At 38.4% G+C, this 57,671-nt stretch carries 51 protein-coding genes and 2 pseudogenes (1 of these 53 running past the window's edge); 17 read left to right on the top strand and 36 right to left on the bottom strand.

The window, feature by feature from the left end:
* Window positions 1-1,107 carry the 3' portion of a replication-associated recombination protein A gene (locus AC5YD2_RS05525; protein WP_496125359.1) on the top strand. It extends 168 nt beyond the left edge of the window, so 1,107 of the gene's 1,275 nt are visible here — the last part of the coding sequence; its start codon lies beyond the left edge, outside the window; it ends in the stop codon at window positions 1,105-1,107.
* 575 nt (window positions 1,108-1,682) lie between these two features.
* On the opposite strand, the gene purC is transcribed toward AC5YD2_RS05525, so the two are convergent.
* The 3 genes from purC to dapA are packed head-to-tail and all read right to left on the bottom strand — an operon-like array spanning window position 1,683 to window position 3,959.
* Window positions 1,683-2,402 carry a phosphoribosylaminoimidazolesuccinocarboxamide synthase gene (purC, locus tag AC5YD2_RS05520; RefSeq protein ID WP_496125358.1) on the bottom strand — a complete coding sequence of 240 codons (720 nt, stop codon included), beginning with the start codon at window positions 2,400-2,402 and terminating at the stop codon, window positions 1,683-1,685.
* Window positions 2,403-2,439: 37 nt separating this feature from the next.
* Window positions 2,440-3,042 (bottom strand): lipoprotein-34 precursor (NlpB), encoded by a 603-nt coding sequence (locus AC5YD2_RS05515; RefSeq protein WP_496125357.1) that lies wholly within the window; start codon window positions 3,040-3,042, stop codon window positions 2,440-2,442.
* 17 nt (window positions 3,043-3,059) lie between these two features.
* Window positions 3,060-3,959 (bottom strand): 4-hydroxy-tetrahydrodipicolinate synthase, encoded by a 900-nt coding sequence (gene dapA / locus AC5YD2_RS05510; protein ID WP_496125356.1) that lies wholly within the window; start codon window positions 3,957-3,959, stop codon window positions 3,060-3,062.
* Window positions 3,960-4,648: 689 nt separating this feature from the next.
* Here dapA and mhpT point away from each other — a divergent pair.
* The 3 genes from mhpT (at window position 4,649) to AC5YD2_RS05495 (ending at window position 7,914) form a co-directional block, all read left to right on the top strand.
* The gene (gene mhpT, locus AC5YD2_RS05505) at window positions 4,649-5,854 is read left to right on the top strand and encodes a 3-(3-hydroxy-phenyl)propionate transporter MhpT (RefSeq protein WP_496125355.1); all 1,206 of its coding nucleotides are present in this window, start codon (window positions 4,649-4,651) and stop codon (window positions 5,852-5,854) included.
* 273 nt (window positions 5,855-6,127) lie between these two features.
* Window positions 6,128-6,769: a bifunctional nicotinamidase/pyrazinamidase gene (gene pncA / locus AC5YD2_RS05500; RefSeq protein ID WP_496125354.1), complete on the top strand. Its 642-nt coding sequence runs from the start codon at window positions 6,128-6,130 to the stop codon at window positions 6,767-6,769.
* A gap of 176 nt (window positions 6,770-6,945) precedes the next feature.
* Window positions 6,946-7,914, top strand: a complete 969-nt coding sequence (locus AC5YD2_RS05495; protein ID WP_496125353.1) for a bile acid:sodium symporter family protein — start codon at window positions 6,946-6,948, stop codon at window positions 7,912-7,914.
* 211 nt (window positions 7,915-8,125) lie between these two features.
* Here the strand turns inward: AC5YD2_RS05495 and AC5YD2_RS05490 are convergent, their stop codons facing one another.
* The 8 genes from AC5YD2_RS05490 to AC5YD2_RS05455 all read right to left on the bottom strand — a co-directional run bounded on the left by AC5YD2_RS05490 (window position 8,126) and on the right by AC5YD2_RS05455 (window position 14,616).
* Entirely contained in the window at window positions 8,126-8,638 is a 513-nt protein-coding gene (locus AC5YD2_RS05490) for a hypothetical protein (protein ID WP_496125352.1), read from the bottom strand.
* Window positions 8,639-8,693: 55 nt separating this feature from the next.
* The gene (locus AC5YD2_RS05485) at window positions 8,694-9,167 is read right to left on the bottom strand and encodes a hypothetical protein (RefSeq protein ID WP_496125351.1); all 474 of its coding nucleotides are present in this window, start codon (window positions 9,165-9,167) and stop codon (window positions 8,694-8,696) included.
* A gap of 4 nt (window positions 9,168-9,171) precedes the next feature.
* Window positions 9,172-9,672, bottom strand: a complete 501-nt coding sequence (locus AC5YD2_RS05480; RefSeq protein ID WP_496125350.1) for a hypothetical protein — start codon at window positions 9,670-9,672, stop codon at window positions 9,172-9,174.
* Complete coding sequence (locus AC5YD2_RS05475) at window positions 9,669-10,352, bottom strand: hypothetical protein (RefSeq protein WP_496125349.1); 684 nt, start codon at window positions 10,350-10,352, stop codon at window positions 9,669-9,671. The genes AC5YD2_RS05480 and AC5YD2_RS05475 overlap by 4 nt, the downstream gene beginning before the upstream one ends.
* Window positions 10,353-10,356: 4 nt before the next feature.
* A complete protein-coding gene (locus tag AC5YD2_RS05470) occupies window positions 10,357-10,770 on the bottom strand; it encodes a hypothetical protein (RefSeq protein WP_496125348.1) in 414 nt (137 codons plus the stop codon).
* Window position 10,771: 1 nt separating this feature from the next.
* Complete coding sequence (locus AC5YD2_RS05465; protein WP_496125347.1) at window positions 10,772-11,299, bottom strand: DUF4123 domain-containing protein; 528 nt, start codon at window positions 11,297-11,299, stop codon at window positions 10,772-10,774.
* Window position 11,300: 1 nt separating this feature from the next.
* Window positions 11,301-13,919 carry a type VI secretion system Vgr family protein gene (locus AC5YD2_RS05460; protein WP_496125346.1) on the bottom strand — a complete coding sequence of 873 codons (2,619 nt, stop codon included), beginning with the start codon at window positions 13,917-13,919 and terminating at the stop codon, window positions 11,301-11,303.
* A gap of 214 nt (window positions 13,920-14,133) precedes the next feature.
* Window positions 14,134-14,616: a hypothetical protein gene (locus tag AC5YD2_RS05455; protein ID WP_496125345.1), complete on the bottom strand. Its 483-nt coding sequence runs from the start codon at window positions 14,614-14,616 to the stop codon at window positions 14,134-14,136.
* An 89-nt stretch (window positions 14,617-14,705) separates the two neighbouring features.
* Here AC5YD2_RS05455 and AC5YD2_RS05450 point away from each other — a divergent pair, with 89 nt between their 5' ends.
* Entirely contained in the window at window positions 14,706-14,918 is a 213-nt protein-coding gene (locus AC5YD2_RS05450) for a helix-turn-helix domain-containing protein (RefSeq protein ID WP_166226195.1), read from the top strand.
* Here AC5YD2_RS05450 and AC5YD2_RS05445 read toward each other — a convergent pair.
* The 17 genes from AC5YD2_RS05445 to AC5YD2_RS05365 all read right to left on the bottom strand — a co-directional run bounded on the left by AC5YD2_RS05445 (window position 14,899) and on the right by AC5YD2_RS05365 (window position 37,590).
* A complete protein-coding gene (locus AC5YD2_RS05445; protein WP_496125344.1) occupies window positions 14,899-16,116 on the bottom strand; it encodes a GIY-YIG nuclease family protein in 1,218 nt (405 codons plus the stop codon). The genes AC5YD2_RS05450 and AC5YD2_RS05445 overlap by 20 nt on opposite strands.
* A 13-nt stretch (window positions 16,117-16,129) precedes the next feature.
* Window positions 16,130-16,402: a hypothetical protein gene (locus tag AC5YD2_RS05440; RefSeq protein WP_496125343.1), complete on the bottom strand. Its 273-nt coding sequence runs from the start codon at window positions 16,400-16,402 to the stop codon at window positions 16,130-16,132.
* 15 nt (window positions 16,403-16,417) lie between these two features.
* A complete protein-coding gene (locus AC5YD2_RS05435; RefSeq protein WP_496125342.1) occupies window positions 16,418-18,571 on the bottom strand; it encodes a DEAD/DEAH box helicase in 2,154 nt (717 codons plus the stop codon).
* Entirely contained in the window at window positions 18,568-21,333 is a 2,766-nt protein-coding gene (locus AC5YD2_RS05430) for a class I SAM-dependent DNA methyltransferase (protein WP_496125341.1), read from the bottom strand. Before AC5YD2_RS05430 ends, AC5YD2_RS05435 begins: the two co-directional genes overlap by 4 nt.
* Window positions 21,334-21,435: 102 nt before the next feature.
* The gene (locus AC5YD2_RS05425; protein WP_496125340.1) at window positions 21,436-23,046 is read right to left on the bottom strand and encodes a Tn7-like element transposition protein TnsE; all 1,611 of its coding nucleotides are present in this window, start codon (window positions 23,044-23,046) and stop codon (window positions 21,436-21,438) included.
* The gene (locus tag AC5YD2_RS05420) at window positions 23,021-24,562 is read right to left on the bottom strand and encodes a TniQ family protein (RefSeq protein WP_496125339.1); all 1,542 of its coding nucleotides are present in this window, start codon (window positions 24,560-24,562) and stop codon (window positions 23,021-23,023) included. Before AC5YD2_RS05420 ends, AC5YD2_RS05425 begins: the two co-directional genes overlap by 26 nt.
* A 13-nt stretch (window positions 24,563-24,575) precedes the next feature.
* Entirely contained in the window at window positions 24,576-26,222 is a 1,647-nt protein-coding gene (locus tag AC5YD2_RS05415) for an AAA family ATPase (RefSeq protein WP_496125338.1), read from the bottom strand.
* Window positions 26,223-28,310, bottom strand: a complete 2,088-nt coding sequence (locus AC5YD2_RS05410; protein ID WP_496125337.1) for a TnsB C-terminal domain-containing protein — start codon at window positions 28,308-28,310, stop codon at window positions 26,223-26,225.
* Complete coding sequence (locus tag AC5YD2_RS05405; RefSeq protein ID WP_496125336.1) at window positions 28,294-29,127, bottom strand: TnsA endonuclease N-terminal domain-containing protein; 834 nt, start codon at window positions 29,125-29,127, stop codon at window positions 28,294-28,296. Before AC5YD2_RS05405 ends, AC5YD2_RS05410 begins: the two co-directional genes overlap by 17 nt.
* Before the next feature lie 152 nt (window positions 29,128-29,279).
* Window positions 29,280-31,118 (bottom strand): glutamine--fructose-6-phosphate transaminase (isomerizing), encoded by a 1,839-nt coding sequence (gene glmS / locus AC5YD2_RS05400; protein ID WP_496125335.1) that lies wholly within the window; start codon window positions 31,116-31,118, stop codon window positions 29,280-29,282.
* Between the two features lie 12 nt (window positions 31,119-31,130).
* A complete protein-coding gene (gene glmU, locus AC5YD2_RS05395; protein WP_496125334.1) occupies window positions 31,131-32,495 on the bottom strand; it encodes a bifunctional UDP-N-acetylglucosamine diphosphorylase/glucosamine-1-phosphate N-acetyltransferase GlmU in 1,365 nt (454 codons plus the stop codon).
* Between the two features lie 21 nt (window positions 32,496-32,516).
* The gene (locus tag AC5YD2_RS05390) at window positions 32,517-33,038 is read right to left on the bottom strand and encodes a phosphatidylglycerophosphatase A family protein (protein WP_496125333.1); all 522 of its coding nucleotides are present in this window, start codon (window positions 33,036-33,038) and stop codon (window positions 32,517-32,519) included.
* Window positions 33,016-33,933: a thiamine-phosphate kinase gene (gene thiL / locus AC5YD2_RS05385; protein ID WP_496125332.1), complete on the bottom strand. Its 918-nt coding sequence runs from the start codon at window positions 33,931-33,933 to the stop codon at window positions 33,016-33,018. The genes AC5YD2_RS05390 and thiL overlap by 23 nt, the downstream gene beginning before the upstream one ends.
* A gap of 12 nt (window positions 33,934-33,945) precedes the next feature.
* Window positions 33,946-34,395, bottom strand: a complete 450-nt coding sequence (nusB, locus tag AC5YD2_RS05380; RefSeq protein ID WP_496125331.1) for a transcription antitermination factor NusB — start codon at window positions 34,393-34,395, stop codon at window positions 33,946-33,948.
* A 3-nt stretch (window positions 34,396-34,398) separates the two neighbouring features.
* Window positions 34,399-34,869 carry a 6,7-dimethyl-8-ribityllumazine synthase gene (ribH, locus tag AC5YD2_RS05375; protein ID WP_004718750.1) on the bottom strand — a complete coding sequence of 157 codons (471 nt, stop codon included), beginning with the start codon at window positions 34,867-34,869 and terminating at the stop codon, window positions 34,399-34,401.
* Window positions 34,870-34,896: 27 nt separating this feature from the next.
* Window positions 34,897-36,015, bottom strand: coding sequence for a bifunctional 3,4-dihydroxy-2-butanone-4-phosphate synthase/GTP cyclohydrolase II (ribBA, locus tag AC5YD2_RS05370; RefSeq protein ID WP_496125330.1), 1,119 nt, complete (start codon window positions 36,013-36,015; stop codon window positions 34,897-34,899).
* Between the two features lie 294 nt (window positions 36,016-36,309).
* Window positions 36,310-37,590, bottom strand: a complete 1,281-nt coding sequence (locus AC5YD2_RS05365; protein ID WP_496125406.1) for a hypothetical protein — start codon at window positions 37,588-37,590, stop codon at window positions 36,310-36,312.
* 77 nt (window positions 37,591-37,667) lie between these two features.
* Here AC5YD2_RS05365 and serB point away from each other — a divergent pair, with 77 nt between their 5' ends.
* The 3 genes from serB (at window position 37,668) to AC5YD2_RS05350 (ending at window position 40,287) form a co-directional block, all read left to right on the top strand.
* Window positions 37,668-38,888, top strand: a complete 1,221-nt coding sequence (serB, locus tag AC5YD2_RS05360) for a phosphoserine phosphatase SerB (RefSeq protein WP_496125329.1) — start codon at window positions 37,668-37,670, stop codon at window positions 38,886-38,888.
* Window positions 38,889-39,303: 415 nt separating this feature from the next.
* The gene (gene aciT, locus AC5YD2_RS05355) at window positions 39,304-39,618 is read left to right on the top strand and encodes a ciprofloxacin tolerance protein AciT (protein WP_496125328.1); all 315 of its coding nucleotides are present in this window, start codon (window positions 39,304-39,306) and stop codon (window positions 39,616-39,618) included.
* A 189-nt stretch (window positions 39,619-39,807) separates the two neighbouring features.
* Window positions 39,808-40,287 (top strand): SCP-2 sterol transfer family protein, encoded by a 480-nt coding sequence (locus AC5YD2_RS05350; protein WP_496125327.1) that lies wholly within the window; start codon window positions 39,808-39,810, stop codon window positions 40,285-40,287.
* Between the two features lie 91 nt (window positions 40,288-40,378).
* Here AC5YD2_RS05350 and dtd read toward each other — a convergent pair whose 3' ends face one another.
* Window positions 40,379-40,819, bottom strand: a complete 441-nt coding sequence (gene dtd, locus AC5YD2_RS05345; RefSeq protein WP_496125326.1) for a D-aminoacyl-tRNA deacylase — start codon at window positions 40,817-40,819, stop codon at window positions 40,379-40,381.
* Window positions 40,820-41,052: 233 nt separating this feature from the next.
* Between dtd and AC5YD2_RS05340 the strand changes: the two genes are divergently transcribed.
* The 3 genes from AC5YD2_RS05340 to AC5YD2_RS05330 all read left to right on the top strand — a co-directional run bounded on the left by AC5YD2_RS05340 (window position 41,053) and on the right by AC5YD2_RS05330 (window position 43,554).
* Window positions 41,053-42,567 carry a catalase gene (locus AC5YD2_RS05340; protein ID WP_496125325.1) on the top strand — a complete coding sequence of 505 codons (1,515 nt, stop codon included), beginning with the start codon at window positions 41,053-41,055 and terminating at the stop codon, window positions 42,565-42,567.
* 204 nt (window positions 42,568-42,771) lie between these two features.
* The gene (locus AC5YD2_RS05335; protein WP_496125324.1) at window positions 42,772-43,269 is read left to right on the top strand and encodes an ankyrin repeat domain-containing protein; all 498 of its coding nucleotides are present in this window, start codon (window positions 42,772-42,774) and stop codon (window positions 43,267-43,269) included.
* A 105-nt stretch (window positions 43,270-43,374) separates the two neighbouring features.
* Window positions 43,375-43,554, top strand: a complete 180-nt coding sequence (locus tag AC5YD2_RS05330; protein WP_496125323.1) for a ribbon-helix-helix protein — start codon at window positions 43,375-43,377, stop codon at window positions 43,552-43,554.
* 110 nt (window positions 43,555-43,664) lie between these two features.
* On the opposite strand, the gene AC5YD2_RS05325 is transcribed toward AC5YD2_RS05330, so the two are convergent.
* Entirely contained in the window at window positions 43,665-44,021 is a 357-nt protein-coding gene (locus AC5YD2_RS05325; RefSeq protein ID WP_496125322.1) for a roadblock/LC7 domain-containing protein, read from the bottom strand.
* Window positions 44,022-44,364: 343 nt separating this feature from the next.
* Here AC5YD2_RS05325 and pncB point away from each other — a divergent pair, with 343 nt between their 5' ends.
* The 3 genes from pncB (at window position 44,365) to asd (ending at window position 47,401) form a co-directional block, all read left to right on the top strand.
* Entirely contained in the window at window positions 44,365-45,573 is a 1,209-nt protein-coding gene (gene pncB / locus AC5YD2_RS05320) for a nicotinate phosphoribosyltransferase (RefSeq protein ID WP_496125321.1), read from the top strand.
* Between the two features lie 122 nt (window positions 45,574-45,695).
* The gene (locus AC5YD2_RS05315) at window positions 45,696-46,553 is read left to right on the top strand and encodes a sulfurtransferase (protein WP_496125320.1); all 858 of its coding nucleotides are present in this window, start codon (window positions 45,696-45,698) and stop codon (window positions 46,551-46,553) included.
* The gene (asd, locus tag AC5YD2_RS05310) at window positions 46,553-47,401 is read left to right on the top strand and encodes an archaetidylserine decarboxylase (RefSeq protein WP_496125319.1); all 849 of its coding nucleotides are present in this window, start codon (window positions 46,553-46,555) and stop codon (window positions 47,399-47,401) included. The genes AC5YD2_RS05315 and asd overlap by 1 nt, the downstream gene beginning before the upstream one ends.
* Before the next feature lie 131 nt (window positions 47,402-47,532).
* Here asd and phoR read toward each other — a convergent pair whose 3' ends face one another.
* From phoR to AC5YD2_RS05295, 3 genes are all read right to left on the bottom strand, one after another.
* A complete protein-coding gene (gene phoR / locus AC5YD2_RS05305) occupies window positions 47,533-48,891 on the bottom strand; it encodes a phosphate regulon sensor histidine kinase PhoR (RefSeq protein ID WP_496125318.1) in 1,359 nt (452 codons plus the stop codon).
* A 24-nt stretch (window positions 48,892-48,915) separates the two neighbouring features.
* Window positions 48,916-49,626, bottom strand: coding sequence for a phosphate regulon transcriptional regulator PhoB (gene phoB, locus AC5YD2_RS05300; protein WP_496125317.1), 711 nt, complete (start codon window positions 49,624-49,626; stop codon window positions 48,916-48,918).
* Between the two features lie 244 nt (window positions 49,627-49,870).
* Window positions 49,871-50,554: a TetR/AcrR family transcriptional regulator gene (locus AC5YD2_RS05295; protein WP_496125316.1), complete on the bottom strand. Its 684-nt coding sequence runs from the start codon at window positions 50,552-50,554 to the stop codon at window positions 49,871-49,873.
* Between the two features lie 197 nt (window positions 50,555-50,751).
* On the opposite strand from AC5YD2_RS05295, the gene AC5YD2_RS05290 reads away from it, so the two are divergent.
* A complete protein-coding gene (locus AC5YD2_RS05290; RefSeq protein ID WP_496125315.1) occupies window positions 50,752-51,597 on the top strand; it encodes an SDR family NAD(P)-dependent oxidoreductase in 846 nt (281 codons plus the stop codon).
* 161 nt (window positions 51,598-51,758) lie between these two features.
* On the opposite strand, the gene AC5YD2_RS05285 is transcribed toward AC5YD2_RS05290, so the two are convergent.
* Entirely contained in the window at window positions 51,759-53,126 is a 1,368-nt protein-coding gene (locus AC5YD2_RS05285) for an MATE family efflux transporter (RefSeq protein WP_496125314.1), read from the bottom strand.
* A 116-nt stretch (window positions 53,127-53,242) separates the two neighbouring features.
* Window positions 53,243-54,397: a pyridoxal phosphate-dependent aminotransferase gene (locus tag AC5YD2_RS05280; RefSeq protein WP_496125313.1), complete on the bottom strand. Its 1,155-nt coding sequence runs from the start codon at window positions 54,395-54,397 to the stop codon at window positions 53,243-53,245.
* A 313-nt stretch (window positions 54,398-54,710) separates the two neighbouring features.
* Here AC5YD2_RS05280 and AC5YD2_RS05275 point away from each other — a divergent pair, with 313 nt between their 5' ends.
* Complete coding sequence (locus tag AC5YD2_RS05275) at window positions 54,711-55,508, top strand: tetratricopeptide repeat protein (protein ID WP_496125312.1); 798 nt, start codon at window positions 54,711-54,713, stop codon at window positions 55,506-55,508.
* A 173-nt stretch (window positions 55,509-55,681) separates the two neighbouring features.
* Window positions 55,682-56,799: pseudogene (locus AC5YD2_RS05270) on the top strand (Fic family protein).
* Window positions 56,800-57,266: 467 nt separating this feature from the next.
* On the opposite strand, the pseudogene AC5YD2_RS05265 reads toward AC5YD2_RS05270, so the two are convergent.
* Window positions 57,267-57,671 (bottom strand): annotated as a pseudogene (locus AC5YD2_RS05265) (ISNCY family transposase); the annotation flags it as partial.

The raw sequence follows: 57,671 nt of genomic DNA, 5'->3' as shown, positions 1-57,671 counted from the left end.
ACGATCGCCTTACTGTTAGCACAGGCGGTAGATCGACCTTTTATTAGCCTATCAGCATTGAATACAGGCGTTAAAGAGCTTCGTGAAATTATTGCTGAAAGTGGTGATTTGATCGTACCTGTCGTTTTTATTGATGAGATTCATCGCTTTAATAAGTCACAACAAGATGCATTACTCAGTGCGGTAGAAAAGGGCAAAATTACCCTCATTGGTGCAACCACAGAAAATCCTTCATTTGAAGTGAATAATGCGCTGTTGTCACGTTGTCAGGTATATACGCTGCGTGCGTTAACCGAAGAAGACATCACTCATTTGATCCGCCGTGCTCTACAGCAAGATAAATTTTTGCAAGATCGCTATATCCAAATTGAAGAATACGAGGCTTTAATTCAGTTTGCAGCAGGAGATGCACGTAAAGCACTGAACTTACTCGATTTGGTTGCATCTACTTTAGAACCTGAAATCGAAAATATCATCACCAATGCGATGGTGGTGAAAGTCGCTCAGCAAAATATTGCGCGTTATGATAAATCGGGTGAACAGCATTACGATTTGGTGTCAGCATTTATTAAATCTATTCGTGGCAGTGATCCCGATGCAGCGCTGTATTGGATGGCCCGCATGCTCAAAGGCGGAGAAGATCCTGTATTCATTGCACGTCGTATGCTCATTGCGGCCTCAGAAGATATCGGCAATTCAAATCCCAATGCTTTACTCCTCGCAGGAGAGTGCTTCCGTTCGGTAAAAGCGGTAGGGATGCCTGAATGCAGAATTATATTAGGACAATGCGCCGTTTATCTGGCCACCAGTGCCAAGAGTAACAGTACCTATTTAGCCATCAACAAAGCTTTAGAGTTAGCAGAGAAGACATCTAATTTGCCTGTACCTCTACATTTAAGAAATGCACCTACGAAAATGATGAAAGAGCAGGGCTATGGCGTGGATTATCTTTATCCTCATAACTACCCAGAGCATTTTGTTGCTCAGGAATATTTACCGCCAGAGCTGAAAGGCACGAAACTCTATGAATCAGCACGTAATAAGCGTGAGGTTGAAGGGGAGCGTCTACAGCAACGACGTTGGCAGCAAGAACAGCAACAGCAATAAGAAAGTTAGAGTCGGATCAATTAAATTTGGCAAAAAAAAGCCCCATTCAAAAGGGTTGAATGGGGTGAAAACACATTTCTATCAATCTGGTCGGCAACTACAGTCTCTCTCAATGAGCCACCAACTCCTGCAGTTGCCTGGTATGGAAGTCATCATATTTAGTTTCTATGAGTATGTAAAAACGATCATTCTGATAATATTGATTTATATTTTCGATTCTAAGTTTGAGTCAATTTAATGCTTTGATGCCTATAGATAATTTAGCCTATTTAAATTTTTTATTTCGAATCATCTTTCAAAAAAAATTATTTAGAGTGAGAAAATACGCCAGAATTGTCATCTAAATTTCATATACATTGCTTATCTTAAAGGTGTTGCCAACGTTGGAGAGAGCATTGGCAATATTGAACTTTATAATAAGAAAGAGTGAAATATAAAAGAATCGACAAAAGTGATAAAAAATACAATTACAGCGATTAAAAATCAAAAGATGACAATTATAATAACAATGAGAGAAATTTGAGAGACAAAAAAAACCGAGTCAATTGACTCGGTTTTTTTTGACTTCATTGAGCTTAGATATCAGAAAGATCAACGCCAATACGTGATGCGACTTCTTCATAAGCTTCAACAACGCCGCCTAAACCTTGACGGAAACGGTCTTTGTCTAATTTTTTCTTGGTCTCTTTGTCCCATAGACGGCATCCATCTGGAGAGAATTCATCACCCAATACGATACGGTCATGGAATACACCAAACTCAAGTTTAAAGTCGACTAAAAGCATACCGCCTTGCGCGAATAATTCTTTAAGCACAACATTCACTTGGTAAGTCAGTTCTTTCATACGTTCAAGTTGATCAGCAGTAGCCCAACCTAAAGCAATCGCTTGAGATTCGTTCACCATTGGATCGCCAAGACCGTCATCTTTGAAGAATAATTCGAATGTCGGTGGAGTCAGTTCTAGACCTTCTTCAACACCTAAACGACGGCATAAAGAGCCTGCAGCATAGTTACGAATGACACATTCAACTGGAATCATGCTGAGTTTTTTCACTAAAACTTCATTTGGTGTAAGAAGTTTTTCAAAGTGAGTTTCAATACCTGCAGCAGCAAGTTTTTCCATGATGAAGGCGTTAAAACGGTTGTTCACCTTACCTTTGCGATCTAGCTGTTCAATTTTCTCGCCATTGAATGCCGAAGCATCATCGCGAAAGACTAAAATCAGGTGGTCTGCACTATCGGTTTCATAAACGGATTTAGCTTTACCAGTATAGAGCAAGGTTTGTTTTAACATGGTGGAACCTTTATCAGAGAGAATATGCCTAGAACGACTAGGCTGGCCAGTTTTGAGAAATCTGGGTTAATAATTCTGCAGCTTTTTCTTTGTCTGCAAAAGTATTATTGGGATTGAACACAGCAAGCGTATTGGTTGAACCGACGGCATTCAACTTCAACACATAGCTTTCACCATCCACTTTCAATGTCACTTGTTGAGCATTCTTAGCTGTTGAAGTAACGTTGAGGTTCAAGCTACTCAGTGTTGCGAGTGTGTACTGCCAAATTATATCAGAATTTCCTTCAATTTTAATCAGTGGATTACCATTACCGTCTGTTAAAAGTTGAGGACGCGTTACTGTATTATTGGCTGTTTTTTCTGAAGTTACGGTCTCTTGAGCCACAGTTGCACGAGGGAGCTCAAAGCGGTTGCCACGTTTATTCTCCAATGCTGGCGCATGCTCAATCGCAAGCGGGTCAACGACTGGGAAAGGATACAACGGCGTTGCTGGTCTAACCATTGAGCCTTCAGGGTATTTAAGCGGTTCTGGAGCAGGCACGTTCTTATAATCTAAAGAACCATTATCGAAACTGATCGTACTACAACCCGCAAAACTTAAAGCTGCAAGGGTAATGATTAAACCATAACGTAATTGCATATTTTAAAACTCTTTTTTTAAATGATGCTCGCTGCTTTTAAATCTTCACGCAGAGGAGCTCTGTATTGTTCTGCAAGAGGCGTTAATGGCAGGCGAATACCTGTTCCAATTAAGCCCATTTCATATAAAGCCCATTTCACAGGAATTGGGTTTGATTCACAAAATAAAATATTGTGTAAATTTGCGACTTGATTGTTCATGCTTTCGGCTTGAGCTTGATCACCTGAAAGTGCAGCAGCACAAACTTCGCTCATTTGTTTTGGCGCGACGTTGGCAGTCACAGAGATATTGCCTTTTGCACCTTTTGCAATCAGTTGATATGCAGTTGCATCATCACCTGAATAGACCACCATATCCTTGCCTTTCAGGCCTTCAATTAATGCTGCACCACGTGGTACATCACCTGTTGCATCTTTAATGCCGACAATTTGTGGGATATCTGCTAAACGAATCACCGTTTCATTGTCCATGTCCACACCTGTACGACCAGGGACGTTATACAAAATTTGTGGTAAGTCTACAGCTTCAGCAATGGCTTTATAATGCTGATATAAACCTTCTTGTGTCGGTTTGTTGTAATAAGGCGTTACTAACAATGCTGCATCAGCACCTAGTTCTTTCGCTTCTTTGGTGAGTTCAATCGCTTCGCGCGTTGAGTTGGCACCTGTACCCGCAATAATAGGAATACGTTTGTTGGCCACACGAATGATCTCTTTGATCACTTGCGTATGCTCTTCCATGCTAAGCGTCGATGCTTCGCCTGTTGTACCCACGGCAACGATACTGTTGGTACCTTGTTCAATATGCCATTCGACAAGCTTCTCGAGACCCTTCCAATCTACAGTTCCATCTTCAAACATGGGAGTGACGATTGCGACAATTGAGCCTTGAATAATCTGAGCTTGCTGAGTAGTCATTTTGAAACAATATCCTATTTTTTCCATCCAGAGAGGGTTGAGAAGCGAGAGGTTGGATGGGTTTGTATTTCGATTTATAACACGATCCAATAGGCTATGCATACTGGATAATGCTTATGCAAATTATGAACTAACACACGAATAAGAACAATACGATTTCGATTAAGCACAGAAAAAGTTTAGTTAAAACAAGTAATTTTTTTTATGATGTTTTGTTTTCAGTATATTTAATTATTGGCATGGACGAGTTCTTGAGTCATTTTTTCACATATTTAAGAAATTTTGACATTTACAGCTCGGTCAGCTCTAAAAACCCTAATAAAACACTCAGAATTAATAGTTTATAAGGATTGGATGATACTTTTATAGTATTTAAGCTGTGTTTTTAGCCAAAATTACTTGGCAAGATTGTTATTTTTTTAATTATTTAAATGTCTTAATTATTTTACCACTAGGTCAAATTTAAATATCAATGAATATAATCTTAAACATCCGAGCAGTATTTTTTGTTTAATAAATCAGTTTGATTAATCGTTTTAAAGACTTTTTAGAAAAACCTAAACAATAATAATTCTCAAACATCATCAATGATGTCCTTTGTTCTACCACCATTTGATAGCTCTAATTTCTGTATTGAACAAGACATAATCGGCCTCGTATTTTATTGCTGGTTTTATGAGGAAAGTTCAATGCAAGGATCGGAGAATAAGCATGCAATTGTGACAGTAGGAATCTGTTTTCTCATTGCAGTAATTGAAGGTTTAGATATTCAGGCTGCGGGGATTGCAGCGGCTGGTATCCGTGAACATTTTGGATTAGATAGTTCACAATTGGGTGTGTTTTTTAGTGCAGGTATTTTGGGTTTATTACCAGGTGCATTGTTAGGTGGTCGTATTGCCGATCGCATCGGTCGTAAAAAAGTTTTAATTTGGTCAACGGCAGTTTTTGCTGTATTTACCTTATGCACCGTTTGGGTCAACAGTTTTAATAGTCTCTTGGTGGTTCGCTTCCTTGCAGGTGCAGGCTTGGGTGCGGCAATGCCGATTTTAATCACATTAGCTTCTGAAGCGGTTTCTGTACAGAATCGTGGTCGTGCAGTGGGCTTGATGTACTGTGGTATGCCTGTGGGTGCAGCAATTCTATCTTTGGTTGCGAGTACCGATTTCGGTTCAAATTGGAAAAATATTTTCTACTTAGGTGGTTTACTTCCAATTATAGTGATTCCTGTGATGATGAAATTTTTGCCTGAATCTAAAGAATTCTTAAAGTCACAAAATAAGACAGAAGCAGAAGTGACGGCAGCACCTCAAGGCTCGTTTAAAGATTTATTTAATTCAAATAATTTATTGCGTACGCTTTTCATTTGGGTAAGTTACTTCTTCACATTGATGGTGGTATACATCATGTTGAGCTGGTTGCCATCATTGTTCACCGAATTAGGCTTTAGCCGTAAAGAAGGTGCAACGGCACAGTTCTACTTTATGGTAAGTGCAACAATTGGTACGATTATCTTGGGTATGTTGACGGATCGTTGGAAAAAAGCATACGTTATCGTGTTGATGTACGGTGGTATTCTTGCAGGATTGTTGGCTTTAAATGCTGCAGGTTCGCTTACACAAATGTATATGGCTTCGGCATTGGTAGGTGCATTTGTTATTGGTTGCCAAGGTGTATTGTACGCATTCGGTGGTATTGTTTATCCAACTGAAGTTCGTGGTACTGGTATCGGTGTTGCTTCAGCTGTAGGTCGTATTGGTGCAATGCTTGGACCCGCAATTGCTGGTTCATTGTTGACAGCAGGCTTTGGTGCAGCAGGTGTTATTTCAGCTGCGATCCCATGTATTATTATCTCAGCGATATTCATGTTGTTGTTGGTACGCCGTATCCAAAACTAATGAAATTTTAAAACAATCTAAAAGAGATTGAATTAAAGCCCGCCATTGAGCGGGCTTTTTTATTGAGAAGGATTTATAGTGAAATGTTTAATAGCTCTTTTTTATGTTCTCTAAGGCTCTGTGATGAGATTTTATATCCTTTACTCAATTAATATTTTCACAACCGCACTTTGAACATTGTAGTTCAGCCATTCCTATGTAATATTCGCTAAGCTTTTATTCAAAGCTTTTATTTAGAATTTTTATCTAAAATAACAATTTGGAGAAAGGATGATGTTCCAATTAGATTGTAGTGCATTAATTGTGGTGGATGTTCAAAATGGCTTTACACCAGGCGGTCATTTGGCGGTAGCAGAGGCCGATCAAATTATCCCGACCATTAATGACTTAGGGCCGTATTTTAAGAATATTGTGATTACGCAAGATTGGCATCCGGATCATCATATTTCCTTTGCCGAGAACCATCCCGATCATCAAGCTTTTGATACGATTGAACTGCCGTATGGTACTCAGGTTTTGTGGCCGAAGCACTGTGTACAAGGCACTCAAGATGCTGAACTACATCCGAAACTCGACTTACCCACCGCACAATTAATTATTAGAAAAGGGTTTCATGCAGACATTGATAGTTATTCTGCATTTATGGAAGCTGATCAGAAAACATCAACAGGATTGGCTGGTTATTTAAAAGAGCGTGGGATTGAAACGGTATTTGTTGTGGGAATTGCGACAGACTTTTGTGTGGCATGGACAGCAATTGATGCCGCTAAACTGGGATTCAATAGTTTAGTGATTTCAGATGCGACGAAAGGCATTGATCTCAACGGCTCATTACAACAGGCATGGCAAGAAATGCTGGCACATGGTGTAAAACGAATCTATGCCAAAGAGATCAGTTTATTGCAAACTCAATAGTGTCGAAAAATACGATGCTCAGAAAGCATTAGTTCAGAAAATAAAAATACAGAAAAACTAGACTGATCATGATCCAATGTATTGAAATGGTGATCGGTTCAGATGGATTATATTTCTATGGTTATTTCTATGGCTATTAAGACAATGTGTAAAGAACCAACGATTGGGTTATTGATATGTCGAATTTTTTAAGCGTGACCCAGTTTATCCAAAAAACTTTTGCGTTATGGGTCATCTTGTTCTCAGTCCTCGCAATGATGATGCCTGAAGCGTTTATATGGCTCAAAAGCTATATCACATGGCTGTTAGGCATCATCATGTTTGGTATGGGCATGACCATGACGTTAGGTGATTTTAAGGGCGTATTACACAGTCCAAAAGCTGTTTTGATTGGTGTCGTTGCGCAGTATGTCTTGATGCCCTTGACTGCTTTTGCTTTATGTAAAATATTTCAACTACCGACTGAAATTGCGATTGGCGTGATTTTGGTCGGGTGTTGTCCGGGTGGAACAGCTTCGAATGTGATTACCTATATGGCCAAAGGTAATGTTGCTTTATCTGTAGCATGTACTTCAGTTTCAACCTTATTAGCGCCTCTTTTGACGCCTGCTATTTTTTATCTTTTAGCCAGTCAGTGGATTGAAATTGATGCATGGTCAATGTTGAGCTCAATTTTAAAAGTGGTGTTATTTCCTATTATTTTGGGCTTAATGGTTCGTGCTTTATTTAAACAAAAGGTCGATCATTATCTTTCAGTGATGCCTTTAATTTCTGTGGTGGCGATTGTATTGATCGTAGCGACGATTATTGCGGGAAGTAAAAGTCAGATTTTAGAGTCAGGTCTGCTCATTTTAGGCGTGGTTTTTTTACATAATGGATTTGGTCTACTTCTAGGCTATTGGGCTGCAAGATTGTGTGATTTACCACAAGTGGATGCAAAAGCTATTTCGATTGAAGTAGGAATGCAAAACTCTGGGCTAGGAGTGGCATTATCTGCAGTGCATTTTGCGGCATCGCCGATCACCGCTGTACCCAGTGCAATCTTTAGTTTGTGGCACAATATCTCAGGTGCAACTTTGGCGACCTATTGGGCGAGACAAGCTGAGAAAAATGATCAACAAGTAGAGAATAAAAAAGAGAGCTAAAGCTTGTAGGTAAGTACTTTATTACTCTCATACAAAGCTTGTACGAGAGTAATAAAGTATCATACTGAGTGGGCTTTATCTCATTGATATGTATAGTTCACAAATAATGAAAGAAAAAATAAAGTTTCATACCCGATTATCTTTTCTTTTCATTCTTACAGAAAAATAGAGTAATAAAGTGTCATACTCAAATCAATATCGTTATATGAAATTATTTTCTTTCAAGCTCTGATTCATGTTGTTGATCAAACTCTTCAATCAAAATTTCCATTTTTTCTAGAGGAATATTTTCATCAATAAATTTTTTTATGAAATGTAAAGCATAATCTAAAGATTTACCGTGTCTTAAGTCAACACCAAGATCTAGGGCATAAAATTCATCGGTTAAATTATTGTCAAGTTCAACGTCAATTATTCCTGTTCCTACTAAAAAATAAGGGTCTTTGAACTGCTCTTCATAATGACCTATATTATTAATCATCAAGATTTTTTTCTTCTCTAGTTTATAGACTTTAATAATTGGTATGGAGATTTCGGGATCATTATCGAAATTTAAATATACTCCACCGTAATCAGTCCACTTACTCATATCAAAATAAGTTTTTAAAGTGTATAGCCAAAAAAAATTCGCTAAAGTATATTGATTTATATCATTACTATAATCAGAAAAAGGATAAATTGAATGATTTTTAAGTAATTTAAGGGCTATTTGATTATCTAACATTCGATTGCTCATGATCCCATAATTTAACTTTTACAAACAGTTAGATTCTGTTCGCTTATAATGAGTTATTAAATTTTTCAATCATTTTTTCCATGTCATCAAAATTATAATCTTTTGACAAAAAGTAATTAATAAATTTTTCAGTAGGTGGTAGATATTTTTCTTCTTTTAAATCAATGTCAATTGAAAGCATGTCATATTCTTTTTCTGAGTTATCATCATCTTTAAAAATTCCGATATAGTACTTCGTATCTGAAAATTGTTTTTCATAATTTGTAATTGGGCTAATCGCTATCATTTTTAAAAGTGATAAATTTTTAATAAAAATAACATCTGTAGAGAAATCTCTATCATTTTCATCATCAAAATTCACATAATAATCAGTGCCAAAATACCAATCTTTTAAATTAAATTGATTAACAAAGTTAATCCATAATAAATTTAATAAAATGTAATCTTGAACATCCGTATTCCAGTTTTGATACGGATAGTTCTTATGCGATTTAAGATGAGTTTGATAAGAAAACATTTAATTATCCATTCGTAAGAGAATGCGTATTTTCAAACTCTTCTATAATTGACTCCATTTCACTTAAACTTATTTTTTTAATTAAAAAAAGATTCAAAAAATAATCGATAAAATCTTGCGTTCTACTGTTTCTTAAGTCAGCATAAATATCTAAAACCTCATAACTAAGCTCTTCTCCATGAATTACTTTTTTTTCCAAACTTATGTTAATAGAGAAGAAATCATTCATAAATTTTGAAAGATAATTATCAATGGGGTTGATTATTATTGCTTTTAAAGTGGATCTATTCACAATATTCAACACATCTATTGATATTTCTGAAAAAGAGTCAAAGTTGTCATAATTTTCATATATATAAGTCCAATCGTTAGGATTAGATAAGTCTAGGAATTTTGAAATATATTGAATCCAAAATAAATTTATCAATACGTAATCATTTAAATCATAATTTGCATTTAAAAAAGGAAAACCTTCATGTCCTTCAATTACTTTTAAAGTATTCATTTGATTGCTCTTCCTTTGCTTATGAACCCATCAATTCTTCTCGAGTCTTTTCCTTTAAATGGCATAGGACTGTTCTTCTTTGATACGCCATTGAAATAGCAAAAAACCTCATTTTCAGCTTTTATTCCATGTGTAAGGTTAGATGTGGAACTGTAGTAAGCAATTATATTTTTTTCTGCAATATCAGCCCCCTTTTGATATGAAGAACCTTTTAGCTGTCTTATTTGCATTCTTACTGCTTGAATAGCTAACATTAAAAATGCGTGTGAAGGCGGTGTTTTTAAAAGCCACTTTGCTGCACTAGGCGTAGGGACATTTTTACCACATAGCATATTAGTACCTTCTTGAGATTGAATATTACCTCGATGTTCTTCTTGCTTTTTACAGTTTGGATTATCAGCAGTACAAGTAGTATCTTTCTCCTCAGCTTTAGACTGAGACTGCGTTTGAGTTTTACCCCCCATCATCACACCTGGATTATTCAATCCTTGATCGCTTGGTATTCCAGCTGTTACTCCAGGAATTTTATCTGAATCTTCACCTAAACTTTGTGAAGCAAATATTGCTCCTAATCCTACGATTACAGGTCCAAGTCCCCCTGTAGCAACTTTTGTACCATTTGAAAATATTCCGCCAATATTAACCCCTGTCATTGAAGGAGCCGGAACTGCTATACCCATAAATTCACACCATTTCTTCTAGTTTTTGATAAAATTCTTTTTGTGATGGATCGGCTGTGATCACAGCCAAGATTTTCATTAAAATATCCACACGTTTATAGGGGTGCCATAGCTTTTCTGTGAGTATTTTATGAGTAAAGGGATGCTCATCAAAGTTTTCACCAATATGAAACTGTAGCCCTAAATAACCTGATAACCAGCGGTTAAAGTGAGGATCATTTTCATATCCAGCCATATATATTTTGGCTTTCTTCACACCCTTGGTCATATAGGCGATACCATCGCTATCCGTTGCACCAATTTCTTGAGCACGTTCAGGAAACATTTTTTTATAATCATCCCAAGCAAAACTCGCTAACTTTTCTTCGCGATCTGTAATGAATGAATCAATTTGTTCTTGGGTAAATTTAACTGCCATATCAATCGCTCACTAAATTCTTAAAGGTATTATTTGATTTTTGCACCCACCAATTGTTGATTGGTTTGAATAATTTTTTGTGTTCCTGTTTATCCAATATTTTATCCAAGACCTGAGTAATCAGAGGATCATAAAAGCGAAACAAAGCCAGCCCACCGTCCGGCATTTCTGCCTGTAAAAAGGGCTGTAAATGCTTAATGAGTGCTTGTTTAGACAACGATGTTTCAATGAGACCAAACAAACCTATAGTCTCGCTGACTAAAAGTGTCTGTTGCAGTGTTTTATGGTTATCTTGATCAATGCCCAATAACAATGGAGAGACCTCTAAAGGTGAACTTTCATCAATTGTGCCTTGAAATAAATTCCCAATTTGATTGAGTTGGCTCTTCGACTGTGTCTTTAACCACCGTTTGACATAGGTGTGATGTTTGGCACTATCAATGAGTAAAAAGAAATTTGAATCTTGCTTGGATTCTAGTGTTTCATTGTTTTGCTCAAAAATATGATCCAAAAATTCATAACAGTCCATATCAAATCTCCCGATGTACAAAGGGGAGCGCCTTTCTAGCGGCATCGAGTAAACAAGGAATACAAATTTTGCTGGAAATATTAGGCAACTGAAAATTATGCTTAGTGCCTTTAATAAACTGGGTTTGAGCAGATTTCACTTCAACTAATCCAGGGCTATTAATTTCAATTGATCCATCTTGTTTAATTTTGATATAGCCTCCACCACAGGTCAGCATAATTTCTTTTTTTGCGGCAATCGTTACGGCATTTTCAGTACTCATGATCTTGCAGTCTTTTAAAGATGCTAAATCCAGCTCATCATTTTGTGCATGAATCTTAATCTTGCCTTGAGTAGCAAAGGCATTGATGCCATTTTCTTGCGTGTAAAAACTTAAGCCTTTTGCTGCATGGGCGGTTAACTCGCCTGATGAACTTAAATCAAACTGTTTACCTGAGATCATCTTGATATTTTCTTTGGCCACATGTGTCTGGTGTTGCTGACTTACCGTTATAAAGTCCTTAGGTGCACTGACTAAGATATTTGGTTCCGCAAATTTCTCTAAGGTGGTTTCAACTTGAGTCAATAGATCTTGGCTAATTTGATAATTTTCATCTTGAAAAGCTTTACTGGTTCTTGCATTGGTTTCTAAGGTTTTTAGTTGATCAAGTGACTCTTTTAACTGTGTTAATAGCTCTTCAATATTGAGTTGAATATCTGAGGCACTGTCTTGGCTTGCAGCACTGATTAATAAACCTTTACCCGCTCTGACAGCGCCCCATTGATCCGTTCTCAGCTCAAAGCCTTCACCTCGACCCTCACTTTCCGCAGTTTCTTTAGGATGGCTCAAGTTTCCTAAATTCAGTTGTGTTGCCCCATGACTGCTTTGTAATTGGCTACTGATTTGTCCTGTCGTATCATCAAAGCGGAGTTGGTTAAAACCTCCACCACCGACTTCCTGAGAACGAATACCACTGATTTTTTTGGTATCAGGAAGTTGTCCTTTCAAATCAAACTGAGTCGGGCTTCTTTGAGCCTCATGAATACGACCTGTTACAAAAGGACGATCGATATGACCATCAAAGAAGTCGATGACCACCATTTCATCTTTACGTGGTAAGAAGCGTGCACCATAACCTTCACCCGCCCAAGGGGTCAATACATCCACCCATGCAGAATCCGTATCATTGTTATTGGACCCTGCACCGCCATCATGTCCATGATCTTCAGGTCGTGTAAATAAGAAGCGAACCTTAATCCGTCCCCATTCATCAACATGAATCTCTTCACCATCACTGACCACTTTGGCACGTTGTACATGTGCAGTTGCTCGATGAACAGCTGGATCATATTCAGGGACAATCGTGATGTTGCGACGCACTAAAACAAGTTCATTGTTTTGTCGTTCTTGTTCACTGTCTTGACTTAAGCTCCAATGATTCAGACTGAGTAAATGATCAAGCTGATCTTGCATATCTTTGGGTAAGTTATTCTGATTATAAAAGTGCTTACTTAATATGATGAATTCTTTATCGCTTCCGCTATGGTTTTTATCCAACTCTGGATGATCATTGAGTTGGAACCAATAACCAACTTGAGTATCTCGGACATTACTGTATGCAGTGAAGTATTTTGCATCGAGTATTTGGTAGTCATGTAATTGTTTATTGAGCTTTTCTAATTGTGCATTACTTGAAGCGGTGGCCTGATCTTCACCCTTTAGATCTCGAATCCAAGCGGGAGAAATCGTCCAAGCCTGTTCTAGACTCAGACTGGCATTGTCACGTTGAGTGCTGTGTAAATGTGAGCTGATCACTGAACCACTGCCATCTTCTTGACTGAGTAGATCCGCCTGCCAACGTTGTACGTGAATGGCTGTCGGTTGTAATGTTCGTTGAGCCACGAAACGGCTAATGGTGTCATACTTTTCAGTGGCACTATTGCGATGGAATCGAACACCACGACGATCTAAAGCCTTGTATTGTAGGTTATTATCAATCAGGCGAAGTTTCTGCGCTTCTATACTTTGACTTGGACTTGCGACCATATAGTTCGCTTCATCAACCAACCAACTGATCCCTTCCTCGCGCATCAATCGGGTCACATAGTGATAATCCGTTTCATTGGATTGCATCGAGAAAGGACGAATATCATAGTTCTTACTCAGTCCACTGCGATCCAGTTTTAAACTGGTAGCAAATAAAGCACTTTTACCTTGCCATTCTTTAAACAAGGTCTCAATAATTTCAACCGCTGTCTTATTCATAAAGACACGACTATTGCGTCGTTTATGCCAAAGACTGCTCGCATCCTCTAAGGTCAATCGATAAATGGCAAAAGCACCATCACTCTGTCCCTGGCTAGCCCCAGTAATGATTCCCGTTGTGCGAAAGAGTTTTCCGGAATCTGTGACTTGGTCTACCGCCACTTGGCAACCAATAAATTCTTTTAAAGCGATATAGGGATTGGTGGATAAACAAATGATTTCGGCAGAAAGACCTTGGTTAATGGCATGATTGCCATCTATACGCTGAATCAGGACTTGATTGTTGAGTGAGCCATTTGAAAATTGAATGCTGATGGCACGTTTTTGTGCACCAAAGCCTAGCTTATCCAAAATATTAAAAATATTATTAATCATTATTTTAAAAAATTTATGAGAATTATTTGTCTAATTGATTGTATTTCAAAACACCAAGGGTGTAAATGTGAATTAAATCTCATTTTTTCTAGTATGAAATTAAAAAATGGAAATATATCGTTTTTATTCTTTGAATTAGAGGAATCAAGATCTGCCGTGATGGCGGGAGATCTCAATGATTATCGGAGAAATGATTTTAACTAATGTTGAAATTTTATTTTAGTGAAGATAAGAAATCCTTATAGGCTTTTAATTTTTCAATATGATGAAGTAATTGGTTTTTTCTTCTTAATATTTCAGTTCTTAATTCTGGAAAGTCTATAAGTGCTTGTTCAGAAGCTTTGATTTGATTTTCGTAAATTTTTTGATTTTCTTTTAATTCTTTAGTTTTTAGTTCAAGTTTTTCTGAATCATGTTTCACGATATGATTTTCAAATTGCTTTCTAAAGGCGTTCATACTTTCTGTCTCGACAAATGTTGAAAGTCTTGAGTTGTCAGGATGAATATGTTTGGCCAAGTGTCCTTGTCGGACCATTTTTCTCAGAAGTCTATAAAGCTGCTGTTTGTTGATTTGATGCTTCTCATCTTTTGAAAGATTCAAGTTGTTCCAAATTTTGTTTGATGTCCATCCATTAATTTGATTGCGGGATAAAAGTAAAAGAAAATATTTAAAGATAGGGGAAGCAATTTGTTTCATGATGAAAGACTAGAAAACTTAAAAAGAGGATTATAGTCCGTGGATATATAGTCCTCAAATAGTGATAGTTCTGTTTTTTAAGCATTTGAATGTTTATGTCAGAACTTACTATTCAATTTGGGCAACTTGTTCGTAAATATCGAAAAGAACGAAACATGTCACAAGAGCAATTGGCATTGCTCTGTAATATGGATCGTAGTTATTTAGGACGGATTGAAAGGGGAGAGGTGAATCCTACTTTAGAAAAAATCTTTCAACTAGCTGATAGTTTAAAAATACCAGCTAGGAGTCTGATTCCTTAGTTATAGGTACTAAAGTTGCTTTGTTAATATCATAAATATATTCAGTAATCGTACCATTTTTCAAATGTTTAATGATTTCTTCAATAATTTCTAGAGGTACTAAAAACCATTCTTTCGGTTTCACAGGTTTACCAAATCTATCTTCAATATTGATATCTAACTGAGCAGATTGTAAAACTTTGTGAATCAATTTTTCTAATTTATGAGGTACAACATTTTCTGGTAATGCATAGCTAGCAACTAGTTCTACATCTGCGAGCAGATAAGTAGGATCATTTTTAGCATCAGTAATGCGTTTATTCACTTTACTAGTAGTTACGCCAATTTTATGAATAACTTGTTTATGTTCTTTAATAAAAGAGTTGCTCGATAAGCTACGAAGTACGTAAATAGTACCACTTTGTATTTCAATCTCATTTTCTAACTTAGGTAAGTTTTCTTCAACGAATAAAGGGCCTGTATTATTTGTAATTAGTACACGTCTACCAGCTTCATCTTTATATAAAGATTTAGTTAACGAGCGCATTAAAATATTGCTCTCTGTGCCATTTGAATAGATTAAGCGTGTTCTTGCATCAAGATGGCCATCTGATGTTTCAAAATATTCCGATATTTCTGCAATAAACACTAATTGTCCATTGAGTATGAACCAATCATTTTTCTCTAAAACATTATTTTTCCCATAGCGCTTAGTGTATCGAATACCAGTTTCTAACTCGCTTTGGATTTGATTAAATAATGGTTCAAATACTCCAAAATCTTCACATACTTTTTGTCTACCAACTAATTCAGCTTCTTTACGTTCTTCTTGAGTCCGTACATTTTTTAGAATAAGAATATTTTCTTCATCTTCCAATTCAATCCCTAATTCAGCGAGTAAATCATCCTCTGCTAAACTTGCTACATCTGAATTTTCATTATCAGAATCAGACAACAAGCTGTATTGATCAAAATCAGCTAACAGCTTTTTTGCTTCATCAGATTGTTTGAGTTGAGCTAATCTCACAGCATAGATACGTTCAAAAATATCCGCATCGGCCGTATTAGAAGGCATTCTTTTGTGCTCTTCATAGAAATGAATGATTTCTTCAAAGCCAGAGATTAAACGTTCTTCTTTAGCTGTATAGATCACTGACTTAACTGGTGCTAGATCAATTCCCAACTCTGACAATAACTCGTCATCAGAAAAATCAGCCATAAATTTACCTTGTTTAACCTAAGAGATTGAATTTGTCTAAGAATAGAACAACAGATTTCATTTCATAATTCTGTTTGATTTTATCTAATCGAGATGCACATAATTTTTCAAAAATATCTGCATCTGAATGATGTGATGGAACTCGCTGATGGGTTTCAAAGAAGTGATTAATTTCTTCAAATCCAGAAATCAAACGTTCCTGTAAAGGCGTTAATACCTTTGGAGATTTTAACTCAAGTTGAATTTCGAGTTCATTTAGAATTTGATCATCTGTCAATCGTTCCATCACTGATTCTCCTGATTAAGAACTCGCTTTAGCTTTTTCTTGTGCCTTGAATCGAGCAAAGGCTGCCACACCTTCAGCCATACGTTTCTCCCATGCATCTTGAGAGTTTATATCAGGCAAACGACCTCGCTCTTTTTTAAACTGCACAGCTCGAATTGCCAATTCCTTTGCTTCTTCAGGGCTTAAGTTGATACGTTTGGCTGAAATATGTGCTTGGACTTGCCTTAAGGTAGCTTCATCCATTGCTTTAGAAAGCACGGCATACGCCGATTCGAATGGATTGATGTGATCAATCAAATCAATATCCAAATCACGTACATTCATAAAGCGCTTAACACCCTGAATAAACGCTATGTTAGATTCAGGTTTATCATCTGGATTTCCAGCTCCGCTAGGGCCAGCTGTTGTACCTCCAAGCGTTTGTTGGGCTTGTTCAAGCTCTTTTTTTGCTTGCTGAATCAAGTTAAATGCTGCAATGGCATGTTGACGTACAGCTTCTTGATCTTCAGGTTCTAATTCTGGATATTTTTCCTGAACAATTTTACCCAGTGCTAACTGCGTTAATTCTTCAGGTACGATATTTTCTTGGTCAAAGAGGCCACGTTCAATAGCAGATTTATTTTGAACAAAAGCCGTAATAATTTCGTTCAAATCTTCTTTACAAATACGATTGGCTTCTTCAGATTCTGGTTTTTTTAGGCCATTAATCTCGACATGGACTTGTCCTGTCTTGCCATTAATACCAACATTTGTTTTGCCGTTTTGATAACCGTCTTTTCCATAATCAAAGCCATCTAATGCACCCTGATCTTTAGGCGTAAATTCAAAGCGAGGTGCTAATACTTGCTCCATCAACAAACTGGCAGCAATGGCTTTCAACATATCATTGACAGCTTCAACAACGAGTTTTTCAGACGTATCTGGCTCAGCAATTAAATTGGTGAATTTGGCACGATGCTTGCCTTCAGCATCTCGAGTAGCACGTCCAATAATCTGAACGATCTCAGTTAAGCTACTACGATAACCAATTGTTAAAGCATGCTCACACCAAATCCAGTCAAAGCCCTCTTTCGCCATACCTAATGCAATGATGATATCGACATGATCACGGTTAAATCGTTGTTTTGGATCTTTCAGAGCTGTCAATACTTTAGAACGCTTAGCAGCATCACTATCATCGACAAGATCAGCAACTTTTAAAATACGTTTATTGTCCATCTCTGTTGTCATTTCGATTAAATGGAAACCTGTTTCTTCATCTACACCTTTCCAAGTCCCCATTGCATCCATGATGTGTTCAACTTCGAGGTGCTTCCCAGTTTTGGTACTTTCTCGAGAATTGACATTGGGAATATGAATAATGGTCTTAAGCGTAGGATCTAAAACTTTCATTACAGCGTTAGTGTATTTTCCTGTATAGAAAAAATATCCAATATCTAATGCTTTTAAATAGGTATAACCATTGAGTTGTTCATAGTAAGTGTAAGTAACCGTCTCAAACTTATTTTCTTCTGTTGGCGATAAAACTGCCTCAGAGTCTCCACGGAAATATGAGCCTGTCATTGCGACAATATGGGCATTGTCTTGCTCCATAAACTGACTGAGTTGAGCACCCAGTTTATTATCTGGGTTACTACTCACATGATGGAACTCATCTATCGCAATCAGTCGATTATCAAATGCTTTAACACCAAGCTCTTCTACAGCAAAGCGGAAGGTTGCATGCGTACACACTAATACTTTGTCTTCACCTGCGAGGAATTCACCAACAGCCTTCACCTTTGATTTTGCAACTTTTTCATCATCAGCATTTGGTGCATTACAGAGGTTCCAATGTGGTTGTACATTCCAATCTGACCAGAAGCCATGCTTTGTTAATTCTTCATCTGCAAAGCTACTCCCAATAGAACGTTCAGGCACCACAATAAGTGCTTGCTGAATCCCTTGATTGGCTAATTTATCTAAAGCAATAAACATTAATGCACGTGATTTACCCGATGCTGGTGGTGATTTAATTAGTAGGTATTGTTCACCACGTTTATCATAGGCACGCTCCTGCATTGGACGCATACCAAGTTCATTGGCTTTATTTGATACGCCTGTACAAGCTGTTTTGATGGAAACAGCAGGGACAGTTCGTTGGTTTGTTGGATTTTCTGAAGTTGTCATGCTTTTTTCTTCTCAGCTTGTTTTGAAGTCATTTCTGTATACATTGAAAATAGTTTTTCTAAGCGTTCTGTGTCATTTTTAAAACGACGGCCAATATAGATGCGTTCTAGCACCTCATCATTTTCTTCATGTGCTAAACGTAAGTTTTCTGGCATTTTTTCTGGATCATAAAGATCTGCAATTGTTGCAGGGAAATGTGCTTCACGAGCCAATAAAATATTTTCAGCACAGCGAGTTAAATCAGCTTTATTTTTTTCTGTAAGACTTGGAACTGGAAAAGTATTCCAACCCAATGTAGGCGTGAATCTAAAATCCGTACGCATTCGAATACAGACAGTTCCTACCCACACTTGCATAAGTTTTGAAGCAGTTATAGATAAATTCCACAAGGGGGCATCATAGGCAGCACAAGCAGTATTCAAAACAATTTCATTATTTCTAATTAAACCTACTGGCAAATACTCTCTATTTTCAGAAGAAGTTACTGGAGCAATAATTGTATGTGTTTTAGCAGTATACATTTCTCTAAATTGGTGAGATTTATTCGCCATCTCATTTGCACTTATGTCTGGGCTGGCTAAGCGCATTTGCTTAACTTTTTCAATCCTTTCACGAATAGCAGGTATTTGTAGAGCTTCATTTAAATTGTCATCTTCGATCCATAGACAATATCGTTGTAATCCTCTAATAAACTCAGCAGAACCATAAACTTTTCTAACAAATTTCAGCTTTTGATTATCTGTTAAATTTAATTGATTAACTTCATTTGCAGTAAGTAAAAGATTTCCACCATCAACGGGTTTATTCCCAGATGACATAACTGTTAGTGAGGAAATAGGCTTTGACTGTTTTTTAACAATAATATTTTCACCTCCTACTAGATAGGCATTAATATTACTGACTTTTTTCTCAAGTAACTTATCATCCTTATTACCACTATATAATAATTTTGGATTATTGTTACTCTTTCCTAAACTTACAATTATTACAGTAACGCCAGCATTATGAGAGGCTAAATTTGCCCATGAGAAACTTGTATATGCAAAATTAATATTAATATTTTTTTCAAAAATTAAGGGCCATAGGATACCGACTTGTTGTCCTTGGCAAATAGAGTTGGTTGAAACTAAAGCCGATTTAGATTTGTGATCTACTGAGTGATATAAAGCAGCCTTGATAAACCATCCTGCCACATAATCTAGTAGTTTCCAATTTTTAGTGCTAGTTTTAAATAGCTTATCGAGATCACTTTTTTGGTCTTCATCCTGCCAAGTAGAACCTAAATAAGGTGGATTACCACAAATATAGGTTTCCCCACCTTCATTTTCGAAATCAATTTCAGTCTGTGCTAACGGTGTCTCAAATAAATCATCAGCAACAACTTTCACCGTATTACCTGTTGGTGGACAAATGCTTAACCAATCCAAACGTAAAGCATTGCCACAAATAATCCAGTTCTCTTTAGAAAGTGGCAATACTGTTTGCAATGCCTCAATCTGACCACAGTACTGAACATTCGATTGATACTCAGCAATCACCAAAGCTAAACGTGCAATTTCAGCAGGGAAACTATTGATCTCAATACCACGGAAATTCGTTAATGGAATATCAGTTGCACGTCCATCTTCATTACGAAGCTTATTAATTTTAGCCTCAATTTTACGAAGTTCTTTATAAGCAATAACGAGGAAATTTCCCGATCCACATGCAGGGTCAAATACACGGATACGTGCAATACGTTTACGTAAATTGAGTAACTTTAAAGGACTTTCCTTTGATGTTTCTAATTGCTCGTTTAAATCATCTAAGAATAGAGGGTTTAACACCTTTAAAATATTTGGCACACTAGTATAGTGCATGCCCAATGAACCACGCTCATCATCATTGGTGACTGCCTGAATCATTGAACCAAAAATATCTGGATTGATTTTTTGCCAGTTCAACTCACCTGCATGTAACAAGTAAGTACGGGCTATCTTAGAGAATTTAGGTACTTCAGTACTGCCCGAGAATAAGCCACCATTTACATAAGGGAATCTTTTTGCCCATACAGGTAGTTTTGTCGATTCTCGCTCAGAAAAATCAACGTTCATTGCATGAAATAAAGTACTAATCACTTCATGGGTATTACTTGAATCACGCTCAGACATTTGTTCAATGGTTTGAGTGAAAATACCACTTGGTTGGAAAATTTCTGTGTCTTCAGCAAAGAAACAGAAAATCAAACGAGCCATGAAGTGGTTCATATCTTGGCGACGTTCTTCAGTGGCCCAATCTGGATTCTCTTTTAAAAGTTCAATGTAAAGCTTATTGAGACGACCCGTTGCACGTACGTCAATCGGGTTATCTTTAATCTCCCGAATTGTAGAAATACCAGCCAGAGGTAAAAAGAAACCAAAATGCTCTGCAAACTCAGAAAAATTTGAACTAATCGTGTCGCCAGAAACTAAATCTTCAGCTTGTAAATTCAAGCCATCAGTGGCAAGAATGAATTTGGCTTTTGCTTTTTCTGTTGTTTTACTTTCTCGCAAAGCCTTTAAGACTTCAGATACTTTGTCTTGGTTACATACGGCAATATGAATATGGTTACGCTGTAATACACCATTTTGAATATCTGATGAGTTGCTTTGACCCGCCCGAAGTTTTTTTATTGTTGTTTCTTTATTACTAAATGCTCTTAAAAAATCAAAAGCAAACTCTTGAGCATCAAAAGGTTTTGCTGCGAGCTCGGATACGGCCGCTTCAATTTCAACTGCGTTCATAGTCTTTAATTACAAAGAGGATATATGCCAATTATCTTAACAAATTAAACAAAGTTAAATTTGTGAATCACAAACTTAATTTCATTAAGAAATTTTAGAAAATTATGTATTAGCATTAAGGATTAATGTCATACGATTTGCCCAATGAGCCAATTCAGAATCGGATATTTCCTGATTCTTTGAATTCATCCTGGGGTGGTTTAACGTACTATTTTTAGAGCTAATATGTTTAAAAATGCCTTTTGGCCAACGTAAACATTGAGTAATTACTAGCTCAAATACTTTTGCTCGATCAGTTTGGTTCCATTGATTCATGTCTTTAAGCGATAAAACACGAGTTGAGATAGGTTTCTTATTGTCAGAAGTATCTACTTCTAAGATCACAATATTTTGACCATTAAATTGAAAACTGACTTCTGCGACACATCTAGGATTACCATCAGTCTTTATATGTTTGGAGTGGCCTTGAATGTTAGGTAATTTGTGAAGTTGAAAGCTAAAATTTTTAACTGAGTTTTCTTTGCAAAACAAATCAATCATTTGTTGAAATGCAGAAAATCGATCAAGATACAGATGAAGATCTTCAGTTTCATCTTCAACACCATTAAATTCAGCAGAGGGGATAGTACCCTCAGAAATAGGCTCATTAGTACTGACTTGCGGTCTTGCATTGTTAGATGGTAGGTCTTGATCTTTTGTACCATGGTTTCTATGTCTAGATTTTTTTGAAGTTTTACGTGTTTCAATTGCTTCTAGGAAGTCGAAGTGTGTCGGTACAACATCAATGATTTGAACATCATCGCTATTGCCATCTTCATCATCTTTGATGGTCGGTTCTTTTCCGTTATTTTTAGTTCCTGAAGAGTTTTCACCTTTCCCTCCTGATTTAGACTCAATGAATTTATTGCTATAGAACTCAACTTCTTTTGAAATACGACTTGATATCCTTTCAAAACCTGAAATTTCATTGACAAAAAACTCTGATGTTTCAGCTTTGTAATAGCCATGTGTATTAAAGATCACTCCATTGAGTTGGGGGGGATTAAAACAAAAACTCCATATTCGGTATTGGTCAAAGTCATAGCCATATTGCGTACAAAACTGACTGATACTTTCAAAAGATTGTCGAATATCTGGATCAAGAAGAATCCAAGATAAGATGCGTCGGATACCTGAATCATTGAAATGAGAAATTGGATATGAGCAGGCTGGTAAAATATTGATAAGATAATGATCTGGATTTGAAACAATATCGAAATCGATACTCAAACTATTCTCTATGATTGCTGCTCTTGCTAAATATGGAGTGTAGAAAAACAGAGATCGAGCGAGCTCAAATTGAGGGAGCTTAATTTTGATAGTTTCGGACATGGGCTGACCGAATTGATCTATACGCACTGCATTAAACAAGAAATAATGTTCTACAAACTTTTCTTTGGGTAAGTTTGAATTATTGACAGAAGATAGCCAATCTTGAGTTGAACGAATTTTAAAGCGTAAATTGTAGCCTTTGGGATATTCTTGAGTGGGGTTGATGTGACTATTTTTTCTTAATAATTTTGCATTGGAGAAATTAGTGTAAGTTGACTCAGTATTCTTACTTTCATTTTCCAAAGCTAGGTTTATAGCCCAACTGCCTGAGTTATGTTTTTTAAACAAAGAACCAATCTTTTTAATTTTCATATTCTTAGCGATGTGACTTATCTTGGCCATGATCGATCCTTTTAATTTGATTTAGGAATTTAAGCGTTTCATTGGTTAATCTTTTTTCACTTAATCCTGAATGTCGTAATAATTGCCAACTCGCTAGGTGTTGATTATTCTTTTGAAACTGAATAATCGCCCGAGTAATTCTTCGGATTTGATAACTACTAATATCTTCTGAAAAAGTGCTCAGAAATTTATGTGTTAAGGGCAGCTGATATAGGTTTTTCTCTACGGTGGAGTGTTGCGGTAGTTGTCTTAAGTACCAATTTCTTGATTGTCTAGGTAAATTTAAATCGTCTAATGATTGATAGAATATTTTGAATAATCGCCTCACCATGTGCCAATCCCTCAGAGGCCAATCTACTTTCTTTGGAATACTTGCGGGCAAAGCGTAAAAGCTTTTATTTTTTGTGAGTAACCAAGTTTTATCATTGCGATAAAGCCATGCATATAAAGCAGCATTTTTGGCTCTAGAAGGTTTTATTCCAAAATTTTTAATCAAAGACATCCATTCATTACGTTTTTCTTTGAATACTAATATGTCTTTGCACTTAGTTCTTTGAATAGGTATATCAGTATTAGAGGGGTTAGCAGGTAATTGATGAATTTCACCCAGAATGGCTACCCATGTCCAGCCTTTAGGTAAAAACGTCTCTAAGACGATAATATGTTCAAGATAACTGAATGACTTACGATGCTTTCTAAAAATAGCTCTAAGCCAACATGTTTCAGACTCCAGTTCATCTAGGTGATGTTGCTGTAACCATTTTAAATCCCATGTTTTTATAACTGCTAGATGAATTTTTGAATGATCAATGTGTTTAGAACCTCTGTTGAAACCTAATCGTTTTGCAGTACGCTGATAGAGTTGACTCCATTGATGAAAGGTAGGTGATGTTGTTGGAGGAAGGTTTAACAGCTCATCAACACGCCTACTCACGATTAGATCTAATTCATGAGCAGGGTAATTAGGTTGCTTGCGATCCAGGATAAAACTTGCAGGAATAAATTGATGTCGTCCATTCAAATAGGCTGGTGGTAAAAATTCTGACAATTTAACTTTATGTTTGCTACAGCAATTTGCGCCTTGGATGTACCAAACTCTTGACCAAAAAAATTCTCCATATTGGCGATATTGGTCTTCTAAGCAATGGCGACAATATCGATGCGTTGATATTTGCTTAACTTTGGATGCCGCAACCCCTAATGCTAGATGGATAGAACCTTTTGATTGACTCCCCATCCAGTGAAGGCATTTTAACCGTGTATTTTCAGGAGAAAATAGAGCGTGGATTGGAAAAAGTGTATGTTCATAAACAATCTTTTCAAGTGTGTAGTTCGGTGATAAATGCGTTAAAAGGCATATTAGATGGCTAGGTAAATCAATCGTGGCAATAACCTTACGATTAGCAAATACTTCTTCAAGTAATTGCTTAGGGCTTGTAATAGCATGATGAATTCCAGCTCTAGCTATCGTGCTGTAAATTAACTCGTTAGGATATGGTGTAGGAAAATTCAACATACCAATTCCACTATTACATTGATTGCACCCAAGTTTGAGTATCAAAAATTAAATCGCTTGATTGAAGAATGTCATAAAAATTTTGGGATTTTTGCTTTTGAGAAAACTTAAACCTTAAATCATCTGACGGTAAGCTCATCCATTCACTTTGTTTTATTTTTCTGAGATTCATTTTTTCTGGTTTTGTTTCTTTATTCGCCTCAACTTCAGTGAGCCAATTCGAAACGATAGGCATGAGCTCTTGCATATTGAGATGAGGGAAATCGACAAAGGCTTTTTTGATTACAGAAATTACTTTAGATTCTGGATATCCAGTGGCAATCAGTAGGTTATGCAATCTTTGTGCATGTATGTTTCCATTATATTGTTCAACTTTTTCTTGTTCTTCTTCTATTTTTTTCTGAAGTAGAAGTAAGGTTTTGTCCACATATGGAATAGTTAAATCGGAATAAAGTGCGATGCGATTAGGATCTCCAGACTTGAGCGCTTCTATCATTGGATGGACAAATTTGAGTTCATCCTCATAGACTTGTCTAAGTAAACTAGGCGTTATTCTTTCTAATCCTGTCATGATCGCTCGGCATTGAGCCAAGACAAAAAGCTTGATGACTATATCCAGTACGCCTTGAGAGAGTTCATACCAACAGTCTCGAATTTCTTCACTCAGTTGTTCTTTATTGGTTAGCCATTGGTATTTCCAAAGGGCATTGGTGAAAGCCATCCATTCTGTTCTAGTCGCGGTATTTGATAATGGGGGATTGTTCTTCATAGGTTCCCATATAACAGCCCCAAAGCCAGCCCCACGACGCGCTGAACGCAGATCTCCATCAAATATAAATTTGGCTTTGGGTGTGCCGACCATAACCACTGGCAAACCTACCACATTGATTAATGTGACAAAGAAGTTCAGCATTTTTTCAGCACCACCTGAATTTTTAACACTCAGATGTTGGATTTCGTCAATGACGAGTACACCAATAGCGTAGGTATTGGTAATCTGACGCATATAGTTTAGTAGAGCTTCGATTCCTAATCTTTTTAAGGCAACTTTTCTTTCAAAATCTGTTCCTAATGCAACATCAATCGCCTTAAAGAAATGTAAACATAGATTTTTCAATGAGCCATCATGAGGGCAGTCTATTTTTAGATAAACGAGTTGAGTGAAGTTATATTTTTCATGATAAATCACTTGAGGATAAAGGTTCAGAATTCGCTGTAGGGTTGTACTTTTGCCACTTCCTGAACAACCGATCAGTGAATAGCTTAAGGCTGTAGATTTTGGTGCATCAAAACGAAAGGCATTAATATCTCCCGACATAATACGCTCATAACCATTTTGTAAATGTTGGTGCAATTTACCATCAGCAATATTACGCCCGACATAGCCTTGACGAATTAATATTGCAATTTTTTGTTCTAATGAAATATGCCGAGTAATGGGTTGAAAAAATTGATGAAGAAGTTGAGATGAAAGATGGATTCTTTCGTTCTTAGATCTCAGAATATCTTCAGGGTTAAAGTCCACTTTACCAATCAGATTAGCTTTGATATCTGCAATTTCTTGCATGATAGGTGGAAGAGCTTCAATAAATGGATTGTCTTTATATTCACCAAAACTGGGTGTGTAACGTGCTTGAATAAAATTTAATGGCAAAGTCATTTAGTCATCCTCACCAAATAATTCGTCTGTTAAGTCTGGATAATGAACCGCTTCAGCATCTTGAGGCTTAATTGAGGTTTTTAGTTTAGGCATTGGAATAATATTTGTATCCACTATTTCTTGCTGTTTTACCTTAGCTTTGCGTTCAATATTTTTTTCTTTTGCTTTATTTTCAGTTATTTCAGCGATTCGTTGAGATGGTTTAATTGGACTCTTCGGATGCTTAGTTTTAAGTTTCTCACTGATAAAAGCTTCAAGCTCTCTTCGTTTTTTTGAAGCCTCTAGTTCGTGCCGTACAAGGTGCTCTTTTTGGGCTTTTTGCCTTTCTTTGACTTCCCACAAAGTACAATCTTTAAATTCTCTCGATCGATCGGAGAGAGAACCTATCCAATATTCGAGACTATTATCTTTCGGAAAAATATAAATTTTATTCACTGAGTAAGGATCATATGCAGCTTCAAGGTTTTGAGGACGAGAACTTCCTGTTTTACGATGTAACCAACCGAGATCAAGTACTTCTTTCGCTAGGTAGTAAAGACCAAATGCTTTGATGCCTAAGTCTGATATTGTGATTTTAGTACGTGGCAATAATGCGATTCTGATAGCTTCTTCTGGAACACTTCTCAATTTTCCTGTTCTGTTTTGAATACCCCAATTCCATAAATGTAAGGGAATAGTTGGTAAGTCATTAGGCATGTCTGGCTCACGATCATACGTCTTTAGCACATGAAATTGATTATGCGAGATGATGCAGGCAAGAATGATTTCAGTAAATTGGTGAATATTTAATGTGGCATCTTGACGGTAATCATTACCACCAGTCTTTTTTACAGTGGTGTCTTCAACAACACCTTTTCCCTTACCTTCTTTTTTAAAATAAGCCTGATATGTATTGAAAGCTTGTTCCACTATGCCTTTAGCATCACCACGTCTAGCTGGCGCATTTTCGAGTCTTACAGCGAAAGTTTTTTCTAAGGCTTCAATTTGATAGCCTAATAGCTCTCCTCGATCCGCGAGTAAAGCATCAGGTAGACCAACAGCTGGCCAATCTTCTGGCTGAATTGAGATCCCATACTCAGCACAATACTTAACCTTATCGGTCATCGCTATATTCAATGCTTGTATTGCAGCTAAATATGAAGGTGATTCAAAACCTATATAAAAGCCTGCGACTAACCTACTGAAGACGTCAATTACAAAGTAAATGGTGGGTCTACCAACGATACTTTCTGGATTTGAATTTGAAACAAGATAAATATCAGCGATCGTGGCATCAATTTCATAACGTGCACCAGGGCCTAAGGCTTGAGAGTTAGACGTTGATTGCAAAGGACGATAGTCCTTTCGGTAGTTGGATGTGCCAATACGAGCTTTTATGCTTTCAATTTTTTTGAATTCTTTTTCATAGTAATACTTAAACTGCCATATTGTTGGAATATCTGATTCTGCTATATCAGGATAGAGATTTTTATATGTGGTTTGAAATTTTCGATATACAAATGGGAGTGAATGTTTGTTGTCTTTTAAAAAGAATAATTTAATGGTGCGATAGAAAAGTTTTTCAATGTCTTCATTAACATTAATGCCTTGTTCACTATTATAGATACGAGGTCGACCTAATTTTTTGTCTTTAGCTGTTCTTTTTTGACCCTTAGCTCCACTATTTCTGTAATCGGGAAGCAATGCATTAGGAGTTTGTCCTCTTTGCCAATATCTGCGAGCTAAGCGATAAATAGTTTGTTTGGTGACTTCATGTTGATTCATGATTTCACTAATTATTTTTCCTCTTTGAACTGGAATATAAAATAATTCATGAGAGATCAGAGGATAAATAAGGGCATAATTTTGGTCACGTTTTATTTCTTGTACTGATTCCTTCTCAGGCTGAATGAAAGCAAGTGACTCATGTGGGTCTATTGCTCTTTCAATATTGCCATCTTCCAAACCTTTTAAGATTTCTGTTCTACTAATTTCAATTGGAAAAGCATTTTCAAGGTCAAGACTAATCCAAATCACAGAGTAAGGTAGGATCATTAAAATCCTAAATAAAGAGTTTTCAAAGCTTAATACTTCATTGATTTTCAGCATGAAGTACCTCATTCCAAATATTAAGCTCACCCAATTGAATATGGTCTGTATTTAAATCCTTAAAAGAAATATTAAGATCAAATATGAAATACCTTTGAGCAAGCAAGTCTCTAATTTCTCTTAACGATTGTCCTAACTCAAAATGATACTTTTGATCAATGGTTCTCGCTAATTCATTAATCTTTTTAGATTTATTTTTAATGAAAATATCTGCATAAAAGTTAAGTTTATCTAACGTATCTTGTTCAGTCAGTTCGATAGTATTTATTGAACTGTACAACCATTGAATGTTCTGGCTGACAGTTTTAGGAACTTGGTGCTCGGTAAAAATATAAAAAGGTATGTTTTGCTGTTTCCAATATTGTCGCTCAATTTCTATTTTTTCTATTGTGCGTGGATCATTGAGAGCATTTGAATATTTAACTTGGACTACAAATTTAGGTGTTATTGAATTATGTGTATCCACTAAAAAATCACTTGTCATGATTTGATGGTGTTTCCCAAATCTAGGGTGAGGAATTCCAATTGTTTTTGCAATTTCTAGAGTTTGATCGAGGTCTAAGGGATATTGTTCTCGAATATCGATAGTCGTTGAATGCCATTCTAGTAATAGAAAAGTAGAAAGTTCTAGATCCGAAAGAAGGTGATGAGTTCTTTGGCTTTTATGACCAAAAACTCGGTGAGATCGACCTTCTGAACTCACATCTCGAATTGTGAGCCAAGGTTTATAGCTATTTCCAAAACCCTGTCCTCGTCCTTCTTTAATCCATTTTTGAATTTTGAGTTCATGATTTTGTGTGTTCTTAAAGTTGGTCATAAAAAAATCCACACATCATGCTGTTTAGAGCATAGCTTGTGTGGATTTTTTGAGCAATTCAGTATTACACTTTATTACTCAGTATGAGACTTTATTACTTAGTATGAAACTTTATTACTCTCATACAAAGCTCTCTTTTTTATGGAAAAAAATTATTCGACCGTCACTGATTTTGCGAGATTTCGGGGTTGATCGACATCTGTACCACGCAGTACCGCAACATGGTAAGACAGCAATTGCACAGGAATACTGTAAACGATTGGCGCAAGCAGAGGGCTGATTGAAGGAACAAGTACTACATGCTGACGGTCTTTTTCTTTGATTCCGCTATGTTCATCAGCAAATACAAACAGTTCACCACCACGGGCTTGAACTTCTTCCATATTCGACTTGAGCTTATCCAGCATGTCATCTTTAGGCGCAAGAATCACGACAGGCATGTCATTGTCAACCAATGCCAAAGGACCATGCTTTAATTCACCCGCCGCATAACCTTCCGCATGAATATAAGAAATTTCTTTGAGTTTCAATGCACCTTCTAAAGCGATTGGGAACTCAGTACCACGACCTAAGAATAGACAGTGATTTTTCTCTACAAACAATTCAGATAAGCGCAAAATCTCTTTATCTTTCTGTAAAGTATCTAAAATCACTTTAGGTAAATGCCATAGACCAGAAATAATCTCAGAAACTTGGTCGGCAGCAATTGTCTGCTTCACTTGACCGACTTTGAGTACCAGTAACATCAAAGCTGCAAGTTGTGTTGTAAAAGCCTTCGTTGAAGCAACACCAATTTCAGGGCCTGCAAGCGTCAACAAGCTATGGTTGGTTTCGCGAACCATCGAAGATGTTGCAACGTTACAAATCGTCATGGTCGCAATATGAATATTCTTTTCTGTAGCGCGTCGTTGCGTATCACGAAGCGCAGCTAAAGTATCCGCTGTTTCACCTGATTGAGAAATACACACGTAAAGCGTATTGTTCACAATCACAGGGGTGCGATAGCGGAATTCACTTGCGATTTCAACTTGGCAAGGTAAATTAATTAACTGCTCAAACCAATATTTTGCAATCATACCTGCGTGATAACTGGTACCACAGGCGATAATTTGCACATTTTGAATTTGACTAAAATCAACATCAGCATTTTTCAAGAACTCATCGCGCAAAACATTACCATTCAATGCTTGAGAAATGGTTTGTTGAATCGCCTCAGGTTGCTCATAAATTTCTTTGAGCATGTAGTGCTTATATTCACCCTTTGATGCATTGCTGACGGTTGCATCAAGCTCCTTAACAGCACGCTCAACGGGCTGACCATTGACAAAGACTTCAATCGAATCACGAGTCAAACGTGCAATATCACCTTCTTCAAGGTAAATAAAACGATTGGTAATTGGGAGTAAAGCCAATTGGTCTGAGCTAATAAAGTTCTCACCGATACCCACACCAATCACTAAAGGTGAACCTTCACGAACTGTGATTAATTCATCCGGATAATCGGTATGTACAATCCCCAGTGCGAAAGCACCTTTGAGCTGAGGAACGACTTGCTCAACCGCTTTGAGTAAGTTCGGCGATGATTTCAGAGCATCATGCACCAAATGTGCAACCACTTCGGTGTCCGTTTGAGAGCTGAATACATAACCTAAGGCTTCAAGATCATCTTTCAGCTCTTGGTAGTTTTCAATGATGCCGTTATGAACAACCGCAACATGACCTGAAATATGCGGATGCGCATTATCTTCAGTGGGTTTACCATGAGTTGCCCAACGCGTATGAGCAATGCCTAATGAACCGACGATTTCAGCTTCATTGACTGCATTTTCAAGGTTAACGACTTTACCAACACGGCGTTGACGTAACACTTGACCTTGATTGACCAATGCTAGACCCGCAGAGTCATAACCACGGTATTCAAGGCGCTTTAAACCTTCGATTAAAATATTGGTAATACTACGTTCAGCAACGCCACCGACAATTCCGCACATATTTAATTCCTCTTATTTCTTAGTCTTTTGGGGACGTTGATAGTTTTCTTTAACAATTTGTTTGGCACGTTCAAAAGCAAGACTATGGTCTGCCACATCATGTGTAATCACGGAACCAGCACCTGTGGTTGCACCATGACCAATCTTAACTGGAGCAACCAATGAGTTATTGGTGCCGATAAAAGCATGATCACCGATAATGGTTTTGTGTTTATTTGCACCATCATAATTACAAGTAATGGTACCGGCACCGATATTAGAATCTGTACCGATCTCAGCATCACCTAAATAGCTAAAGTGATTGGCTTTAGAGCCTAGGCCTATAGTGGTGTTTTTGACTTCGACAAAGTTGCCAATATGGACGTCATTGGCCAGCTTTGCCCCTGGTCGTAGCCGTGCAAATGGACCGATTTGAACATCCTCACCAATGATTGCATCTTCAAAGACGCTATAAGGCTGAACTTTAGTTCCAGCAGCGATATGAGTATTTTTAATCACACAACCTGCACCGATTTCAACGTTATCGCCAAAGCTGCATTGACCTTCAATAATCACGTTGATATCAATACGAACATCTTGCCCAACCGTCAAATGACCACGTAAATCAAAGCGAGCTGGATCAATTAAATGCAGGCCTTGTTGCATGAGTTGTTTCGCTTGGTAATTTTGGAATTCACGCTCTAAAGCAGCCAATTGAATTCGATCATTCACACCTTCAACTTCAAAAGCCAGTTCAGGTTGAATAGATGCGATTTCCATGCCATCAGCCAATGCCATCGCTACGATATCTGTCAAATAGTATTCACCTTGAGCATTGTCATTAGACAGTTTTGGCAACCATTCATGCAATTTCGCATTGCTAACACAGTAAATCCCAGTATTGATTTCCTTGATCTGACGTTGTTCATCAGAAGCATCTTTATGTTCAACAATGGCTTGGATTTTATTGTTCGAACGCACAATACGACCATAACCTGTAGAGTCGCTAAGGGTTAAAGTCACAATTCCAATGCCTGTTTCAGTCGAGACATCAACCAGGCGTTGTAAGGTGCGTTCTTGCACGCAAGGGACATCGCCCGACAAAATGAGAGAAATACCCTCTTTGGGTAAAACTGGAAGAGTTACTTTAACCGCATGACCTGTACCCAGTTGCTCTGTTTGTTCAACCCATTGAATATTTTCTTGCGCAAAGGCACTTTGAACGCGATCACCGCCATGACCAAAAATGGTAATAATATTTTTAGCTTTTATTTTTTTCGCTGTTTCAATGACATGTCCTAATAATGGACGACCTGCTAAAGGTTGAAGTACTTTTGGTAGTTGCGAACGCATACGCGTGCCTTTACCTGCAGCAAGAATAACAACAGTGGTAGACATAAAGTACCCTTACAATTTGGCTTAAGCCATATCAATATATAAATAAATGATGATGCAGATTGCTGCCCATAGACCAGCAATAATATCATCTAACATGATGCCAAAGCCGCCCTCTACGCGACGATCAATGACACGAATCGGCCAAGGTTTCCAAACATCAAACAAACGGAATAAACCAAAACCAACAAGAACCCAGACCCAACTCATTTGTCCTAAATAAATCAGGGGAAGAAAAGTAATAGATTGCCCTGCAAATTCATCCCATACTATTCGACCATCATCGTGTACACCCATAATGTCGGCTGTACGACCACAGAGATAAATACCCATCATTGACATGATCACCATAGCAATCATGCTGTAGTTGAAACCGATCATCATCCAAATGGGGATAAAAAGTAGTGCAAAAGCTGATCCAAAAGTGCCTGGCGCTTTTGGGAGTAACCCTGAACCGAAACCCACGCCAGTAAAGACGATCAAGCGTTCAGTCCAATTCATTTTTTTAAATTGAATAGGCGGTTTATGCAAAGTGTTGATATCCATTAAATTGAACCTGATGATCTTTGCCATCTTTATCAAAAATCAAAGCGTGATTGTCTATAATTTTACCAATGATTGTCGTTGGCGTTTGAGGCTTGTTTTGCAAGAAAGCTTCGTAGTTTTGAGGGCTTATTGTAAAACACAATTCATAGTCATCACCACCTGCAAGTGCATATTGGTATTGTTGTTCATCTGGCAAATGGTGAAGTGCTTCATGAATTGGCAGTTGATCGAGATGTAATCTAGCACCAACTTGGGATGCTTTCAAAATATGCCCAAGGTCTTGTGCTAAACCATCAGACACATCAATCATGCTATGCGCAAAGTTTTTAAGTTGTGTACCTAATTCGCAGCGAGGCGTTGGATAATCCAAACGCTGTTGTAATGCGTGGCCAAGATGCTCTAAAGCAAACGCGGCATCACCAACTGTACCACTGACACAAATCAAGTCACCGACCTGTGCGCCTGAACGAAGAATACCTTGATTTTGGTCGACCCAACCCAGTGCCGTAACCGATAACGTTAAATGTGGGCTTTGTGTGGTGTCACCGCCGATTAAGCGTACTCCAAATTGATCGCAACAATCATATAAGCCTTGGCTAAATGCTTTGAGCCAAGCATGATCAATTTGGGGTAAGCTCAGTGCGAGTAAAATACTGTGTGGTTTTGCTCCCATTGCAGCAATGTCTGACAGATTAACTGCAACACATTTCCAACCAATGGCATGCGGAGAAGTGTGAAGTGGAAAATGTCGACCCGCGACAAGTGTATCTGTACAAATGACCAATTGCTGGCCAGCAGGAGGGGTGAGCAGGGCTGAGTCATCACCGACACCTACATCGACACCCTGTGGATCGGGTCGATTGAAATAAGTATCAATGATAGAAAACTCAGCCATTTCAACAACAACTTATTTAGCTTGTTGCTTTTCTGCTTCACGCAGGCTTTGCGATAAACGGTCTAATACACCATTGATGTATTTGTGACTGTCTGCTCCGCCAAAGTGTTTTGCTAACTCAATAGCTTCATCTAAGACAACTCGATACGGAATTTCAAGATGTTCTTTCAATTCGTATGCGCCTAAACGCAAAGTTGCTAGTTCAACACCGTCCAATGCATTGATCTCGCGATCAAGGACTGGAACCAATAACGCATCCAATGCTTCATGATTTGTAATCACTTGCGTGAGCAATTCATGATAATAGCTTAGATCCACTTTATGCATGGCATTTTCAGCACGTGTACGTGCCTCGATTTCGTGCATCGGGTTGTGGCTCATTTGCCATTCATAAATCCCTTGTACAGCAAAACGACGTGCTTTGCGTTTCGCTGCATAAGTAGCTTGGAGTGTCTGCGACATGCTTTAGATCGCCTTTAGCAAGTTAACCATTTCAATTGCAGTAAGGGCAGCTTCACCACCTTTATTGCCTGCTTTTGTACCAGAGCGTTCAATCGCCTGTTCAATACTATCCGTAGTCAATACACCGTTGATCACAGGTAAGCCAGTGTCTAAACCAACGACACCTAAACCTTTGGCACATTCGCCTGCAACGAAGTCAAAATGTGGTGTGCTACCACGAATCACTGCGCCGAGAGCAATGACAGCATCGAATTTACCAGAAGCTGCTAATTTTTTAGCCACAACTGGAAGTTCCCATGCGCCTGGTGCGTGAACAACAGTGATATTATCGTCGCTAACACCATGACGATGCAACGTATCAATTGCACCTTCTAATAAATGTTCAACAACAAAGCTGTTAAAACGTCCAACTAAAATCGCGTAACGGTCTTCGCTCGCGAGATGTAACAAACCTTCAATACGGCGAATCGCCATAGCAACCTCGATATGTAATAAGAATAATTAAACAGAACTTTGTTCAGCGGTGACATATTCAACCACTTCTAAGTTAAACCCTGATAATGCGTTGAAGCGTAATGGTGAGCTGAGAAGTTTCATTTTCTCTACGCCTAAATCACGCAAAATTTGTGCACCAACACCAATCGTTTGATATTGCTGTGACAATGCTGCGTTTGATTTACTTGGTTTAGGTGTAGTTAGCGCTTCAAGTGCAGGACCCAAATCCGACAAGTGGCGCTGACCAATCCACACCAATACACCGCGTTCGCTATTGGCGATAGTTTTTAGTGCTTTATCTAAATTCCAAGCGGCTTCGCCATCTTGTTTATTCAGTTTAAGCAAATCCCGTGTTGGATTAAAACCATGTACGCGAACGGTGGTTATACCTGCTTTAGGTTCACCTTTCACCAATGCCAAATGAATATCTGGATTCCCCAATTCACGGTAACGGAACAACTCAAATGTGCCGTATTCAGTATCAAGTGTTTGCTGATCAATACGTTCAACCGTTTGCTCATTGGTCATGCGGTAGTGAATCAAATCCGCAATGGTCCCAATTTTCAAACCATGCTTTTCTGCAAAGACTTCAAGATCTGGACGACGCGCCATGGTCCCATCTTCATTGATGATTTCACAAATCACAGAAGCGGGTTCAAGTCCTGCAAGACGAGATAAATCACAGCCTGCTTCGGTATGACCTGCACGATGTAATACACCGCCGGGTTGTGCCATCAATGGAAAAATATGACCGGGCTGAACAATATCTGCAGGTTTTGCATGAGCAGCTACTGCTGTCTGAATGGTATGCGCACGTTCAGCCGGTGAAATACCCGTGGTGATACCATTAGTTGCTTCAATCGAAAGGGTGAAATTTGTCCCATGTTGAGCGCCGTTGGCATCGACCATCAGTGGAAGATTCAACTGTTGGCAACGTTCTTTGCTTAATGTTAGGCAAACTAAGCCACGCGCATGTGTGATCATGAAGTTGATGTCTTCTGGACGAACATGCGTGGCAGCAATGACTAAATCACCTTCATTTTCACGATCTTCATCATCCATCAAGATAACCATTTTTCCTGCACGGATATCTGCTACGAGTTCTTCCACAGTGTTGAGTGACATCAACCTTCACCTTTTTGTTATGTCATTCTGACATTTTGAATAAAATCATTGAGGCATAGTCTAACGCTTTTTGCTTCGTTTTGCCTATGCTAATCACATTCCCTTTGCCTACACTGTTATACACATCTTAGTAGGGTATTGAAAAGTCATAATATTTTGAAATATACGCTGAATTGCTTAATCTATAAGCAAATACTGCACTAAAACTGTTAAATTTTGAGCGGAAATGAAAAAACCAGATTAAGTTAGCACTAAATCTGGTTTTTAAATCACAACAAATGATAACTGTTGAGTTTAGGAAGCTTGGTCTTTCAATTCGGATTCAGCAGAGGGTTGAGACTTACCTTTCAATATTTCTGTTCGGATTTGTTGAGCAAGCTCAGCACAACTTTCACTCATTCCATTAATCATAAATGCATGACGTGTGAGCACGCTGGTTGGATTCGGCATAGGCACCAATTGGTAACATTCTCCAACATGCTTTAATTGTTCATTGTTGAGATACAGTGCCATTTCTTTCGCAATCAAATGATGGGTCAAGCGTTCAGAAGCTTGGAGGGCATCGAGTTGCATTGCCTCAACCCCAGAAGCGACAGAACAACGCGTTTGTAGCACGAAACGCTTGTCTTCACGGTAGCGCTTATATAAAACGTCGGAAAGAAGTTGGAATACTGAACCAATCATCAATAAACACTGAGTAGCGTTATTTTGAGTCGTTGAAACACTGATCACCGCACCCTGACGGTCAAATTCACGACCAATCACAAAGTCTTGCTTATTCAATTGGTAGTGTTTACTACACAGGTCAATACTTTTATTCAGGAAAATTTGGCACAAATTAAAGTAGGGCAAAGCCACTGACTGATTAACGGTGTTGATCAACTGCTTTGGGTCATAAAATTGAATATTCAATGACAATGTATTTTCATCAACAACAAAAGGTTTAGGTGCTTTGATGGGTGTTGGTGCAACGACAACTTGAGCCGCTTGAGCTGTCGCTGTTACAGCATTATTCTTTTCAATTTCTAATGCTTCGGTGAGTAATTGGATTTCATGTTTGAGACGCGCTTCATTGTTTAAGCGAGCAAGATATTCGCTACGAGTCGGGCGTGCAATTGCACGATACGCTAACCACAATAATCCATGCACGAATAATGAAAATAGAATCGCAAGCCACTGCGTACGAAGAATCTCACCAATGCTCGGTTTAACCAGTGTGATTTCGATACTACCGACTTTTTTCTCATTTTGTAGCGCATCACGAACAAAAACTTCACCTTGGCGTGTTTTAGACAGTCCAGCGGTTGCTAAGACTTGATTGCTAGCGCTCAAAATTCGAATATAAGCCACACTTGGATTGGTTGCATAACGATTTGCCAAGAGAGCCAAAGAAACAGTATTCGCAGGCTCAAGCTCAGATAAGCTATCGGCAACCAACTGACTGGTGATCAACTGACCTTGGCTGGCACGGTTTTCGTTTAATTGGTGAGTTGTTGCAATGACCAATAAAAAGGTATGCAAAGCAAAGCTAATAATCAGTAGGCTAGCAAATAGCCCTTGTCTAGGTGCATTCAACGTAAACTTCCAAGGCATTTATATTCGATTTCGATTATGATTCTTACATTAGTTGCAGCTCAGAACCGAGTCAATTCATGCGAGAAATCATTCTTATTTCATTTTTAGGTCCTGACCAACCGAATCAGTTTACTCGATTGATGCAGGTGTTGTCCGTACATTCTTTGCAAATTTTAGATGTAGGACAAGCGGTTATCCATAACCAACTGACGCTTGGTATTGTCGTCGCGTCAGAAGACCAAACAGCAACGGCTTTGGCCATGAAAGACATCCTTATTTTAGCACATGAAATTGGGTTAACTGTGCGTTTCAAACCGATTGCTGCATCAGATTATGATCAATGGGTGAAAGAGGGTGGTCGTACGCGCTATATCGTGACGGCATTGGCACCTGAACTGACAGCATCACATTTGCAAGCCGTGACCAATATCGTATCGAGTCAAGGCTTCAATATTGAAACAGTGACACGTTTATCAGGTCGTCCCACGCTTGAAAATGAAAACACAGCACCAAAACGTGCTTGTGTGGAATTTGGTTTAAAAGGTCAAATGTTGGATGCCGCAGCAATGCGTGCAGCCTGTTTAAAACTTTCAAGTGAATTGAATGTCGATGTCGCGGTTCAAGAAGACAATGCCTATCGTCGTAACCGCCGTCTGGTGTGCTTCGATATGGATTCAACCCTGATTGAGCAAGAAGTGATTGATGAGCTTGCGATTGAAGCAGGGGTGGGTGCACAGGTTGCTGAAATCACCGAACGTGCGATGCAAGGCGAGTTAGATTTTCAGGCAAGCTTTCGTGCCCGCGTTGCATTGCTGAAAGGCATGGATGCATCTGTGCTGCCGAAAATTGCAGAGCGTTTAACGGTGACTGAAGGTGCTGAACGCCTGATTTCGACTTTAAAATCTTTAGGCTATCGTACGGCTATTTTATCGGGTGGCTTCCAATATTTTGCCGAATATTTACAGGCAAAATTGGGTATTGATGAAGTCCATGCCAATGTCCTTGATGTAAAAGATGGCTTGGTGACAGGTGAAGTCAAAGGGCACATTGTCGATGGCGCTCGCAAAGCCTTATTGTTGGGTCAAATAGCCGATGAAATGGGTATTTCGCTTGAACAAGCGATTGCTGTAGGTGATGGTGCAAACGATTTGCCGATGTTGTCTATTGCTGGTTTGGGCGTGGCGTTCCGTGCAAAACCACTCGTGCGTGAGAATGCAAATCAAGCGATTTCAAGTGTAGGTTTAGATGGCGTTCTGTATCTCTTGGGCGTTCATGATAAAGATTTAAATCGCGCATAACGCTTACAATTTGATGACAATTTAAGCGACTTTCCAGTCGCTTTTTTTATGCCTAAATTAATCATTTATATGTACTTTTGTGACATGGTTTGAATAGTTGAAAAATGGATCATCAAGATCGAAAAAAAATGTTTTTGACAAAAAATTACGAGGTATTTTTTTGTAATGACAAGCCAAGAGCGATGTTATTTAGCTTCACAGAAAAATATCAAATTTCAAAAATGTAATGACAAAAGAATGTTGCGACAAGGTGTGTCGTTTACAAAAAGAACAGGTCTTTTTTTATTGGAAAAACTCACCATAATGCAATGCAGAGGCTCGAATAAGATCACTGAGAATAATTGGAGAGCTTTTGAACTTTGTTGCGAAACACCATTGAGCGGTTTTAACACACATCAATCTGACGGAGGTTTTTATGGTCACTGCAACGTTTGCAACGATAATTGGATTTAGTCTAATTGCTGTAGCACTAGCGACTGTTTTCTTTTCCCCTTACCGTCACTGGTTAGGCTTTATGCTGGCGGGCATGGCATTTTGGGGCGTATTAGAAGCGATTCGCTTTGGTGTACAAAATGTCTTTGATATGTCGGTGGCATATAGTTACCTCACTGCAATCAGTCTAGCAATGCTTGGTCTGACTGCGTTTTTATTGCGTGAAGATAATCGTGCTCAAAAAGCATTGCAAAATCGTCAATATATTGAACATACACCCGTTTATGAAGATGAGTAACGATTGGAGTCATGTTCATCATTGATTCAATGAAATTATCCGTCTAAGGTTGAGTATTTAAGGGTATATCTGTGTGATATCCCTTTTTTTTGTCGATATTTTTGTTAAATAAAGCATAATCGTATTTACAATAAGATATGTTAGGATGAACTCAACCTATTTTAAATTAAAACAACAGGCTTAAATGTCATGAAACTTTCTTCAATTCCAGTCGTGAAACTTCCGATTGTTGATGCTAGTACTGATCCACTCGATTTGCTCGTTTTAGGTCTGGCACTGCGTATGAAGCAACTTGCTCGTACCAGTCCTAAATTTATTGAACTGATTCATGACCGCCAATTCCGTATTCAAATTGGAACGGATTTAGAGGTTGCACGTCAAATTATCGTGAATCACGGTCAAATTGATACAGTGTCTGGAAGTGTAGAAAAAGCGGATTTCATTTTGCAATTTGCGGATAGCGAGCAAGGCGTAAAAACGCTGATGAAAGGTGATCCAACTGCTTTTATGACGGGTATGCAAAATGGCACGATCAAAATGGAAGGCGACTTCAGCTTATTGGTCTGGTTTAATCAAGCTGCAAAATTGATCCCACCGAAGATTCCAAAGCCAGTAAAAGAAAAATTCAAGCTAGCACGTGCATTCTTGAAAGAAAAAACAGGTCGTTAATCGATTGAGTTTTGAATAATTGACTAAAAAGCCCTGATGAGGGCTTTTTTTATGGCTGTAATGTCTAGATTAGAAGCGAAATCTTAAATGATTATTCAATTTCTAAATTAAAGGTCACAGGTCCATCATTAACCAAATGTACTTTCATATCAGCAGCAAATATACCCGTTTGTACATGTTCAAACTGTGATTGAGCGTATTTAACCAATTGTTCATAGAGGTCTTTTGCAGCGCTCGGTGGCATCGCTGGACCAAAATCAGGACGTAACCCTTTTTGAGTTTGTGCCATGAGGGTAAATTGAGAGACCAATAAAATGCCGCCCCCAGCTTGGCTCACATTCCAGCCCATTTTGCCTTGTTCATCATCAAAAAAGCGATATTTAAGGATTTTATCAATCAGCTTTTTGCCTTTTTCAAGGTTATCTTCTTTCCCCAAACCTAAAAAAACCACTATGCCTTTTTCAATTTCACCAGTCGTTTCACCATCAACCACTACTTTTGCTTCAAGAACTCGCTGTAACAATGCGCGCATGTATCAACCATATATGATGTTTTTAAATTCATTTAAATTGTATCAAATTCAGTAAAATAATTTGACAATTGATTGAGGATTGATATTTAACTTATTAATAAATAAAGAATTTAGCTTAACTAAATACTGTTATCCAACAAAGCGATTATAGTAATAAAAATTAACCTTTTTACCAATCTGAATTTAAAAGGTAGTTTACGCGGGCAGGAAAGGTCAATTTAAGAGAGAAGACGATGTTTAAGCGTTCATTATTGGTTGCAATGCTCGCAACAGCGACAGCAGCATCAGCTGCACCATTAACAAAAGATAACGGTGCACCAGTCGGTGACAATCAAAACTCAATCACTGCAGGTCCAAATGGTTCTGTATTGCTACAAGATGTTCAGTTGATCCAAAAATTACAACGTTTCGGTCGTGAGCGTATTCCTGAGCGTGTAGTTCATGCGCGTGGTACAGGTGCCTATGGTGAGTTCGTAACAACTAAAGATTTATCTGATCTTACTGTTGCGTCTATGTTCAAAGCCGGTACTAAAACTCCAGTATTCTTACGTTTTTCAACGGTAATTCACGGTAAACATTCTCCAGAAACTTTACGTGACCCGCATGGTTTCGCGATTAAGTTCTATACACAAGAAGGCAACTGGGATTTAGTCGGTAACCAAACACCAGTATTCTTTATCCGTGATGCGATCAAGTTCCCAGATTTCATCCATGCGATGAAGCCAAGCCCAATTGACAACGTTCAAGATGCGAATCGCGTATTTGATTTCTTGTCTAGCCAACCCTGGGCAACCAACATGTTGACTTATGTGTATGGTAACCAAGGTGTTCCAACCAGCTACCGTGAACAAGACGGTTTTGGTGTACACGCATTCAAGTTTTACAACGATAAAGGCGAATATAAATACGTTAAATTTAACTTCCGCTCTAAACAAGGTGTAAAAGGTCTTAACGTTAAAGAAGCTGCTGAGCAACAAGGTAAGGACTTCAACCACTTAACCAATGATCTTTACAAAAACATCAATGCGGGTAACTTCCCTAAATGGGATCTTTATGTCCAAGTGATTGATCCAAAAGATCTAAACAACTTCGACTTCGACCCGCTTGATCCAACTAAAATCTGGCCTACAGATTTAGTGAAAGAAACTAAAGTGGGTACTTTGACGCTGAACCGTATGCCGAAAAACTTCTTCCAAGAAACGGAACAAGTGGCGATGGCTCCAGGTAACTTAGTACCAGGGATCGAGCCATCAGAAGACCGTCTATTACAAGGTCGTATCTTCTCTTACTCTGATACACAAATGTACCGTTTGGGTGCCAACCACCAACAAATCCCAGTGAATCGTCCAGTTGTTGATGTAAATAACAACAACCAAGATGGTTACATGAACGTTGGCGGTACATCATCGAATGTGAACTACGAACCAAGCCGTATGGAGCCAAAACCAGCAACGGCGAAAGCGCGCGCGGTAGAAACGCCACTTTCTGGCACAGTTCAACAACGTGCTGTGAAAGAGCAAAACTTCAAGCAAGCGGGTGAGCTTTACCGTTCATACACTGCGAAAGAGAAAGATGATTTAATCATGAACTTGGCGGCTGATCTTGGTAATGTGAAAGATTCAGAAACGAAGCACATCATGTTGTCTTACTTCTATAAAGCAGATGCTGACTACGGTACACGCATGACTAAAGCAGTCAATGGCAACATTGCGACTGTGAAAGCAAAAGCAGCTCAGTTAAAAGATTAATTCTTTTAGATGACCTCTTTATGATCAATTACGATTGATCAGCTGAGTGGGTGACTAGGGCAACAAGGGGTCACCTCAACAAAATTCCTGTAAAACTCAATTCCTTTCCTGCAACCCTCGGGGAGTTTTACAGGCGTTGATTTAAAGTACTGAGACATGCATTGCAAAATGCGTGGATGATGTCGATTTTTGTTGGAGTTCATCATGAAAATTATGCCTCACATGGTTTTAGCAAGCTTCTTGATTTTTGGTTGTGCGTTCGCAATGGCAGACCAAGTTCAGACTGTTTCCCCTGCAAAAACAGTGGCAAATGATCAGATGGCTTCACAACAGGAATTGATTGATCTGTTTATGGCCGCGGCGAAAACAGGAAATCAAGAAGTAATCGAAGAGTTTTTAAAACACGGATTTCCAGTAGATGTCAAAAATCGGACAGGTTATACCGCGCTTATGATGGCGGCTTATTATGGTCATCAAGATACCGTAACCACCTTACTCAAATATGGTGCAGATCGTTGTGCACGTGATGCCAAAGGAAATACTGCAATCATGGGTGCAATGTTTAAATTAGAGTGGGGTATCGTGAAACAACTACGCAAAGCAGACTGTGATGTTCAGGCGAAACAGACAGGACAGAAAACGACTGAGCAGTTTGCAGAAGTCATTGGGCAGTCAGAAAAATTAAAAAAACTTATTGATTAAGCAAACGTTTATCAATAATTGGTTTAAATTTTAAAAAAGCATTGAAAAAAAATCATGCTAATTCTATTATCATTTTATGATAATAGAATTAGCAATGGAATTGGCATGGAAAATAAAGTTGCACGCCTGACTGTTTTGATTGACCCAATCAAAAAACGTGCTTTTGAACAGCTTTGTGAACGTCAAGATTTGAAACCTTCACAGGTGGTTCGTCAATTGATTCGTGAATATTTGCAACAACATAATGTTGACTATGCAACTAAAATCAAAAACTCAAATGAATAAACTTATCAATTTATAAGACCTGTAATACGTTACAGGTTTTTTATATTTCAATATAAAAAAACTGCTATAGGTCAATATAGCAGTTTTGATTTAATTTTGAACAATCAAAATTAAGCGAAATCTAATTCTTGTTCAAAACTTTTCAACTCATGACGAGCCATCGCTAGATTCGATTTTTTACGATCAAGTACCAAGTACAAGAATAGTTCTGGGTTACGATCTAATGGACGTAAAAGATGATATTGTTTACCTAAAGTAATTAAAATATCTTCAACATTATCATTTAATTTCAATGCATTAGCTGTTTTTGTTTTCGCGCGAATAACTTCTGTGTTACCTGCTGCAGCTAACTCTAGATCAATTCCCTCACCCTTCGTTGCCAATGCAAGGCCGCTTGAACTGTCAACAAGTGCTGCTGCTACAAAACCGTCGATTGATTGAAGTGCTTCTAAAGTGATTTTAGCCATGTGTCTAACCCCGTGGATACATAAATAATTTGTCCATTTATTTTGCTTTTTATTGCAAAAAAATTTAAACATCCTGTTCATATTATGTTAATAAAAAAATAACTAAATTTCAATAGAATAATATAAAAAAATATTTAATTATCATAAAGTTATAATATTATTATCATATTTAAGGTGAGCTAAATAGAGAGTTTAATAATACATTAAAAATATAAAAAAATTCACGTATATGAGAAAATAGACAAGAATCATTAAAAACGTGATAAAAAAGAATTAACCGAGAATATATTTACCCGCGTAAAATATTCTTATTCTTCACGGAAGATCATTTTATGAGTAGATCATGCAACCCCTAATCCAATCACTCTTAGATACAGACCTGTACAAATTTACAATGTTGCAGGTGGTATTACACAAGTTTCCTCAAACTGACAGTGTCTACCAATTTCGTTGCCGCAATTTAGAAGATACAGCTTATCCTTTGGTCGATATTTTAGACGATCTGAATGAGCAACTTGACTATCTGTGCCAGTTAAAATTTAAAGCGGATGAATTGGAGTATCTCAGAAGTTTACGTTTTATTAAAAGTGACTTTGTTGATTATCTAGAACTATTTCAACTGAAACGTCGCTTTATTAAAGCCAGTATTGATGATCAAGGTCGTTTGGATATCCGCATCGAAGGGCCAATGGTTCAAGCCATGATGTTTGAAATTTTTGTGCTTGCGATCGTCAATGAGCTGTATTTCAGTCGCATCAGTAGTGATGAGGTGATGGCTGAAGGTGAGCGCCGTTTATTGGCAAAAGTTGAGTTGCTGAAAAGATATCAAGCTGAACAGAATCCAAATGATCCACCATTTTTGGTATCAGACTTTGGCACACGTCGTCGTTATAGTTTTGCTTGGCAAAAACACGTTGTTGAAGAATTTAATAAAGCTGCGCCAGATATTTTCCGTGGGACCAGTAATGTACTGCTCGCTAAAGACTTGGGCATTACACCGATTGGTACAATGGCACACGAATTCCTACAAGCATTCCAAGCCTTAGATGTACGACTACGTGATTTCCAAAAGTCTGCGCTTGAGACATGGGTACAAGAATACCGTGGAGATTTAGGGATAGCTTTAACCGACGTGGTGGGAATGGATGCGTTCTTACGTGACTTCGATTTGTACTTTGCCAAACTATTTGATGGTCTACGTCATGACAGTGGCGACCCGTATGAATGGGGTGACAAAGCTTATGCGCATTACAAGAAATTGAAAATAGACTCTAAAACCAAAATGCTGACCTTTAGTGATGGTTTGAATTTAGAGAAAGCATGGGCACTCCACAATTACTTCAAAGATCGTTTCCAAGTCAGTTTTGGTATCGGCACTAATTTAACCAATGATATGGGTCAAACAGCACTAAATATTGTCTTGAAGTTGGTGGAATGTAATGGTCAGTCTGTTGCTAAACTTTCAGACAGCCCAGGTAAAACCATGACGGACAATGACACTTTCTTGGCTTATTTGCGTCAGGTGTTTGAAATTCAAGAACCTGCTGCATAATCTTTGAAGTCATCTCTATGCTATATCTGATTTTTTGCTAAATGCATGCAAAAAATCAGAATAATAGTGAAAAAATCTTGTGCTAAGATCGATTCTACTCAGAGCAAAATAATTCAATAATTATGTCTAATTTCCAGTCAAATTCCCCATTTAATTTAGGTTTGCTCATTGAAGCAGAAGAATTGGTTCCTCATTTAGGTCATGAAAAACTACGCATCGTCGATTTAACTCGGGCATCGGTCTATGAGCAACTACATATTCCGCATGCGATTCATGTATTACCTAAGCAATTGGTTCGGCAGGAAGAATTGGCTTCAGGATTATTGCCAGATGAAGCGGGTTTGAAAGCGCTGGTGGAGTATTTAAATATTTCACCTGATCATCATGTGGTGGCTTATGACGATGAAGGCGGAGCATGGGCAGGGCGCTTGATTTGGAATTTGCATTGTATCGGATTTCATAATACCAGTTTGCTCAACGGTGGCATCCACGCATGGCTGGGTGAGAATTTGCCGACTTCATCAGATGAAGAAACATTTGAAAGAGTGGCATCATTATTTCCAATTCACATCCAAAATATTGAACCACCACGTATAGAATATAGTGAACTGCTCAGTAAAGTGAATCAGAGTGATGTGCAAATTTGGGACTGTAGAACGGCTGAAGAGTATACAGGGCAACGCTTAGCAGCACGCAGAGGAGGACATATTCCCTCTGCACGACATTTTGAATGGAGTACTGCCCTAAACCGTCAAAATCATTTAAAATTGCATCCCCTAGAACGCACTCAACAACGTTTAGAACAATTGGGCTTTAAATTCGACCAGCCTGTGGTGGTGTATTGTCAATCGCATCATCGTTCAGGACTTGCATATATTATTGGTCGACTACTCGGTTGGGATATCCAAGCTTATGATGGTGCGTGGAGCGAATGGGGCAACCGCCTCGATAGTCCAATCATTACTGGAGAATCACCTTAGTGAGTCTGACAAATTTAAAGAAAAAAATATTCATTAAAGCGCAAAGCATTGTTCCGCAACAAAAGCTTAGTCGTGTGGTGGGTAAGGTTGCAGCCAGTGAAAATCCGATTTTAAAAAATATTGTGATTCAAGCATTCAAAAAGCAATATGGCATTGATATGTCGATTGCTGCGCAAAGTAATGCACTTAAATTCAAATCATTTAATGAGTTTTTTACCCGTTCGTTAAAAGAAGGCGTGCGCACAGTAGATAATAATCCCAATAGCATCGTATCTCCTGCGGATGGTGCTATTTCTCAATTGGGTAAAATTAATGAAGGCGATATTTTCCAAGCTAAGGGACAGTCATTTTCGGTAGATAAACTGATTGGTGATCCTCAGCTGGCTGCTCCATTTAAAGAGGGTGAGTTCGCGACGGTTTATTTGTCCCCGAAAGACTATCACCGTGTGCATATGCCATTTGCGGGGACATTGACTGAAACTTTGTATATTCCAGGCGAATTGTTCTCTGTGAATCAAACGACTGCTGAGAACATCCCAGGTTTGTTCGCACGTAATGAGCGTATGGTCTGCCTATTTGATACTGAACTGGGACGTATGGCAGTGGTTCTGGTTGGCGCGATGATCGTGGCTGGCATTGAAACGGTGGCGACCGGTAAAGTGAAACCGACAGGTCGTTTAGAGTTAAATCATCATGAGATGAAGCTTGAAAAAGGTGATGAACTCGGGCGTTTTTATTTAGGTTCGACCGCTGTGATTTTATTTGAACAGGATAAAATTAAATGGGATGAAGCATTTAAACCCAATTCAGTGGTCGTGATGGGTGAGGCTTTAGGTCAAACCATCTAAGAATATTAAACTCTGTTGTTTATAATGCGAACAATGCATGTAGAATTGAAAAAAGCGCCGATAGGCGCTTTTTTTAGGTGACGAATCAGTGTTTGAGTTCATCAGGCTTTGTTTAATTTCAATGGTGATCATCATTGCATACGATATAAACGTTCTTTCGGGAACACTGCGATAAAGGTCGAACCTTCATTTTCCTTAGAGATGATATCGATATACGCACCGTGTTGCATGAGGACATGTTTCACAATCGCAAGACCTAAACCTGTGCCACCGGTCGCACGACTACGCGCACTATCGACCCGATAAAAACGTTCAGTCAAACGGGGTAAATGTTTCGGGTCAATCCCGATACCTGTATCTTGAACTGAGAAATAGCCATTTTCACCATCATCATGCCAACCAATGGTGATCGTACCACCTTTAGGGGTGTATTTAATCGCATTGGTGATCAAGTTGCTAAAGGCACTTGCCAGCTCCATCTCTGAACCAATCAGGTCGCAATGACTATCAATATCTAAATTCAATGTATGCCCATAATCAATGTTATAAGCCTGAGCATCATCAAATAAATGATTCATTAGACTAGGCATTTCAATGATTTGATTCTTGGCGATTTGCTTTTCATTCTCTAAACGAGAGAGCAATAACAAATCATTCACCAAGGCATTCATACGTCGAGTCTGTGATTGCATCTGATCAAAGGCACGTTTCCATCTTGGATTGATGTCTTCTTGGTCAGTAAAGGTCTCAATATATCCACTGAGCACGGTCAGTGGTGTACGTAATTCATGAGAAATATTATCGACAAAATCGGAACGCATTTGTTCCAGATTACGCATGCGTGTGATGTCATGTGCCACCAATAAACGGCTTTGTTGACCAAAAAGGGTTAATTTAATTTGAGCATACTTATTATCGTCATGCGCTAATTTAACTTTAATACCATCTGGTGCATGATCGATATTATTAAAATATTCAACAAAATCAGGTTGGCGAATAATTGAGAGGAGATTGCGCCCTCGATCCGTGGGCTGAATACCAAAAAGATATTCTGCTGCTGGGTTCCACCATTCAATTTGTTGAGCATCATCAGTCAAAATAATGGCTTCAGACAAAGCAACCAGTGAGGATTGTGTGCGGTCAATGAGCCCGACCATTTCAGATTGAACGATACGTTCTTGGCGTTGAGCACGATAGACATTGAACAGCAATGCACCCCAAATCCCATTGAGATTCGGTGGTACATCATAGGGACGATTCGCGATCCAATCATTGACCAAAATGAGGGAACGAAGCTGTAAACCAAAAAAGGCAGCGAAGGCAAGCCCAATACAGATCCAAAAATAGCCTATTCCTAAGCCAACAAATCCACCAATAACGATAAAAAACACCAACAAGCGAAGATCTTGTTTAGCGAATGTCCATAAACTACTGTAGCGAAATTTCTGATGATCTTTCGCTAAAGTGGGGACGGGATAGGGTTCGTACATAAAATTTGATTAACCTAGTGAACACTAGCCTATTGCGACATCTGCTCGAGTAGAAAAACGATAACCTGTACCACGAACAGTTTGTACATAACGGTCTGCGCCATAAGGTTCTAAAACCTTACGTAAGCGACGAATGTGAACATCAATGGTACGATCTTCAATATATACGTTGCCACCCCATACTTGGTCAAGTAATTGTGCTCGTGTATAGGCACGTTCAGGATGCGTCATGAAGAAAGCCAACAGACGATATTCTGTTGGACCCATTTCTAAAATGTTCTGATTAAAGCTGACACGTTGGCTGACTGGATCTAAAATGAGCCCATTCGCATCAATGGTCTTTTCACCGCTCAATGCGTTGGCACGACGTAACACTGCTTTAATACGTGAAACCAATTCACGAGTTGAAAACGGTTTGGTCATGTAGTCATCTGCACCAGCATCAAGACCTTGAACTTTATGATCTTCTTCACCACGCGCGGTGAGCATGATCACCGGGATCTCAGAGAGCGATTCATCGCGCTTTAAGCGACGGCACAGATCAACACCGCTCACACCACCGGGAAGCATCCAATCCAGGAGTACTAAGGAAGGGCGTTGATCAACGATCATCTGATGCGCTTGTTTGGCATCTTCAGCTTCTAAACATTGGAAGCCTGCCATATCTAAAGATGTATGGATCATTTCACGAATGGGAAGTTCATCATCGACGATTAAAATGTAGTCATCTTTCACAACGCAATATCCTTAAGTGAACGGTCTGACCGTTAATATTTATGACAGGCTTATTACAAAGATTAATTATGACAGTATCATTGCAAAACAGGTCATCAAGGTCGATTTAGCAATGTTTTGTGACAAAAATATAAAAATACGATCCAAATTGATCATATATATGTCATAAATATTACATTTTTAAAGCAATGAGTTAAAAATATATCTATGAATTTATTATGGTTAATTGACACGCTTTTATTTTTTAATGAGAGAGTTCTTGAATTAAAGCAGTGAAAACAACCCGACATGCTTTAACGACCTCTTCACGTGGTGACTTAAATCCACTCATGACCCAACGCACAGCAATTTGGGTGACATAACCATTTAACCCTGTTGCGATGAGTGAGATCTCTTTTTCGTTTAAGCTGATATGCGGCATCATCAAGGTCACAAATGCATGAATCATGCGATCAAAGCGCGCCATCGTCTCTTGAATGGTGGCATGATTATGTAGTTCTTGAACCAACATGGCATCGATATAAATGATGCGAGCCGTGCGTGGATCATCTTCTAGCATGGCAAAAAAACCATTTAAACCCGCGTCAATCATACGTATAGGGTCAGGTGAACCTTGCATGACGGATTGCATTAAGGTTTGCTGCATTTTCTCAATGAGTTGTAAGAAAATCGTTTGAAAGAGGTTTTCACTTTTCTTAAAGGATTCGTAAAAATAACGTTCTGTGAGTTTGGCTTCGTTGCAAATATCTTTTACAGTGACTGAAAAAAATCCATGTGTCCCATACGCTTCAATACCTGCTTCGATGAGTTTTTCACGTCGAGCTTGCTTACGTTCAGTCAGTGACATGCCCTTAAATTGACGTTCTTTCACCACTTTTTTTTCTGGGATTGATTCTGCTGTCGCAGACTTTTCTGAATATTCAGTCATAAAAATAATGATCTAGTAGAGTCGTAGTTTTAGGCATCTTAACAATTAATATTCGCTAAGCCTATGTGGTCAATATGCACATTTTATCAATATAAATGACCTTGAGTGATATTGACAATATTTATTGTCAAATTTATAGTGATTTTTGAGCGGCACACGAACATGAAGTTGTGCAGAAAAATGAATAAGGAAACACAATGAAAAATTTTAAAAATAAAGTGGCTGCGATTACAGGTGCGGGTTCGGGTATGGGACAGCAACTGGCAATTTTACTGGCAAAGGCTGGATGTCATCTTTCAATCAGTGATGTCAATGAAAAAGGCTTGGCTGAAACCGTTGAATTGGTTAAGCCGTATAATGTCCGTGTGACCTCTAAAAAAGTAAATGTCGCAAACCGTGAAGAAGTCAAAGCTTGGGCTGAGGATACTGTGCAAAATCATGGCTCAGTGAACATGATCTTTAACAATGCTGGTGTGGCATTGGGTTCGACTGTCGAAGGTGCGAGCTATGAAGACTATGAATGGATCATGGGGATTAACTACTGGGGCGTTGTGTACGGCACCAAAGAATTCCTTCCCTACCTGAAAAAAACAGGTGAGGGTCATATCATCAATACGTCTAGTCTTTTCGGTTTAACTTCACAGCCAACCCAGTCTGCGTATAACTCCTCTAAGTTTGCAGTGCGTGGTTTCACCGAGTCATTACGCCAAGAACTCGATATTGAAAACTGTGGTGTGAGTGCGCTGTGTGTTCACCCAGGCGGTATCCGTACCAATATTGCCAATGATGCACGTATGAATGACAGCCTCAAATCTTTAGGCATGAATCCGGATAAATCAGCGAAAGCATTTAATAAATTATTGCGTATGCCTGCTGAAGATGCTTCACAACAAATTTTGGATGCGGTACTGAAAAATAAACGCCGTTTACTGATTGGTAATGATGCGAAAGCGATTGATTTGATGCAACGTGTGTTGCCTACGGGTTACCAAAAAATAACTGCGTTTGCGACCAAGCTGAGCAAGCGTTTAGAGCCAAAATAATCAGTTGTCTTCCCATAAAAAAACCGCTTTAGCGCGGTTTTTTTTATATGAGATGACGTACTAGATGAATTCAAGCGTTGAATATTTTCTGCATTTATTGGCTTAATTTATTCTTGCATTGAGAACGTGTTTTTCTAAAAGATCGCCAGAGTATGAAAATCCTAGATCAATACCTCAACGGTTCTCTTCTTCCACACAAACTGATAATACAGCCCTTGCATGATGCATAAGCAAACAAAGGCGAGGGCATAACCATACCAAATGCCTTCCAAGCCCCACCAAGAGCTAAATACATAAGCAGCAGGCAGTTCGATTGCTAAAATAGCGATAATGTTAATGATCATGGGCATGGTCACTGTACCGCTTGCACGCATGATCGAAGCAAAAATGGCACTTGCACCAAAGAATAAAATTGACCATAACACGATAAACAGAAGTTGTTGCCCTAAGACAACAACTGCGGGGTCGGTAATGAAAAGAGCCATCAAATATTTTGAGAACAGATAAGCTAAAGTGACTAAGCTCCCTGTGATCACGATATTCATACCTAGAGAAATACGAGTTACTTTTGCTAAGGAATCTGCTTTACCTGCACCAATGGCTTGGGCTGCAAAAATCGAAGCAGCAATCGCAATAGAGAGTGCAGGGAACTGAATATAGTTCAGTACCTGATTGACTGCTCCATAAGCAGCAGTGGCCTCTGAACCATAACGATTGACGAGACCCACGATAACTAAACCCGCCACCGAGGTAGTGATCATTTGAACACCTGTCGGTACACCTAGCTTGAGGATTTTGCCACTCATCTCAGGATCATATTTAATATATTTGCACATCGCGCCATCGATTTTGAGTGGGTGGTCTTTCTTCTTTAAATAAAAATATAGAAAAATGAGTACTGCCGAATATCCGATGGTTGTGGCAATTGCAGGTCCAATGATGCCTAAACTTGGAAATCCAAAATGACCTGCAATCAATACAGGAGTAATAAAAAGCCCCAGTAAACTGGTCATTCCAAGCGCAATTAAAGGGGTAATACTGTCACCCACACCTCGAAGGATTGAGGTGTAAATAATATAGATAAACAGTAATGGACTTCCTGCGAGCATCCATTGGACGTAAGGCAGAGATAAATGCATTACTGAAGGATCAGTACCCAGAGCTATCAAAAGAGGTCGTGCTGAAAGAACCCCCAAGAATGCAATGACCGTTCCACCAATCGCAGTCATAAACAGGGTAGAGCCGACCACTTGGCGGACTTTTTCAACGTTTTGTGCCCCCCAAGCCTGACCGACCAGTACTGTTGAACCTGCGGAGAGACCGATCACAAATGCCATCAGGCAAAACAAAATCGGGAAAAATACAGACACAGCGGCAATGGCATCGACACCCATCATTTGACCGACAAATACGGTGTTAATGGTGCCAGATAAATTCTGTAAAATATTGGTCGCAATTAGCGGTAGCAAAAAGACCAAAAAAACACGCCAAAAATTCGGGTCGTCAATTGGACTGAGACGTGCACTCATCTTATTTTATTATCCATCATTTTTATTCAACATTACTGATTGCACAATAGCATAGCTACAGTGAAATCCACCTGATATTTAAAAACAATCAGGCGAATTGCTACAGGAAAATAAAACTACACTGCTGAAAGAATTTGACCTGCTTGAATAAGCGTTTCATCTTTTTTGGCAAAGCAAAGTCGAATCATATGTAAGTCTTGAGGCGCTTGTTGGTAAAATACCGAGACAGGAATCGCGACAATTTTATGTTGTTCAGCCAAATACTGGCACATCTCTACATCATTTAAATCTGGGCGAATGGCGCTGTAGTCCAGATTTTGAAAATATGTGCCTTGTGATGGTTGAAATTTGAATCGTGATGAGGTGATTTGTGAATTAAACAGATCACGTTTGGCTTGATAGAAGGCTGAAAGCTCTTGGATATGTTCAGGATAGTCCTGCATAAAATTTGACAAAGCCCACTGAATAGGCGTGACACCACAAAAATTGGCAAATTGATAAATCTGTCGAAATACCGTTGTTAAAGCGGGTGCTGCAATACAATACCCCGTTTTCCAACCTGTGACGTGAAAGGTCTTGCCAAAAGAACCAATCACGAAACTACGTTCTCTCAGCTCTGGAAATGACAGCGCTGAATAATGTTGTTGTCCATCGAAAATCAAATGTTCATAGACTTCATCTGAGAGCACGATAATATTTTTATCACGGATCAATTCAATTAAATTGAGCCAATCTGACTTTGTCCAAATGGCACCCGTTGGATTGTGTGGTGTGTTCACAATCACCATACGAGTCCGATCAGTAATGCTGTCTTTGATTTGATTCCAATCCACGCTGAAATCCGGTGCTTGCAATGGAATGTGTACGGGCTTGGCACCAACCAATTTTACGCTTGGTGCATAGCTGTCATAACTGGGATCAAAAATAATCACTTCATCGCTAGCTTGTACCACGGCTTGAATGGCTGAAAAGATCCCAATGGTTGCCCCTGGGGTGATGGTGATTTCGGTGATAGGATCGAATTGACGTTGATCTCGCTGTAAAAACTGTTGAGCCAATTGTTCACGTAGTGCTAATAAACCATCCCCCGGTGCGTATTGATTCAATCCCTCCAGTGTTGCTTTGCTCAGCGCCTCAAGTAAAGCTTGTGGAGCAGGGAAGTCGGGGAAACCTTGTGATAGGTTCAACGCGTTTAACTTTTGTGCTAGTGCTGACATCACACTGAATATTGTCACGCCTTGACTCGGGAGTTTGGATTGAATGCTGATCATGATCCGTCTAATTTTTATGAAGTACTGAGAAAAATTGTAGCAGGTGATTGAAACATGAGGAACAGAGAAATATTTGTTGATGATTTCTCGTTAGTCTCTCTGAAATTCTTTTTTACATTTAATTTATTTAAGCTTTATCAGTGTAGTCACTAAAATTTCCTTATATATTATCAGTTATATAAGGTTTAATCAGACTTAGCATAAGAGATTTTATGTTAAGTGAAAGTTTGAAAATTAAATCGTGATTAATTATCCAACTGTAAATATTTTAGTTAAAATAACTTGTATTCTTATTTTATAATAATCTTATCTCATGAATTATAAACATAATATTTTTTTATCCTTAATACTGTTCTTCTCAATTAGCTCAACATTTGCTCAAGTTGAGGAGTTTCACAAAATAATAAAATCTGCAATTCAAGGGAATGCATCTGCGCAAAATAATCTTGGTTTGATGTATGACGAAGGTCGTGGAGTAACTCAGAATGATACTAAAGCTGTTGAGTGGTATAGCAAGGCAGCAACTCAAGGATATGCTCCTGCCCAAAATAATCTTGCCATAATGTATTCCGACGGTCTTGGAATAGCTCAGAATGATACTAAAGCTGTTGAATGGTATATCAAGGCAGCAAGCCAAGGGCATGCATCTGCGCAATATAACCTTGGCGTGATGTACTCCAAAGGGCGTGGAGTAAAACAGAATGATACTAACGCTGTTGAGTGGTATAGCAAGGCAGCAACCCAAGGCGATTCAAATGCGCAATATAACCTTGCGAATATGTATTTTAAAGGTCGTGGAGTCACTCAAAATGATACTAAAGCCATTGAATGGTATAGTAAGGCAGCGCATCAAGGGCATGCATCTGCGCAAAATAATCTTGGTTGGATGTATGACAAAGGTCATGGGGTGACTCAAAGTGATACTAAAGCTTTTGAATGGTATAGCAAGGCAGCAGTCCAAGGGAATTCATCTGCGCAATATAACCTTGGCGTGATGTACTCCAAAGGGCAGGGAATAACTAAAAATATTAAACTTGCAAAAGAGTGGCTTTTGAAAGCAGCAAATAATGGAAATGGTCAAGCTAAGTTAAGGCTTGCTGGACTTAAGTAATTACTAAGAATTTTTGAAATTAACATAATACACCTTATGCGAAATTCGACTGTTAGTCCCCAAATAGAAATGTCCTAGATAAATGAGCTAATTAATTACTCTATTCGGCTCACAATTTGAGCCGAATAAGTGCTATATTCAATTCATCTGAAATTTTAGATGAGCGATTGAAAATGCAGGAATGGATCTGGCAAGCTGAAAACTGGACAAATTTTACATGGCTAGATTCAATTATCTTGCCTAAAAGCAGACAAATACATAAAAAATAGGGATTCTTCTCGGGCAAAGTCAGCATGATTTAGCAAAAGAAAAGTTTACCCTAGATACTCTACTTGCAAATCTTGTTGCTTCATCTGCAATTGAAAACGAAACGATCAATGTTTTTTCATTGCGATCATCTCTAGCTCAACGTTTAGGTGTCACACTTGAACAGCCTTATCCAAGCTCAGATCGATCAGAAGGTTTAGCCAATATCATGCTAGATGCGCTGAACGATGTTAAGCAACCACTGACTTTCGAGCGTCTCATGCAATGGCATCGTTGGCTTTTCAATGACCCAGATTGGACAATGCAACGTTTACGCATCGGTCAACTTCGGGGATCAGAGCCTATGCAGGTCGTTTCAGGTCGATTGGATTACCCTAAAGTACATTTTGAAGTACCGCCAAGAGAAGGCTTAGAAGAACGCTTAAATACCTTCATAGCGTGGTTTAATCAGAGTCTGAATGATTCATTGCTTGATCCTGTATTACGTGCAGGCATTACCCATTTATGGTTTGTTACATTACATCCTTTTGATGATGGTAATGGACGTATTACACGCACACTTACAGACCTTGCTTTAGCTCAAATGGACGAACAGAGCATCCGTTTGTACGCAATGTCTACTGCGATATTGAATAAACGTAAAAATTACTACGAGATATTAGAACAGACTCAAAAAAATGATTCTGATATCACAGATTGGCTAGTTTGGTTTTTAGATACATTGAATGATAGCCTTGAAAAAACCTTAGTACAGATCAATCGCACATTATTTAAAAGTCAGTTTTGGCATAAATATTCAAATGTAGCCCTGAGTGAAGAACAACGCAAAGTCCTAAATCGTTTATTAGACGGTGGGGAAAATGGCTTTGAACATGGTATTAGCGCATCACAATATCAAAAAGTTGCTAAAACAAGTAAGTCGACAGCTACTCGTCATTTATCTGACTTGCTTGAGAAAAAATGTATAGTCAAATTGGAAGGTGGTGGACGTAATACACGCTATCAGATCAATACTCAGTTATAGAGATTTAAGCCATAAAAGAGCCCGACATCCTGTCGGGCTTCTGTTTAAAATAAAATCAGATATAACGTTGAAAATAATTGAAGCCTATCCCCCATGATTCTCATATTTCTTGCTGTTGATTTTTGGCCAGTAATACTCTTTGTTTCCCTTGTCTTAGTTGGGATTAGCTCTGCTTTTAAAAAACATCGTATAGGCCAATACTTACTATATTTTTTCTTGTGTATATTCATAATTCTCTTAGTATCAATATTATATATCCACTCAGTTTTGGCTGATATATAACCAATGTTATTGGCGAGATATGTCAGATTCGATCAAAAAGAAACCGACATGTTTCCAAGTCGGCTTTTTGGGGTGTTTTTGAATTATGTAAAATGTTTAAGTAATTGTTTTTAAATAATTAATATGAGTTATGTTATTCACCAATTAAAATGTCTATGCGATAAACCATTTAAAATGTCCTGTTTTTAACGACAAGAGTCAAGCACAGGATTCAACTTTCTTTGTTCAATACCGGCTTTCTGAGCTTTACGACTTGGCATACTTTTGTTTGTTCTTGAACGTTTATTCTGTTTTTCCAATGCTTCATGCTGCTGTTGAATATGCGCTAGAACTGAACCTAAACGTTTATTTTCAACAATCTCATTTTGCTGTAGCCCAGCCAATTTATTGAAGATGCTGTAGTTGAGCTTTCGTCCTTGATGCATGAGGGCCACAGTCCCATCCGGATACTCTAGAAATGAAATATATTGCCCAACTAATTTCTGGTTTAATTCAGTCGGTTCAAGCATATAAATACATTTGTCATAGGTCAGGGTTAGATTCTTGGTGACCTTACGCGGTTCCTGCCAGGTAAAAATATCATCCAGTTC

The organism is Acinetobacter sp. CY73, assembly GCF_059515865.1.
The sequence above is the reverse complement of the archived record's forward strand: the minus strand, read 5'-3'. Positions and strand labels throughout refer to the sequence as shown.

Excerpts from the sequence above, each read along its gene's own strand:
- purC (WP_496125358.1), bottom strand. The coding sequence starts at position 2,402 with ATGTTAAAACAAACCTTGCTCTATACTGGTAAAGCTAAATCCGTTTAT.
- AC5YD2_RS05515 (WP_496125357.1), bottom strand. The coding sequence starts at position 3,042 with ATGCAATTACGTTATGGTTTAATCATTACCCTTGCAGCTTTAAGTTTT.
- dapA (WP_496125356.1), bottom strand. The coding sequence starts at position 3,959 with ATGACTACTCAGCAAGCTCAGATTATTCAAGGCTCAATTGTCGCAATC.
- mhpT (WP_496125355.1), top strand. The coding sequence starts at position 4,649 with ATGCAAGGATCGGAGAATAAGCATGCAATTGTGACAGTAGGAATCTGT.
- pncA (WP_496125354.1), top strand. The coding sequence starts at position 6,128 with ATGTTCCAATTAGATTGTAGTGCATTAATTGTGGTGGATGTTCAAAAT.
- AC5YD2_RS05495 (WP_496125353.1), top strand. The coding sequence starts at position 6,946 with ATGTCGAATTTTTTAAGCGTGACCCAGTTTATCCAAAAAACTTTTGCG.
- AC5YD2_RS05490 (WP_496125352.1), bottom strand. The coding sequence starts at position 8,638 with ATGTTAGATAATCAAATAGCCCTTAAATTACTTAAAAATCATTCAATT.
- AC5YD2_RS05485 (WP_496125351.1), bottom strand. The coding sequence starts at position 9,167 with ATGTTTTCTTATCAAACTCATCTTAAATCGCATAAGAACTATCCGTAT.
- AC5YD2_RS05480 (WP_496125350.1), bottom strand. The coding sequence starts at position 9,672 with ATGAATACTTTAAAAGTAATTGAAGGACATGAAGGTTTTCCTTTTTTA.
- AC5YD2_RS05475 (WP_496125349.1), bottom strand. The coding sequence starts at position 10,352 with ATGGGTATAGCAGTTCCGGCTCCTTCAATGACAGGGGTTAATATTGGC.
- AC5YD2_RS05470 (WP_496125348.1), bottom strand. The coding sequence starts at position 10,770 with ATGGCAGTTAAATTTACCCAAGAACAAATTGATTCATTCATTACAGAT.
- AC5YD2_RS05465 (WP_496125347.1), bottom strand. The coding sequence starts at position 11,299 with ATGGACTGTTATGAATTTTTGGATCATATTTTTGAGCAAAACAATGAA.
- AC5YD2_RS05460 (WP_496125346.1), bottom strand. The coding sequence starts at position 13,919 with ATGATTAATAATATTTTTAATATTTTGGATAAGCTAGGCTTTGGTGCA.
- AC5YD2_RS05455 (WP_496125345.1), bottom strand. The coding sequence starts at position 14,616 with ATGAAACAAATTGCTTCCCCTATCTTTAAATATTTTCTTTTACTTTTA.
- AC5YD2_RS05450 (WP_166226195.1), top strand. The coding sequence starts at position 14,706 with ATGTTTATGTCAGAACTTACTATTCAATTTGGGCAACTTGTTCGTAAA.
- AC5YD2_RS05445 (WP_496125344.1), bottom strand. The coding sequence starts at position 16,116 with ATGGCTGATTTTTCTGATGACGAGTTATTGTCAGAGTTGGGAATTGAT.
- AC5YD2_RS05440 (WP_496125343.1), bottom strand. The coding sequence starts at position 16,402 with ATGGAACGATTGACAGATGATCAAATTCTAAATGAACTCGAAATTCAA.
- AC5YD2_RS05435 (WP_496125342.1), bottom strand. The coding sequence starts at position 18,571 with ATGACAACTTCAGAAAATCCAACAAACCAACGAACTGTCCCTGCTGTT.
- AC5YD2_RS05430 (WP_496125341.1), bottom strand. The coding sequence starts at position 21,333 with ATGAACGCAGTTGAAATTGAAGCGGCCGTATCCGAGCTCGCAGCAAAA.
- AC5YD2_RS05425 (WP_496125340.1), bottom strand. The coding sequence starts at position 23,046 with ATGGCCAAGATAAGTCACATCGCTAAGAATATGAAAATTAAAAAGATT.
- AC5YD2_RS05420 (WP_496125339.1), bottom strand. The coding sequence starts at position 24,562 with ATGTTGAATTTTCCTACACCATATCCTAACGAGTTAATTTACAGCACG.
- AC5YD2_RS05415 (WP_496125338.1), bottom strand. The coding sequence starts at position 26,222 with ATGACTTTGCCATTAAATTTTATTCAAGCACGTTACACACCCAGTTTT.
- AC5YD2_RS05410 (WP_496125337.1), bottom strand. The coding sequence starts at position 28,310 with ATGCTGAAAATCAATGAAGTATTAAGCTTTGAAAACTCTTTATTTAGG.
- AC5YD2_RS05405 (WP_496125336.1), bottom strand. The coding sequence starts at position 29,127 with ATGACCAACTTTAAGAACACACAAAATCATGAACTCAAAATTCAAAAA.
- glmS (WP_496125335.1), bottom strand. The coding sequence starts at position 31,118 with ATGTGCGGAATTGTCGGTGGCGTTGCTGAACGTAGTATTACCAATATT.
- glmU (WP_496125334.1), bottom strand. The coding sequence starts at position 32,495 with ATGTCTACCACTGTTGTTATTCTTGCTGCAGGTAAAGGCACGCGTATG.
- AC5YD2_RS05390 (WP_496125333.1), bottom strand. The coding sequence starts at position 33,038 with ATGGATATCAACACTTTGCATAAACCGCCTATTCAATTTAAAAAAATG.
- thiL (WP_496125332.1), bottom strand. The coding sequence starts at position 33,933 with ATGGCTGAGTTTTCTATCATTGATACTTATTTCAATCGACCCGATCCA.
- nusB (WP_496125331.1), bottom strand. The coding sequence starts at position 34,395 with ATGTCGCAGACACTCCAAGCTACTTATGCAGCGAAACGCAAAGCACGT.
- ribH (WP_004718750.1), bottom strand. The coding sequence starts at position 34,869 with ATGGCGATTCGCCGTATTGAAGGTTTGTTACATCTCGCGAGCGAAGAC.
- ribBA (WP_496125330.1), bottom strand. The coding sequence starts at position 36,015 with ATGTCACTCAACACTGTGGAAGAACTCGTAGCAGATATCCGTGCAGGA.
- serB (WP_496125329.1), top strand. The coding sequence starts at position 37,668 with ATGCGAGAAATCATTCTTATTTCATTTTTAGGTCCTGACCAACCGAAT.
- aciT (WP_496125328.1), top strand. The coding sequence starts at position 39,304 with ATGGTCACTGCAACGTTTGCAACGATAATTGGATTTAGTCTAATTGCT.
- AC5YD2_RS05350 (WP_496125327.1), top strand. The coding sequence starts at position 39,808 with ATGAAACTTTCTTCAATTCCAGTCGTGAAACTTCCGATTGTTGATGCT.
- dtd (WP_496125326.1), bottom strand. The coding sequence starts at position 40,819 with ATGCGCGCATTGTTACAGCGAGTTCTTGAAGCAAAAGTAGTGGTTGAT.
- AC5YD2_RS05340 (WP_496125325.1), top strand. The coding sequence starts at position 41,053 with ATGTTTAAGCGTTCATTATTGGTTGCAATGCTCGCAACAGCGACAGCA.
- AC5YD2_RS05335 (WP_496125324.1), top strand. The coding sequence starts at position 42,772 with ATGAAAATTATGCCTCACATGGTTTTAGCAAGCTTCTTGATTTTTGGT.
- AC5YD2_RS05330 (WP_496125323.1), top strand. The coding sequence starts at position 43,375 with ATGGAAAATAAAGTTGCACGCCTGACTGTTTTGATTGACCCAATCAAA.
- AC5YD2_RS05325 (WP_496125322.1), bottom strand. The coding sequence starts at position 44,021 with ATGGCTAAAATCACTTTAGAAGCACTTCAATCAATCGACGGTTTTGTA.
- pncB (WP_496125321.1), top strand. The coding sequence starts at position 44,365 with ATGCAACCCCTAATCCAATCACTCTTAGATACAGACCTGTACAAATTT.
- AC5YD2_RS05315 (WP_496125320.1), top strand. The coding sequence starts at position 45,696 with ATGTCTAATTTCCAGTCAAATTCCCCATTTAATTTAGGTTTGCTCATT.
- phoR (WP_496125318.1), bottom strand. The coding sequence starts at position 48,891 with ATGTACGAACCCTATCCCGTCCCCACTTTAGCGAAAGATCATCAGAAA.
- AC5YD2_RS05295 (WP_496125316.1), bottom strand. The coding sequence starts at position 50,554 with ATGACTGAATATTCAGAAAAGTCTGCGACAGCAGAATCAATCCCAGAA.
- AC5YD2_RS05290 (WP_496125315.1), top strand. The coding sequence starts at position 50,752 with ATGAAAAATTTTAAAAATAAAGTGGCTGCGATTACAGGTGCGGGTTCG.
- AC5YD2_RS05285 (WP_496125314.1), bottom strand. The coding sequence starts at position 53,126 with ATGAGTGCACGTCTCAGTCCAATTGACGACCCGAATTTTTGGCGTGTT.
- AC5YD2_RS05280 (WP_496125313.1), bottom strand. The coding sequence starts at position 54,397 with ATGATCAGCATTCAATCCAAACTCCCGAGTCAAGGCGTGACAATATTC.
- AC5YD2_RS05275 (WP_496125312.1), top strand. The coding sequence starts at position 54,711 with ATGAATTATAAACATAATATTTTTTTATCCTTAATACTGTTCTTCTCA.